The sequence below is a fragment of the Streptomyces sp. NPDC058274 genome, assembly GCF_042881375.1.
Lineage (GTDB): Bacteria > Actinomycetota > Actinomycetes > Streptomycetales > Streptomycetaceae > Streptomyces.
Window position 1 is genome coordinate 1 of the sequence record NZ_JBHVXW010000019.1, and the last position, 56,937, is coordinate 56,937.

Annotated in this window: 49 protein-coding genes, 2 pseudogenes and 1 riboswitch (1 of these 52 only partly in view); of the genes and pseudogenes, 18 read left to right on the forward strand and 33 right to left on the reverse strand. The window is 71.0% G+C overall.

The genetic code is table 11. The features are described from left to right. Positions 1-159: 159 nt before the first annotated feature. Together ACFVYF_RS29455 and ACFVYF_RS29460 are read right to left on the reverse strand one after the other, a co-directional pair. The gene (locus ACFVYF_RS29455; protein WP_389460201.1) at positions 160-1,833 is read right to left on the reverse strand and encodes a PucR family transcriptional regulator; all 1,674 of its coding nucleotides are present in this window, start codon (positions 1,831-1,833) and stop codon (positions 160-162) included. A gap of 210 nt (positions 1,834-2,043) precedes the next feature. Then, positions 2,044-4,188 carry an ATP-binding protein gene (locus tag ACFVYF_RS29460; RefSeq protein WP_389460203.1) on the reverse strand — a complete coding sequence of 715 codons (2,145 nt, stop codon included), beginning with the start codon at positions 4,186-4,188 and terminating at the stop codon, positions 2,044-2,046. 338 nt (positions 4,189-4,526) lie between these two features. Here ACFVYF_RS29460 and gabT point away from each other — a divergent pair, with 338 nt between their 5' ends. Then, positions 4,527-5,861 (forward strand): 4-aminobutyrate--2-oxoglutarate transaminase, encoded by a 1,335-nt coding sequence (gene gabT / locus ACFVYF_RS29465; protein WP_389460205.1) that lies wholly within the window; start codon positions 4,527-4,529, stop codon positions 5,859-5,861. A 200-nt stretch (positions 5,862-6,061) separates the two neighbouring features. Continuing rightward, complete coding sequence (locus tag ACFVYF_RS29470) at positions 6,062-6,886, forward strand: phosphatase PAP2 family protein (RefSeq protein ID WP_389460207.1); 825 nt, start codon at positions 6,062-6,064, stop codon at positions 6,884-6,886. On the opposite strand, the gene ACFVYF_RS29475 is transcribed toward ACFVYF_RS29470, so the two are convergent. The 8 genes from ACFVYF_RS29475 to ACFVYF_RS29510 form a co-directional block, all read right to left on the reverse strand. Beyond that, positions 6,825-8,591 carry a chitinase gene (locus ACFVYF_RS29475; RefSeq protein ID WP_389460209.1) on the reverse strand — a complete coding sequence of 589 codons (1,767 nt, stop codon included), beginning with the start codon at positions 8,589-8,591 and terminating at the stop codon, positions 6,825-6,827. The genes ACFVYF_RS29470 and ACFVYF_RS29475 overlap by 62 nt on opposite strands. 166 nt (positions 8,592-8,757) lie before the next feature. Beyond that, positions 8,758-9,210 (reverse strand): hypothetical protein, encoded by a 453-nt coding sequence (locus ACFVYF_RS29480; protein ID WP_389460211.1) that lies wholly within the window; start codon positions 9,208-9,210, stop codon positions 8,758-8,760. A gap of 182 nt (positions 9,211-9,392) precedes the next feature. Beyond that, the gene (locus tag ACFVYF_RS29485; protein WP_389460213.1) at positions 9,393-10,811 is read right to left on the reverse strand and encodes an NAD(P)/FAD-dependent oxidoreductase; all 1,419 of its coding nucleotides are present in this window, start codon (positions 10,809-10,811) and stop codon (positions 9,393-9,395) included. 29 nt (positions 10,812-10,840) lie between these two features. Further along, positions 10,841-11,641 (reverse strand): ABC transporter permease, encoded by an 801-nt coding sequence (locus tag ACFVYF_RS29490; RefSeq protein WP_389460215.1) that lies wholly within the window; start codon positions 11,639-11,641, stop codon positions 10,841-10,843. Then, entirely contained in the window at positions 11,642-12,565 is a 924-nt protein-coding gene (locus ACFVYF_RS29495; RefSeq protein WP_389460217.1) for an ABC transporter permease, read from the reverse strand. It lies immediately after the preceding gene. Beyond that, positions 12,565-13,716 carry an ABC transporter ATP-binding protein gene (locus tag ACFVYF_RS29500; protein ID WP_389460439.1) on the reverse strand — a complete coding sequence of 384 codons (1,152 nt, stop codon included), beginning with the start codon at positions 13,714-13,716 and terminating at the stop codon, positions 12,565-12,567. The genes ACFVYF_RS29495 and ACFVYF_RS29500 overlap by 1 nt, the downstream gene beginning before the upstream one ends. Positions 13,717-13,721: 5 nt before the next feature. Continuing rightward, complete coding sequence (locus ACFVYF_RS29505; RefSeq protein ID WP_389460219.1) at positions 13,722-14,969, reverse strand: PotD/PotF family extracellular solute-binding protein; 1,248 nt, start codon at positions 14,967-14,969, stop codon at positions 13,722-13,724. A 76-nt stretch (positions 14,970-15,045) separates the two neighbouring features. Further along, on the reverse strand, positions 15,046-16,569 hold the full coding sequence (locus ACFVYF_RS29510) for a gamma-aminobutyraldehyde dehydrogenase (RefSeq protein WP_389460221.1): 1,524 nt from the start codon (positions 16,567-16,569) through the stop codon (positions 15,046-15,048). 207 nt (positions 16,570-16,776) lie between these two features. On the opposite strand from ACFVYF_RS29510, the gene ACFVYF_RS29515 reads away from it, so the two are divergent. After that, positions 16,777-17,373: an NADAR family protein gene (locus ACFVYF_RS29515; RefSeq protein WP_389460223.1), complete on the forward strand. Its 597-nt coding sequence runs from the start codon at positions 16,777-16,779 to the stop codon at positions 17,371-17,373. Between the two features lie 337 nt (positions 17,374-17,710). On the opposite strand, the gene ACFVYF_RS29520 is transcribed toward ACFVYF_RS29515, so the two are convergent. Both ACFVYF_RS29520 and ACFVYF_RS29525 read right to left on the reverse strand, forming a co-directional pair. After that, positions 17,711-18,163, reverse strand: a complete 453-nt coding sequence (locus tag ACFVYF_RS29520; RefSeq protein ID WP_389460225.1) for a DUF4190 domain-containing protein — start codon at positions 18,161-18,163, stop codon at positions 17,711-17,713. A 113-nt stretch (positions 18,164-18,276) separates the two neighbouring features. After that, positions 18,277-19,008 carry a DUF4190 domain-containing protein gene (locus ACFVYF_RS29525; RefSeq protein WP_389460227.1) on the reverse strand — a complete coding sequence of 244 codons (732 nt, stop codon included), beginning with the start codon at positions 19,006-19,008 and terminating at the stop codon, positions 18,277-18,279. 96 nt (positions 19,009-19,104) lie between these two features. Between ACFVYF_RS29525 and ACFVYF_RS29530 the strand changes: the two are divergent. Beyond that, positions 19,105-20,207: pseudogene (locus ACFVYF_RS29530) on the forward strand (adenosine deaminase). Between the two features lie 52 nt (positions 20,208-20,259). Continuing rightward, a complete protein-coding gene (locus tag ACFVYF_RS29535) occupies positions 20,260-20,943 on the forward strand; it encodes a glycerophosphodiester phosphodiesterase (protein WP_389460229.1) in 684 nt (227 codons plus the stop codon). A gap of 177 nt (positions 20,944-21,120) precedes the next feature. Here the strand turns inward: ACFVYF_RS29535 and ACFVYF_RS29540 are convergent. The 6 genes and pseudogenes from ACFVYF_RS29540 to ACFVYF_RS29565 form a co-directional block, all read right to left on the reverse strand. Beyond that, positions 21,121-21,663: pseudogene (locus ACFVYF_RS29540) on the reverse strand (HXXEE domain-containing protein); the annotation flags it as partial. Between the two features lie 108 nt (positions 21,664-21,771). Then, positions 21,772-22,263 (reverse strand): hypothetical protein, encoded by a 492-nt coding sequence (locus ACFVYF_RS29545; RefSeq protein WP_389460230.1) that lies wholly within the window; start codon positions 22,261-22,263, stop codon positions 21,772-21,774. After that, positions 22,247-22,738: an RNA polymerase sigma factor gene (locus ACFVYF_RS29550; protein ID WP_389460232.1), complete on the reverse strand. Its 492-nt coding sequence runs from the start codon at positions 22,736-22,738 to the stop codon at positions 22,247-22,249. The genes ACFVYF_RS29545 and ACFVYF_RS29550 overlap by 17 nt, the downstream gene beginning before the upstream one ends. 178 nt (positions 22,739-22,916) lie before the next feature. Beyond that, entirely contained in the window at positions 22,917-23,528 is a 612-nt protein-coding gene (locus ACFVYF_RS29555) for a class F sortase (protein WP_389460234.1), read from the reverse strand. Continuing rightward, positions 23,525-23,881 (reverse strand): sortase-dependent protein, encoded by a 357-nt coding sequence (locus ACFVYF_RS29560; RefSeq protein WP_389460235.1) that lies wholly within the window; start codon positions 23,879-23,881, stop codon positions 23,525-23,527. Before ACFVYF_RS29560 ends, ACFVYF_RS29555 begins: the two co-directional genes overlap by 4 nt. Positions 23,882-24,290: 409 nt before the next feature. Beyond that, positions 24,291-26,306 carry an ArnT family glycosyltransferase gene (locus tag ACFVYF_RS29565; protein ID WP_389460237.1) on the reverse strand — a complete coding sequence of 672 codons (2,016 nt, stop codon included), beginning with the start codon at positions 26,304-26,306 and terminating at the stop codon, positions 24,291-24,293. A 448-nt stretch (positions 26,307-26,754) separates the two neighbouring features. On the opposite strand from ACFVYF_RS29565, the gene ACFVYF_RS29570 reads away from it, so the two are divergent. The 5 genes from ACFVYF_RS29570 (at position 26,755) to ACFVYF_RS29590 (ending at position 32,061) form a co-directional block, all read left to right on the forward strand. Next, entirely contained in the window at positions 26,755-27,507 is a 753-nt protein-coding gene (locus ACFVYF_RS29570) for a response regulator transcription factor (RefSeq protein ID WP_389460239.1), read from the forward strand. Next, positions 27,504-29,012 carry a sensor histidine kinase gene (locus ACFVYF_RS29575; protein ID WP_389460241.1) on the forward strand — a complete coding sequence of 503 codons (1,509 nt, stop codon included), beginning with the start codon at positions 27,504-27,506 and terminating at the stop codon, positions 29,010-29,012. The genes ACFVYF_RS29570 and ACFVYF_RS29575 overlap by 4 nt, the downstream gene beginning before the upstream one ends. A gap of 160 nt (positions 29,013-29,172) precedes the next feature. Further along, the gene (locus ACFVYF_RS29580) at positions 29,173-29,982 is read left to right on the forward strand and encodes an FAD:protein FMN transferase (protein ID WP_389460243.1); all 810 of its coding nucleotides are present in this window, start codon (positions 29,173-29,175) and stop codon (positions 29,980-29,982) included. Then, positions 29,979-31,418 (forward strand): ferric reductase-like transmembrane domain-containing protein, encoded by a 1,440-nt coding sequence (locus ACFVYF_RS29585; RefSeq protein WP_389460245.1) that lies wholly within the window; start codon positions 29,979-29,981, stop codon positions 31,416-31,418. The genes ACFVYF_RS29580 and ACFVYF_RS29585 overlap by 4 nt, the downstream gene beginning before the upstream one ends. Before the next feature lie 127 nt (positions 31,419-31,545). After that, a complete protein-coding gene (locus ACFVYF_RS29590; RefSeq protein ID WP_389460247.1) occupies positions 31,546-32,061 on the forward strand; it encodes an FMN-binding protein in 516 nt (171 codons plus the stop codon). A gap of 74 nt (positions 32,062-32,135) precedes the next feature. Here the strand turns inward: ACFVYF_RS29590 and ACFVYF_RS29595 are convergent, their stop codons facing one another. Together ACFVYF_RS29595 and ACFVYF_RS29600 are read right to left on the reverse strand one after the other, a co-directional pair. Further along, a complete protein-coding gene (locus ACFVYF_RS29595; protein WP_389460248.1) occupies positions 32,136-33,326 on the reverse strand; it encodes a spermidine/putrescine ABC transporter substrate-binding protein in 1,191 nt (396 codons plus the stop codon). Positions 33,327-33,626: 300 nt separating this feature from the next. Beyond that, positions 33,627-35,066, reverse strand: coding sequence for a gamma-aminobutyraldehyde dehydrogenase (locus ACFVYF_RS29600; protein ID WP_389460250.1), 1,440 nt, complete (start codon positions 35,064-35,066; stop codon positions 33,627-33,629). Positions 35,067-35,253: 187 nt separating this feature from the next. Here ACFVYF_RS29600 and ACFVYF_RS29605 point away from each other — a divergent pair, with 187 nt between their 5' ends. From ACFVYF_RS29605 to ACFVYF_RS29635, 7 genes are all read left to right on the forward strand, one after another. Then, the gene (locus ACFVYF_RS29605) at positions 35,254-35,769 is read left to right on the forward strand and encodes an Lrp/AsnC family transcriptional regulator (RefSeq protein WP_389460252.1); all 516 of its coding nucleotides are present in this window, start codon (positions 35,254-35,256) and stop codon (positions 35,767-35,769) included. After that, positions 35,754-37,136: an aspartate aminotransferase family protein gene (locus tag ACFVYF_RS29610; RefSeq protein ID WP_389460253.1), complete on the forward strand. Its 1,383-nt coding sequence runs from the start codon at positions 35,754-35,756 to the stop codon at positions 37,134-37,136. Before ACFVYF_RS29605 ends, ACFVYF_RS29610 begins: the two co-directional genes overlap by 16 nt. A gap of 280 nt (positions 37,137-37,416) precedes the next feature. Further along, positions 37,417-38,154, forward strand: a complete 738-nt coding sequence (locus ACFVYF_RS29615; RefSeq protein ID WP_389460255.1) for an ABC transporter ATP-binding protein — start codon at positions 37,417-37,419, stop codon at positions 38,152-38,154. Next, entirely contained in the window at positions 38,136-39,446 is a 1,311-nt protein-coding gene (locus ACFVYF_RS29620; RefSeq protein ID WP_389460256.1) for a hypothetical protein, read from the forward strand. The genes ACFVYF_RS29615 and ACFVYF_RS29620 overlap by 19 nt, the downstream gene beginning before the upstream one ends. 119 nt (positions 39,447-39,565) lie before the next feature. Further along, positions 39,566-39,973: a VOC family protein gene (locus ACFVYF_RS29625; RefSeq protein WP_389460257.1), complete on the forward strand. Its 408-nt coding sequence runs from the start codon at positions 39,566-39,568 to the stop codon at positions 39,971-39,973. Positions 39,974-40,233: 260 nt separating this feature from the next. Further along, positions 40,234-41,379: a Rossmann fold nucleotide-binding protein gene (locus tag ACFVYF_RS29630; RefSeq protein WP_389460441.1), complete on the forward strand. Its 1,146-nt coding sequence runs from the start codon at positions 40,234-40,236 to the stop codon at positions 41,377-41,379. Between the two features lie 177 nt (positions 41,380-41,556). Continuing rightward, complete coding sequence (locus ACFVYF_RS29635; protein ID WP_389460259.1) at positions 41,557-42,204, forward strand: LAETG motif-containing sortase-dependent surface protein; 648 nt, start codon at positions 41,557-41,559, stop codon at positions 42,202-42,204. Between the two features lie 76 nt (positions 42,205-42,280). Here the strand turns inward: ACFVYF_RS29635 and ACFVYF_RS29640 are convergent, their stop codons facing one another. The 10 genes from ACFVYF_RS29640 to rpsB all read right to left on the reverse strand — a co-directional run bounded on the left by ACFVYF_RS29640 (position 42,281) and on the right by rpsB (position 53,143). Beyond that, on the reverse strand, positions 42,281-43,078 hold the full coding sequence (locus ACFVYF_RS29640; protein WP_389460261.1) for a maleylpyruvate isomerase family mycothiol-dependent enzyme: 798 nt from the start codon (positions 43,076-43,078) through the stop codon (positions 42,281-42,283). Positions 43,079-43,088: 10 nt separating this feature from the next. Then, positions 43,089-44,150, reverse strand: coding sequence for an ABC transporter ATP-binding protein (locus ACFVYF_RS29645; RefSeq protein ID WP_389460263.1), 1,062 nt, complete (start codon positions 44,148-44,150; stop codon positions 43,089-43,091). Next, on the reverse strand, positions 44,150-45,757 hold the full coding sequence (locus ACFVYF_RS29650; protein ID WP_389460265.1) for an ABC transporter permease: 1,608 nt from the start codon (positions 45,755-45,757) through the stop codon (positions 44,150-44,152). The genes ACFVYF_RS29645 and ACFVYF_RS29650 overlap by 1 nt, the downstream gene beginning before the upstream one ends. 116 nt (positions 45,758-45,873) lie before the next feature. Beyond that, positions 45,874-46,956, reverse strand: a complete 1,083-nt coding sequence (locus tag ACFVYF_RS29655) for a thiamine ABC transporter substrate binding subunit (protein ID WP_389460267.1) — start codon at positions 46,954-46,956, stop codon at positions 45,874-45,876. A gap of 79 nt (positions 46,957-47,035) precedes the next feature. Further along, positions 47,036-47,141, reverse strand: a riboswitch (TPP riboswitch). Positions 47,142-47,222: 81 nt separating this feature from the next. Continuing rightward, on the reverse strand, positions 47,223-48,329 hold the full coding sequence (rlmN, locus tag ACFVYF_RS29660; protein WP_383281411.1) for a 23S rRNA (adenine(2503)-C(2))-methyltransferase RlmN: 1,107 nt from the start codon (positions 48,327-48,329) through the stop codon (positions 47,223-47,225). Positions 48,330-48,440: 111 nt separating this feature from the next. Next, a complete protein-coding gene (locus ACFVYF_RS29665) occupies positions 48,441-49,577 on the reverse strand; it encodes a phosphatidate cytidylyltransferase (protein ID WP_389460269.1) in 1,137 nt (378 codons plus the stop codon). After that, complete coding sequence (gene frr, locus ACFVYF_RS29670) at positions 49,577-50,134, reverse strand: ribosome recycling factor (RefSeq protein WP_329569876.1); 558 nt, start codon at positions 50,132-50,134, stop codon at positions 49,577-49,579. Before frr ends, ACFVYF_RS29665 begins: the two co-directional genes overlap by 1 nt. A gap of 169 nt (positions 50,135-50,303) precedes the next feature. Beyond that, positions 50,304-51,074: a UMP kinase gene (pyrH, locus tag ACFVYF_RS29675; RefSeq protein ID WP_389460271.1), complete on the reverse strand. Its 771-nt coding sequence runs from the start codon at positions 51,072-51,074 to the stop codon at positions 50,304-50,306. A 195-nt stretch (positions 51,075-51,269) separates the two neighbouring features. Further along, positions 51,270-52,106: a translation elongation factor Ts gene (gene tsf / locus ACFVYF_RS29680; protein WP_389460273.1), complete on the reverse strand. Its 837-nt coding sequence runs from the start codon at positions 52,104-52,106 to the stop codon at positions 51,270-51,272. Positions 52,107-52,201: 95 nt separating this feature from the next. Further along, positions 52,202-53,143 carry a 30S ribosomal protein S2 gene (gene rpsB / locus ACFVYF_RS29685; RefSeq protein ID WP_389460275.1) on the reverse strand — a complete coding sequence of 314 codons (942 nt, stop codon included), beginning with the start codon at positions 53,141-53,143 and terminating at the stop codon, positions 52,202-52,204. Between the two features lie 281 nt (positions 53,144-53,424). On the opposite strand from rpsB, the gene ACFVYF_RS29690 reads away from it, so the two are divergent. Beyond that, a complete protein-coding gene (locus tag ACFVYF_RS29690; protein ID WP_389460277.1) occupies positions 53,425-54,165 on the forward strand; it encodes a M23 family metallopeptidase in 741 nt (246 codons plus the stop codon). Positions 54,166-54,444: 279 nt separating this feature from the next. On the opposite strand, the gene ACFVYF_RS29695 is transcribed toward ACFVYF_RS29690, so the two are convergent. The 3 genes from ACFVYF_RS29695 to dprA all read right to left on the reverse strand — a co-directional run. Then, the gene (locus tag ACFVYF_RS29695; RefSeq protein ID WP_389460443.1) at positions 54,445-55,002 is read right to left on the reverse strand and encodes a TetR/AcrR family transcriptional regulator; all 558 of its coding nucleotides are present in this window, start codon (positions 55,000-55,002) and stop codon (positions 54,445-54,447) included. 178 nt (positions 55,003-55,180) lie between these two features. Continuing rightward, a complete protein-coding gene (whiG, locus tag ACFVYF_RS29700) occupies positions 55,181-56,017 on the reverse strand; it encodes an RNA polymerase sigma factor WhiG (RefSeq protein WP_389460279.1) in 837 nt (278 codons plus the stop codon). Between the two features lie 271 nt (positions 56,018-56,288). Continuing rightward, on the reverse strand, positions 56,289-56,937 hold the 3' portion of the coding sequence (dprA, locus tag ACFVYF_RS29705) for a DNA-processing protein DprA (RefSeq protein WP_389460281.1). Its footprint extends 497 nt past the window's final position; 649 of the gene's 1,146 nt are visible here — the last part of the coding sequence; its start codon lies off the right edge, out of view; its stop codon occupies positions 56,289-56,291.

Below are 56,937 nucleotides of genomic sequence, written 5' to 3' on the forward strand. Positions count from 1 at the left end.
CCCCCAGAAGACAGCACAGCCGGTAGGGCGACGGGCGGATGTACCGGCACGGACCCGACCCACCCACCACCCGACGGCGAACCACCCACCCACCGGCACAAGACGACCGACCCCCACCGGCACCAACCCCACCGCGACAACAGCGGCAGCGCCACCGCGCTACTCCCCCGCAGCCGAAGCCTTCAAGGCCAGCCACAGTTCCATGCGGACATCGGGGTCGTCGAGGGAGCGGCCCAGGATCTCCTCGACGCGCCGCATCCGGTAGCGCAGCGTGTGCCGGTGGACTCCCAGGTCGGCGGCCGCCGCGTCCCACTGCCCGTGCCGCGACAACCAGGCGCGCAGCGAGGCGATGAGATCACCGCGCCCGGTGGCATCGTGCTCGTACAGCGCCCGCAGCAACCCGTCCGCGAAGGCCCGCACCGCGTCGTCCGCGAGCAGCGGCAGCACGGACCCGGCCGCCAGGTCCTCGTGCTCGACGAGCGCACGGTCCCGCCGCCGGGCCACCGACAGCGCCTGCTCGGCCTGCTTGTACGCGGCACCCGCGGCGATCGGCCCGGCGGGCGCCGACAGCCCGACGACCAGCTCGCCCTCCTCACCGGCAGGCTGGTCCCTGGAGGCGGCCCGGGCCGCCTCCAGGGCCGCCGCGTGCTCCTGGCAGGCGGAGACGGCCGCACCCCCGTCCACGGCGAGCACCACGAGCCGTTCCCCGTCGGGCACGACAAGTACGGACTCGCCGGAGCGCGCGGCGGCGGACTCGACGACCTCGGCGAGCCCCGCGAGGGAATCACCGTGCGGCTCGGACACGGCGCCCGAGCCGGCGGAACCGGCGGAGACGGCGGCGCCGCCCGACCGCGGATACCCGTCGGCGTGGGCACGCCCGGCGGACGCGGACGCGGACTCCGCGAGGATCAGCCGGAAGGGAGCGTCGAGCAGTTCGCCGTACAGGTCCCCGGCGACGGCGCGCGCGTGGTCGGACTCGCCGGCGAGGAGCATGCGCAGCACGGCCTCGCCGATCCGCTGCTCGGCGGCGTACAGGGACCGCGACCGCTCGGTGGTGAGGGTCAGCAGGGCGATCGCGGAGTGCACGGCGTACCGCTCGGCGGTGCCGAGTGTCGCGGCGGTCCCGACGGCGAGCGCGGCCCGCGGCCGCCGCCCGGTGCCGAGCGAGTGCAGCTCGATCCGGTCGTCCCCGCCGGGGCCGCCGACGACGGAGCTCGCGGGCGCGGGCCGCTCCCGCAGCCGTTCGACGTCGGCGGTGATGCGCGCGGCCCGGCGCCCGGCCCACTCGGGCGCGGTGGCGACGACGGCGCCGGACGCGTCGTACAGCGCGGCCCACCCGTCGACCTGCCCGGCGAGCGCGGCGAGCACCCCTTCGGGTCCGCCGCTCAGCGCCTGCTTGGTCAGCTCGCGCTGGGCGGCGAACCCCGCGGTCACGGCACGGTACTGATCGGCGGCGATCGCGGCGGAGACGGCCTTGCTGATGGCGAGGAACGGTGTGCGCCGGGGCACTTCGAGGAGCGGCAGCCCCTCCTTCTCCGCGGCTTCGACCAGCGCCTTCGGGATCTCGTCGTAGTTGACCCCGACGGCGAAGCCGAGTCCCACGACCCCGGCCCCGGCCAGCCGCTTCACATACCGCCGCATGACCTCGGGATCGTCCGCGTCCAGCTTGAGCGCGGTGATCAGCAGCAGCTCCCCGCCCTCCATGTAGGGCACGGGGTCGGCGAGCTCGCTGACATGCGCCCAGCGGACGGGTACGTCCAGGCGGTCCTCGCCCGCCCGCACGGTCAGCTTCAGTGCGGAGTGGTGGACGAGCGAGGCGAGCGTGGGGGGCATGGGACCTTCAGGTCTTCACGGGATCTTCGACGGTCACGGACAGGTGATCTTTTGGCCGCCACGTATGAACGGCCTATGTCGATTCTGCCTCACCGTACGGTCACCCGGTGACGGTAACTCCAGACGCCCCGGCCCGCCCGGGAACCCCCACCGACAGCCGGAACCCCCGCCTCCGGGCGCACCCGGCGCGCCCCGGCCCCCCGGCCCCCGTCAGCTCCCGTCGGCGGCCCGCGCCCGCAGATCCACCAGCAGGGGCGGCGCGTGCTCGCCCTTCACACTGGTGAGTGACAGCACCGCGTGCCCCGGCGGCACCCCGTGCGCCAGCTCGGACGCCGACCACCGCTCCCGCTCGACCTGCCGCACGGTGACGGCCCGGGCGGTCGGTGCATGCCCGGTGATCACCCGCCGCAGCATGTGCACGGCCTTCCCGGCCGGGGTCTCCGCGATGATCTGCCGGTCGGTGACGTCCCGCGCCTCGATCCACTCCTTGCCCCAGACCTCGGCGAAGTCCTGTCCGTCCCAGGGGGTGAGCCCGGACAGCGCCATCCGGCAGCCGATGGCGCCGAGCAGCGGGCTGCGCAGTGGCCGGGGCACGTCGTCGAGCGTGCGCAGGGTCAGCACCGCTCCCGCGTTGCCGGACCGCAGCCGCTGAATGCCCCGGACGGCTTCCGGGGTGACGGCGCCGGTCGCGTCGTCGAGCACCAGGCAGGCGAACAGCGAGCGGTCCTCGCGGACGGCGACACTGGCCGTGAACTGCGCGAGCACGAGCCGCGTGAGGATCCGCGAGGCGTCGGCGTGCCCGCGCTGGGGCAGGTCGATACGGACCCGCACCGGGTGGTCGAGGGCGCGCAGCGAGAAGGGCCGCGACTGCCCTGACGTGTCGAAGAAGCCGGCGAAGGCGGGCCGGTCGAGCAGCGCGACCCGGTCGGCGAGGACACTGCCGGCATCCCCGGGGTGCCCCAACTGCCGCTCCCGTGCGTCGAGTTCCCGCAGCAGCGAGGCCTGCCCGGCGTCCTCCAGCCCCTTGCGCAGGGCGCCGAGGGGCCCGGGCGACCCGTCGAGGAGCTGACGCAGTTCCGGTACGGAGGGGAAGCGGCCGTGGACGGCGCGGTACGGCCCGAGCAACTGGGCCAGCACCGTGGTGGAGCGCCGGCTGTCGCCGCTGGGATGCGGGTCGGTGGGATCCCCGACGAGCGCCTCGGCGAGTACGGCCGCCGCTTCGTCGGGGTCGGTGGTGCCGCCGTACAGATCGAGGTCGTAGACGGAGTCGGGATTCCCGATCCGTACGACGACGTCGTAGGCCTCGGCGGGGCCGAGCCCGGCGCCGGCCGCTCCCACCACGACGACGGCCGCCCGGCCGGCGAGCGCGTGCAGGCACAGCGACTCGGCGAGCGGCCAGACCACCCCGCCGGTCTTGCCGGATCCGGGGGGCCCGACGGCGAGCAGCGAGGTGCCGAGGAGGTCGGGGCCGAGGGCGAGGCCGGTACCGCGGTAGGCGTACGGGTTCCGGGGGTCGTCGGCGGTCGTGCCGAGCCGTACCTGACCGGTCACCAGGTCGTGCCGGGCGAGCCGGCCGGGCAGATCGCGGTCGCCCGACGGGTGCAGACAGGCGGCGGCACCGTCCTTGAGCACGGTGCCGGTGAAGGTGGCGAGGCTGTGCCGTCCGCTGCGTACGCCCTGCCAGGCGCGGGCGATCCGGGCGTGGTCGACATCGCGCATCAGCCCGGCGCGGGCCTCGGCGGCGAGCCGGTCGGCGGCGTCGGAGGCACCGGAGGCACGGAGGTGGTTCCACTGGGCGGGGTCCTCTTCGGGCGCCGGCGGCCGTTCGGCCACGGGGGCGGCGCGCTGCCAGGCAGGAAACCCGTAGCGCCGCCACACCTCACCCCATCGGCCGAGTCGCCCGACTCCGATCATGATGACGAGGGCGATCAGCGTGTAGTAGCCGTACCAGAGGAACGCGTTTCCGATGCGGTCGCCGCTGTGCCGCCAGGAGTCGGGGGTGAACAGCTCCAGCGGCAGCACCCACCAGCCGCCCAGATATCCGTTCCACAGCAGCGACCAGATCAGCCACCCCACCAGGAACGCGATCACGGCACCGCTCAGCAGCTGCCGCCCCGGAATCTGCTCCGGCTCCTCCTCGGGCCGGGGCCGGTGCCCGAACCGCCACACGCCCGGCGCCGCGTCCGGCCGCGGAGTCCGGACCCAGGCCAGGAACGCGGACCCGTCCGGCGGTGGCGGCATGCCCGGTGCCCGGGCGGGCCTGGGCGGTGTCGCGGGCATCTCCGGCGGCCCCGCCGGACGCGGCACAGGATTCGCGTGTGTGCCCCGTGCGTCCTGCGTGCCGTCGCTGTCCATCGTCCTTGCCCCCTGACCAGCCGATCCGTGCCTCGTACGCGGGTCAATCTAGTGCCCTGCCGGGGGGAGTTCACCGTTTACGCGGCCGGACCTGCGTGGACTGGGCGGCCGGACCCGCGCGGACCTCGATCCGCCCGTACTCCCCGGCTCTATGTCCACGGCGGACAAGCGGATCCCGCGACAACTCCCACATGGAGCATGCCCACCCCCCGCCCCCGGCTCTAGCCTGCGAAGAAAGAAGGCAAGCGTCCGAAAACACCCCGCCCGGACCGGCCCGGTCCACCGGTACAGCCCGGTCGCCGGCTCAGCCGGGTTCGTAAGATCTCAGGGAGCCCCTCATGAGCGCACTTCCGCAGGAGCGCCGCGTCGTCACCGCCATCCCCGGCCCGAAGTCGCAGGAGCTGCAGGCCCGCCGTACCGCCGTGGTCGCGGCCGGTGTGGGCTCCGTGCTGCCGGTCTTCACCACGCGCGCCGGCGGCGGGATCATCGAGGACGTCGACGGCAACCGCCTGATCGACTTCGGCTCCGGTATCGCCGTGACGTCGGTCGGCGCGTCCGCCGAGGCCGTGGTCCGCCGGGCGAGCGCCCAGCTCCAGGACTTCACCCACACCTGTTTCATGGTCACGCCGTACGAGGGCTACGTCGCCGTCGCCGAGGCGCTGGCCGAGCTCACGCCGGGTGACCACGCGAAGAAGTCGGCCCTGTTCAACTCGGGCGCCGAGGCCGTCGAGAACGCCGTCAAGATCGCCCGTGCGTACACCAAGCGCCAGGCCGTCGTCGTCTTCGACCACGGCTACCACGGCCGTACGAACCTCACGATGGCGCTGACCTCGAAGAACATGCCGTACAAGAACGGCTTCGGCCCGTTCGCGCCCGAGGTCTACCGGGTGCCGGTGGCGTACGGCTACCGCTGGCTCACCGGCCCGGAGAACGCCGGTGCCGAGGCGTCCGCGCAGGCCATCGACATGATCAACAAGCAGATCGGCGCGGACAACGTCGCCGCGATCATCATCGAGCCGCTGCTCGGCGAGGGCGGCTTCATCGAGCCCGCTAAGGGCTTCCTTCCGGCCATCAGCAAGTTCGCCAAGGACAACGGCATCGTCTTCGTCGCGGACGAGATCCAGTCCGGCTTCTGCCGCACCGGCCAGTGGTTCGCGTGCGAGGACGAGGGCATCGTCCCGGACCTGATCACGACCGCCAAGGGCATCGCGGGCGGTCTGCCGCTCGCCGCCGTGACCGGCCGCGCCGAGATCATGGACGCCGCGCACGCGGGCGGCCTGGGCGGCACCTACGGCGGCAACCCGGTGGCCTGCGCGGGCGCGCTCGGCGCGATCGAGACCATGAAGGAGCTCGACCTCAACGCCAAGGCGAAGAACATCGAGGCCGTCATGACGGCCCGGCTGGGCGCCATGGCCGAGAAGTTCGACATCATCGGCGACGTCCGCGGCCGTGGCGCGATGATCGCGATCGAGCTCGTCAAGGACCGCGACACCAAGGAGCCGAACGCGGAGGCGGCCGGCGCGCTCGCCAAGGCCTGCCACCAGGAGGGCCTGCTGGTCCTGACCTGTGGCACCTACGGCAATGTCCTCCGCTTCCTGCCCCCGCTGGTCATCGGCGAGGACCTCCTGAACGAGGGCCTCGACATCATCGAGCAGGCCTTCGCCCGTATCTGAGGTCCCGCACGTCCCGGCCCGGGCATCCGGGCTGGTCGTCGCCCTGCATTCCGTTTCGCGGACGGGCCGGGGCGGGGACGGTCAGAGCGTGTGAAGAACGTGTGCGAGGTGGATGGCAGGACGCGATTCCGCCTGTCGGAGTCGCGCCCCCTGTCGTAGGTTCTAGCCAGATGAGAGAAACACCCCGCCCACAGGGGACTGTGGGCGACACAGGGTCGGGGCTTCCCCAGCTTCACCCTGGTCGTGCCCTCGCGCACACAACCGGAGCTTCCAGCTCTGGATCTCCTCACCGATCGGATGGCCGCTCGCCCCAAACCCCCCGGGGCGCGCGGCACACCGATCCGGACGGCCGCCCCGGAACCACCCCCCCTGTTCCGGGGCGGCCGACCTTCCTCCTCGGCCTTCCGGCCCTTCTCTTCGCGCTGATCACCTGGCAGGTCGCGGCCCACGGCCCCCTCGCCCGCGCGGACGAACACCTGAGCCACGCCGTGGTCCGGCCGAACCGGTTCCACGAGCTGCTCGCCGACCTCGGCAACATCACGGTCGCCGTGCCCGTCCTCGCACTCGTCCTGCTGTACGTGGCCCGGCGGGCCCGTGCGGCCGGGGTGCCGCGCTGGTGGTCGGCGCCCGCCGCGGCCGCGGTGCTGATGGCCGCCGTACCGGTCGTGATCGTCCCCCTGAAAGAGCTGATCGCCCGGCCGGGCCCACCGGTCATGGGCCCGGGCACGGGCTTCTATCCCTCGGGTCACACCGCGACGGCCGTCATCGCCTATGGCGCCGCGACCCTGCTGCTCCTCCCCTGGCTGCGCACCACCGCCGCCCGCCGCGCGCTGCTCGCCGTCTGCCTGGCGCTCAACCTCGCGGTCGCCTACGGCCTGGTGCGCCGCGGCTTCCACTGGCCGCTGGACGTGGTGGCGAGCTGGTGTCTGTGCGCGGTGCTGCTGTCGGGCCTCGCGCTGTTCCTCAGCCGAAGTAGCCGTCGAAGTTCTTCTGGAACTCCCAGCTGCCGTACCGGTCCCAGTTGACCGACCAGGTCATCAGGCCGCGCAGTGCGGGCCAGGTGCCGTGGGTGGCGTACGAGCCGCAGTTGGTCTTCTTCGTCAGGCAGTCCAGGGCCTTGTTCACCTCGGACGGCGCCACGTAGCCGTTGCCCGCGTTCGTCGACGCCGGCATGCCGATGGCGATCTGGTCGGGGCGCAGCGGCGGGAAGACGTTGTTGGCGTCGCCGGCGACCGGGAAGCCCGTCAGCAGCATGTCGGTCATGGCGATGTGGAAGTCGGCGCCGCCCATGGAGTGGTACTGGTTGTCGAGGCCCATGATCGAGCCGGAGTTGTAGTCCTGGACGTGCAGCAGGGTCAGGTCGTCGCGCAGGGCGTATATGACCGGGAGGTAGGCGCCCGCGCGCGGGTCCTGCCCGCCCCACTTGCCCGTGCCGTAGTACTGGTAGCCGAGCTGGACGAAGAAGGTCTCGGGGGCCATCGACAGGACGAACTTCGCGCCGTACTTGGCTTTCAGGGTCTTCAGCGCGGAGATGAGGTTGACGATCACCGGCGTGGTCGGGCTCTTGAAGTTGGTGTCGCTCGCGTCAAGCGAGAGCGAGTGGCCTTCGAAGTCGATGTCCAGGCCGTCCAGGCCGTAGGTGTCGATGATCTTCGAGACCGAGGAGACGAAGGTGTCGCGGGCGGCCGTGGTGGTCAGCTGCACCTGGCCGTTCTGGCCGCCGATGGATATCAGCACCTTCTTGCCGGCCGCCTGCTTGGCCTTGACGGCCGCCTTGAAATCGGCATCGCTCTCGACCGTCGGGCACTCGGTGACCGGGCACCGGTTGAAGCGGATGTCGCCCGAGGTGGTGGAGGTCGGCTCGCCGAAGGCGAGGTCGATGACGTCCCAGCTGTCGGGTACGTCGGCCAGCCGGGTGTAGCCGGCGCCGTTGGCGAAGCTCGCGTGGAGGTAGCCGACGAGGGCGTGGGCGGGGAGGTCGGTCGAGCCGCCCGATCCGGCGGGGGTGGTCGCGGTCACGGTCGCCGACTTGGCGGACTCGCCCGCGTCGTTCACGGCCGCGACCTGGAAGGAGTACGCCGTGGAGGGTGTGAGCCCGCTGACGGTGGCGGAGGTGCCGGTGGCCGTCTGGACCTTCACGCCGTCGCGGTAGACGGCGTATCCGGTGGCGCCGGTCACCGCGGACCAGGACAGGGCGACGCTCGTGGAGGTCACCGCGCCGGTCCTGAGGCCCGTCGGGACGGCCGGTGGCTGGCCCGCGTCGACGCCGGGGCCGACGAGGGAGACGTCGTCGGCGTAGTACGCGCCGGTGCCGTACCAGCCGTGCGTGTAGATCGTGACCTTGGTGGTGGACGGGCCGGTGCGGAAGGTGGTGGCGAGCCGCTGCCAGTCGGGCGCGGACTGCGTCCAGGTGGAGACGTCGGTGGTGCCGGTGCCGCTCGCGCCGAGGTAGACGTAGCTGCCGCGGGCGTAACCGGCGAGGGTGTACTGCGCGTCGGGTTTGACGGTCACCGTCTGCGCGCACTGCGCGTAGTCACTGCCGGCCGGAGTCGCCTTGAGTGCCGAACTTCCGCTCCGCACGGGTGAGTTGACCGTACTCCCCGCCGAACAGGTCCAGCCGTCCAGGCCTGCTTCGAACCCGCCGTTGCGGGCCAGGTCCGCGTCGGCCGCACGGGCGGCCGACGAGAGCGCGGTGACGCCGGGTACGGCCAGGACGGTGGCCGTGCACACGGCGAGAAGTCCCCGACGACAACGTACGAATGGTCTGTTACGTCCGGTGCGATCCACAACTGCCTCCGCGAATGGGGGAATTGGAGGGTCGAGCGCGCCCAATGTGGTCCAGACCAATTCTGTTGTCAAGACCTCTGACGGTCACCGGGGGCGGCCCCCGGCTCGGCTACCGGTTCTCATCCCCGGCCAGCCCCGCCGCCGCCTCGTGCATGGCCAGTTCCAGCAGCGCCGGGTCGGTGAGCGTGCCGGAGCCGTCCGGCGGAACCAGCCAGCGGACCCCGCCGGTCGACCGGCCCGGGTACGGCACGACGATCCACGTACCGCGGCCCGCTGTGCGCACCCCCGTGCCGAGCCACCGGGCCGCGGTGCCCGCGGGGACGAAGAAGCCCATCCGGGCGTCACCGAAGTCGACGAGGACCGGGCCCGGGTGGTCGATCACCCGGGTCAGCACGTCGAGCGTGGGGTAGCCGAGCTCGCCCGGCAGGATGAGGACGTCCCAGGCCCTGCCGGCCGGCAGCAGGGCGACCCCCAGCGGGTTGCGCTCCCACTCCCAGCGGCAGGCCTCGGGATCCGGAGCTACGGATGCGAGCCACTCGACCGCCGTCTTGGCCCCTGTCATGACGGAACCTCCCTCTCTCGTGTCGACGCTGGTCGCGTCACAGGGGAGAGGGAGGTCGGGGCCGGGCATTACGCGGGTTCCTGCTACCAGTTGGTAGTGAACCGGATCACAGTGATCGAGCGGGCGTGCGCTGCTTGATCACGAACGCTTCCGCGCGCCCCGCACGGCCGGGGACCCGGGACTCAGCTGTCGAAGCCGAGCCCCAGCCTGTCCATCGTCTTCAGCCACAGATTGCGCCGGCCGCCGTGCGTATCCGCCCTGGCCAGCGACCACTTGGTGAGCGCGATGCCGGTCCAGGCGAAGGGTTCGGGCGGGAACGGCAGCGGCTTCTTGCGGACCATCTCCAGCTCGGTGCGTTCGGTGCGCTCGCCCGCGAGCAGGTCGAGCATCACGTCCGCGCCGAACCGGGTCGCGCCCACGCCGAGCCCGGTGTAGCCCGCCGCGTACGCGACCCGGCCCTGGTGCGCCGTACCGAAGAAGGCCGAGAAGCGCGAGCAGGTGTCGATCGCGCCGCCCCAGGCGTGCGTGAAGCGGACCCCTTCGAGCTGCGGGAAGCACGTGAAGAAGTGCCCGGCGAGCTTGGCGTACGTCTCCGGGCGGTGGTCGTACTCGGCGCGCATCCGGCCGCCGTACGGGTAGATCGCGTCGTAGCCGCCCCACAGGATCCGGTTGTCGGCGGACAGCCGGAAGTAGTGGAACTGGTTCGCCGAGTCCCCGAGGCCCTGGCGGTTCTTCCAGCCGATGGAGGCCAGTTGGTCGGCGGTCAGCGGTTCGGTCATCAGCGCGTAGTCGTAGACCGGGACGGTGTACGACCGCACGCGCCTGACGAGGTTCGGGAAGATGTTGGTCCCGAGGGCGACCCGTCGGGCGCGGACCGAACCGTAGGGGGTGCGTACGGCCATGCCGGCGCCGTCCGGCTTCAGGGCGAGCGCGGGGGTTTGCTCGTACACGCGCACGCCGAGTTCCCGGCACGCCCGCTTCAGGCCCCAGGCGAGCTTGGCGGGGTGCAGCATGGCGACGCCGCCGCGGTCGTACAGGCCGGCCAGGAAGGTCGGTGAGTCGACCTGCTCCCGTACCGCGTCGGCGTCCAGGAACTCGGTGCCCCCGGCGAGGCCCTCGCGCCCCAACTCCTCGTACCAGTCGCGCAGTTCGGCCGCCTGGTGCGGCTCGGTGGCGACGTCGATCTCGCCGGTGCGCTCGAATTCGCAGTCCAGGGAGTAGCGGGCGACGGCCGCCTCGATCTCGTCGAGGTTGCGGGCGCCCAGCTCCTCCAGCTTCCTGATCTCGTCCGGCCAGCGGGTGAGGCCGTTGGCCAGGCCGTGGGTCAGGGACGCGGCGCAGAAGCCGCCGTTGCGGCCGGAGGCGGCCCAGCCCACCTCATGGCCTTCGACCAGGACCACCTCGCGCCGCGGGTCGCGCTCCTTGGCGAGGAGAGCGGTCCACAGTCCGCTGTAGCCGCCGCCGACGACGAGCAGGTCGCAGGTCTCGGCGCCGGTGAGCGCGGGCTCGGGGCGGGGCTTGCCGGGGTCGTCCAGCCAGAAGGAGACGGGCTGGGCGTCGGAGAGTGACTTGGTCCAACGGGTCATGGCGCCTGGGGCCATGATTTCAACTCCCTACACGTGCTGTGCTGTTATGCCTTTTGGCGGTTGCGGCGGTTTCCGATGACCATTCCCGCCAGGACGAACAGTACGGCGACGATGAACATGGCCGTACCGATGACATTGATCTGAACGGGTGTTCCGCGCTGTGCCGATCCCCAGACGAACATGGGGAAGGTGACGGTCGAACCCGCGTTGAAATTGGTGATGATGAAATCGTCGAAGGAGAGCGCGAAGGCGAGCAGCGCGCCCGCAGCGATGCCGGGGGCCGCGATCGGCAGGGTGACCCGGACGAAGGTCTGCACGGGACCGGCGTAGAGATCCTGGGCGGCCTGTTCGAGGCGCGGGTCCATCGACATCACACGCGCCTTGACGGCGGTGACGACGAAGCTGAGGCAGAACATGATGTGGGCGATCAGGATCGTCCAGAAGCCCAGCTGGGCCCCCATGTTGAGGAAGAGCGTCAGCAGCGAGGCGGCCATCACGACTTCGGGCATCGCCATCGGCAGGAAGATCAGCGAGTTCACGGCGCCGCGGGCCCGGAAGCGGTAGCGGACCAGCGCGAAGGCGATCATGGTGCCGAGGACGGTGGCCCCGATGGTCGCCCAGACCGCGATCTGGAGGCTGAGCGAGAGCGAGCCGCACATGTCGGCGACGCCGCACGGATCGCGCCACGCGTCCAGGGAGAAGTTCTGCCACTCGTAATTGAAGCGGCCCTTCGGTTTGTTGAAGGAGAACACCGTGACGACGACGTTCGGCAGCAGCAGATATCCGAGGGTCAGCAGCCCCCCGATGACGACGAGATGGTGCTTGAACCAGCGTACGAAGGCCATTTAAACCAGATCCTCCGTCCCGGACTTGCGAATGTAGAGCGTGACCATGATGAGGATCGCCGCCATCAGAATGAACGAAAGGGCCGCGGCCGTCGGGTAGTCGAGAATCCGCAGGAACTGGGTCTGGATCACGTTGCCGACCATCCGGGTGTCGGTGGAGCCGAGGAGATCGGCGTTCACGTAGTCACCGCTGGCCGGGATGAAGGTCAGCAGCGTCCCGGAGACGACACCCGGCATCGAGAGCGGGAACGTCACCCTGCGGAAGGTGGTGAACGGCTTGGCGTACAGGTCGCCGGCCGCCTCGTGCAGCCGTCCGTCGATGCGCTCCAGCGAGGTGTAGAGCGGCAGGATCATGAACGGCAGGAAGTTGTACGTGAGTCCGCAGACCACCGCGAGCGGGGTCGCGAGCACCCGGTCGCCGGAGGTCATGCCGAGCCAGCTGGTGACGTCCAGCAGGTGCAGCGAGTTGAGGGTGCCGACGACCGGGCCGCCGTCCGCGAGGATCGTCTTCCAGGCCAGCGTGCGGATCAGGAAGCTGGTGAAGAACGGGGCGATGACCAGGATCAGCACGACGTTGCGCCAGCGGCCCGCGCGGAACGCGATCAGATACGCCAGCGGGTAGCCCAGCACCAGGCACAGGACCGTCGCGGAGCCCGCGTACAGGACCGAGCGCAGGAACTGCGGCCAGTAGTCCGCCAGCGCGTTCCAGTAGGTCGCGAAGTGCCAGGTGACCTGGTAGCCGTCCTCCAGGGAGCCCGTCTGCACGGACGTGGAGGCCTGGTAGACCATCGGGAGCGCGAAGAAGACGACCAGCCAGAGGATGCCGGGCAGCAGCAGCCAGTACGGGGTGAGCCGGCCGCGTTTGCGGGGCGGTTTCTCGACGGGCCCCGGCGTGAGCGGCGGCGCCTGGGTGACGGTGGCCATCAGGAGGCCTCCTCGTCCACCGTCGCGGCTCCGGCGTCGATGTCCTGGGCCGCGTCCAGACCGAAGGTGTGCGCCGGGTTCCAGTGCAGGACGACCTCGGCGCCGGGCGTGAGCCGGGAGTCACGGTCGATGTTCTGGGCGTACACCTCGAACTCGGGGCAGACCGCACTGTCGATGACGTACTGCGTGGAGACCCCGATGAAGCTGGAGTCGGCGATCGTCCCGGTGATCCGGTTGCGGCCGGCCGGGATCTCGCCCGCGTCGTCGGCGTGCGTGAGCGAGATCTTCTCGGGGCGCACGCCGACCAGGACCTTGCCGCCGGTCGTGGTGGGGGCCGAACATCGCGCGGCGGAGAGGTTCAGCTTGCCGCCGCCGGCCCTGAGGATGATCTCGTCGCCGCTGCGGGAGTCGACCTCGGCCTCGATGAGGTTGGAGGTGCCGAGGAAGTTGGCGACGAAGGTGGTGTTCGGGTTCTCGTAGAGGTCGGCGGGCGAGCCGAGCTGTTCGACGCGGCCCGCGTTCATCACGGCGACCGTGTCGGCCATCGTCATGGCCTCCTCCTGGTCGTGCGTGACATGGACGAACGTGATGCCGACCTCGGTCTGGATGCGCTTGAGCTCCAGCTGCATCTGGCGGCGCAGCTTGAGGTCGAGGGCGCCGAGGGGCTCGTCGAGGAGCAGCACCTTGGGGGTGTTGATCAGCGCGCGGGCCACGGCGACGCGCTGCTGCTGGCCGCCGGAGAGCTGGTGCGGCTTCTTGCGGGCCTGCTCACCGAGCTGCACCAGGTCGAGCATGTCCCCGACCTGCTTCTTCACCGACTTGATGCCGCGCCGGCGCAGGCCGAAGGCGACGTTCTCGAAGATGTCGAGGTGCGGGAAGAGCGCGTACGACTGGAAGACGGTGTTCACCGGCCGCTTGTAGGGCGGCAGGTTCGTCACGTCCTGATCGCCGAGCGCCACGGTGCCCGAGGAAGGCTCCTCCAGGCCGGCGATCATCCGCAGGGTGGTGGTCTTGCCGCAGCCCGACGCCCCGAGGAGCGCGAAGAACGAGCCCTGGGGGACGGTCAGGTCGAGGGGGTGCACGGCGGTGAAGGAGCCGTACGTCTTGCTGATCCCGGAGAGGCGGACGTCGCCGCTGTTGTCTGTCGTCATCATGGTCACGCCCCTGTGAGCTTCGCGAACTTCTCTTCGTAGGCCGTCTCTTCCTTGCTGCTGAGCAAGCGGAAGGCGTGAGACTTCGCGGCCATGGCCTGGTCGGGAATGATCAGCGGGTTGTCCGCCGCCTCCTTGTCGATCTTCGCGAGATAGGGCTTCACTCCGTCGACCGGACAGACGTAGTTGATGTAGGCGGCGAGTTCGGCGGCCGGCTCGGGCTCGTAGTAGTAGTCCATGAGCCGCTCGGCGTTCGTCTTGTGGCGCGCCTTGTTGGGAATCAGCATGTTGTCGGTCGACGTGATGTAGCCGCTGTCCGGGATGATGAAGTCGAGGTCCGGGCTGTCCGCCTTGAGCTGGACCACGTCGCCGGCCCAGGCGACACAAGCCGCGAGGTCGCCCTTGGTGAGGTCGGCCGTGTAGTCGTTGCCGGTGAAGCGGCGGATCTGGCCCTTGTCGACGGCCTTCTGGAGGCGGGCGATCACCGCGTCGAAGTCGTCGTCGGTGAACTTCGCCGGGTCCTTGCCCATGTCCAGCAGCGTCATGCCGATGCTGTCGCGCATCTCCGAGAGGAAGCCGACGCGCCCCTTGAGCCTGGGATTGTCGAGCAGGTCGGAGATCGACTTCACCTCGACGCCGTCGAGCGCCTTCTTGTTGTACGCGATGACGGTCGAGATGCCCTGCCACGGGTACGAGTAGGCGCGGCCGGGGTCCCAGTCGGGACTGCGGAACTGGTCCGAGAGGTTGGCGTACGCGTGCGGCAGGTTGGCCGGGTCCAGTTTCTGGACCCAGCCCAGGCGGATCAGCCGGCCCGCCAGCCAGTCGGTCAGCACGATGATGTCGCGCCCGGTGGCCTGGCCCGCGGCGAGCTGCGGCTTGATCTTGCCGAAGAACTCGTTGTTGTCGTTGATGTCCTCGGTGTACTTGACCTGGATGCCGGTGCGCTTGGTGAACGTGTCGAGCGTGGGGTGGTGCTTCTCGCTCTCGTCGACGTCCATGTACTCGGTCCAGTTGGAGAAGCTGATCGTCTTCTCCGTGGCCGAGTGGTCCTCTGCGGAGACGCCGCCCTGGGTCTTGCCGGCCGCGGGAATCCCGCAGGCGCTCAGCGCCCCGATTCCGCCGACGGTGAGCGCGCCGCCCGCGGAGGCACGCAGCAGCGAACGGCGGCTGAGGGAGGCCCTGCCGTTCCTGAGGCTGCGCCGCATGGCGGCCACCTGGGCCGGGGAGAGGCGGTCGGGCTCGTACTGCTCCATGCTCGTGGTGCCTTTCCGGAGTGTCGCGGCCGTGGTCGCGGCCTTGTCTGCCACTCGGCGGTAGTCGGTCGCCCGACTACGGCCGGTCCCCGAAGATCGTCCGGTGCCAGTCCTTCCTGGCAACTGCGGTGTTGTCGAACATGACGTGTTTGATCTGGGTGTACTCCTCGAACGAGTAGGAGGACATGTCCTTGCCGAAACCGGACGCCTTGTAGCCGCCGTGCGGCATCTCGCTGATGATCGGAATGTGGTCGTTGACCCACACGCAGCCGGCCTTGATCTCCCGGGTCGCGCGGTGGGCACGGTAGACGTCACGGCTCCAGGCGGAGGCGGCGAGCCCGTACGGCGTGTCGTTGGCCAGCCGGATGCCCTCGTCGTCGCTGTCGAAGGGCAGCACGACCAGGACCGGACCGAAGATCTCGGACTGCACGATCTCGCTGTCCTGGGCGGCGTCGGCGACCAGGGTGGGGCGGTAGTACGCGCCGTCCTTGAGCTCCTGCGGAATCTCCCCGCCGGTGACCACGCGCGCGTAGCCGCGGGCCCGGTCGACGAATCCGGCGACCCGGTCGCGCTGGGCGTGCGAGATCAGCGGACCGAGGTCGGTGTCCGGCGCGAAGGGGTCGCCGAGCCGGACACTCGCCATGAGCTCGGCGGTCCGCGCGACGAACTCGTCGTAGAGGGGCCTTTGGACGTACGCGCGCGTGGCGGCCGTGCAGTCCTGTCCGGTGTTGATCAGCGAGCCGGCGACCGCGCCGTGCACGGCGGCTTCGAGGTCGGCGTCGTCGAAGACGAGGAAGGGCGCCTTGCCGCCGAGCTCCAGATGGAGCCGCTTGACGGTCGAGGTGGCGATCTCGGCGACCCGCCTGCCGACCGCGGTGGACCCGGTGAAGGAGGTCATCGCGACGTCGGGGTGGCCGACCAGATGCTCACCGGCGTCCTTGCCGGCGCCCGTGATGATGTTGATGACGCCGTCCGGGATCCCCGCCTCGGTGGCGGCCTGCGCGAACAGGAGCGAGGTCAGCGGGGTGAGCTCGGCGGGCTTGAGCACGATCGTGTTGCCCGCCGCGATCGCCGGGAGGACCTTCCAGGCGGCCATCTGGAGGGGGTAGTTCCAGGGCGCGATGGAGCCGACGACTCCGATGGGCTCGCGCCGTACGTACGAGGTGTGGTCGCCGGAGTACTCGCCCGCGGACTGGCCCTGCAGATGCCGGGCGGCGCCCGCGAAGAAGGCGGTGTTGTCGATGGTGCCCGGGACGTCGAACTCCCGCGTCAGCTTCAGCGGCTTGCCGCACTGCAGGGACTCGGCACGGGCGAACTCCTCGGCCCGCTCGGCGAGCACGGCGGCGAAGCGGTGCAGGGCGTCGGAGCGCTCACCCGGGGTGGCGCCCGACCAGCCGGGGAACGCCTCGCGGGCGGCGGCGACGGCCGCGTCCACATCGACGGTGCTCGCCAGTTCGTAGGTGTAGACCTCGTCGCCGGTGGCGGGGTCGACGACCGCGAAAGTGCGGCCCGAGGTGCCCTTGGTCAGCCGGCCCGCGATGTACTGCGCGCCGTCCGCGAAGCGGTCCTGCGCCTGGAAGCGATGGCCCGGATTGTGCATGTCGCTCTCCTCCGCCGCCCTCCCCGTCCCACGGGGGTCGGCGTAGCTCCAGCTCGATTTGAGTGCCGATCCTGACAGAGCAAGGTGACTCCAACAAGTGATTCCGTTGTTGCCTTTTGGTTACGCGACGGAATCTGTCGACCAGGTGTCGAGTCGACCTGGAAAAGGGAGGACGCTGTGTCAGTGGTGCCTGCCAGACTCGCGTGCATGGGGAAGATCTATTCACGGGAAGCCCTGATCGGGGAGATCCGTTCGGGGGCCCGCATCAAGTATCTGCACTTCTGGGGGCATCGGCCGCGGGCCGACGGGCAGGTGGGCGCGAGCTGTCTCAGCCAGTGGTGGCCGTCACCGTTCGAGGTCGACGGTGTCGCTTACGCGACGGCGGAGCACTGGATGATGGCGGCCAAGGCCAGGCTCTTCGGTGACGAGAAGGCGGAGCGGCTCGCCCTGGAGGCGACCAGTCCCGCGCTCGCCAAGAAAGCGGGGCGGCTGGTGCGCGGCTTCGACGAGGCGGTGTGGGAGCGGGAGCGCTTCGGGATCGTGGTCGACGGCAGTGTCCACAAGTTCGCGGCGCACGCGGATCTGCGGGAGTTCCTGCTGGGCACCGGCGAGCGAAGCGGGACGGGGGTCCTCCCGGCCGGAGGCTGGGGGAGGGTGCTGGTCGAGGCGAGCCCGATGGACCGCGTCTGGGGCATCGGTCTGACCGCGGACGACGAGCGGGCGGCGGATCCCGCGCGCTGGCGCGGGCAGAATCTGCTGGGCTTCGCGCTGATGGAGGCCCGGGAGAGACTGCGGGCTGCGTGATGCCGGGCGCGGCGCCGGCGCCGGATCGCGGACGGTGCCGGGGGCGCCGCCGGATGACGGACAGTGCCAGGGGGCCGCCGGATGACGGACGGTGCCAGGGGGCGCCGCTGAATCGCAGACGGTGCCGGGGGCGCCGCCGAGTGACCGACGGTACCGGGGACGCCGCTGAATCGCAGACGGTACCGGGGACGCCGCGGAGTGACAGACGGTACCGGGGGCGCCGCGGAGTGACAGACGGTACCGGGGGCGCCGCGGAGTGACAGACGGTACCGGGGGCGCCGCCGGATCGCGGACGGCGCCAGGGGGCGCCGCCGGATGGCAGGCGCCCCTCAAGACCTCAGGCCGCGCCCATCACACTCGCGAAGAGCAGCAGACCCAGCAGCGGCAGCAGCACCGTGGCGATGATCCCGCACACGAGCCCGGCGGTCGCCGCACCCTTGTTCGTGGCCTCGCCCCGGTTGGCCTTCCCCCTGCCGATCGCGCCGAAGATGATGGCGAGAATCCCGAGGATGACCCCGAAGAACCAGAGGAAGAAGGTCAGGCTGCACACCACGCCGATGATGCCGAGCACCAGTCCGGTGGTTCCCATGCCGTTGCTGGGCTGCACGGGCATGCCATAGCCGGCGCTCTGCGGGTACGCCCCGGGAGGCGTGGCCGGGTACGACGGACCGGTCTGCGGATAGCCGTAACCCGGGGCCGCCTGCGGGTACCCGTACCCGGGCTGCTGCGGCGGCTGCGGCGGCTGGGACGGTGGCCCGAACCCACCAGGCCCGGCATTGGAGTCGGACATGAGCAACTCTCCCCTCGTTGACAGTCAAGGCATCGTAATGGCCCTGGTCACCACCGGACGGGCCGATGACCCGGTCGGTTACGGAACCGGCATGATGCAGGGCGGTGGCGGAGTCAGCCGCGGACCACCAGCGGCGACGAGACGCCGAGAGCATTCCCGACAAAGGGGTCGTCGGAGTATGAACCGTCGTCGTTGAACGCGGCTGTGATGCCGATGGCGATCAGCACGATCACGGCGATGCCCAGGACGATCCCGATGATGCCCAGCACGAAGCCGGCCTGCGCCTGCCCGTGGTTGTCGGCCTCGCCCCGGTCGGCCCGCTTGCGCCCCTTGATCCCGAAGACGACGGCGAGGATGCCGAGCACCACGGAGACCACGCCGTACAGGCAGAAGAGGCAGACGGAGAGGATGCCCAGGACCATGGCGGCGACGCCGAGCCCGTTCTGCCGGGGCATCGGCATGCCCGGCCAGCCGTAGCCCGGGTAGCCGGGGTACTCGCCCGGGCCGCCGGGGTAGCCGTATCCGCCGGGTGCGCCGTAGCCGGAGCTTGCCGCGTCCGGGGGTGCGAAGGGCGGTGCGGGCACGGAGCCCGGACCGCCCGGCGGAGGGGGACCGGCCTGCGCCGGGCCGAAGCCGCCCGGACTCGCCGGCCTGCTGTCGGCCGGGCCGGACCCGGGTGCCGCGAATCCGCCGGCCATCGTCGCCTGGTCGTGGAACGGCGAGGGCCGCTCCCGCTCCGGCGATGCGGCGCCCGAAGGCTTGCTGAACGACACCTTGTCCTCCGGCGCGGCCCACGGGTCCTCGCCGCTCGCGCTGTCGCCTCCCGGGCGTGCTTCATCCGTCACGTCCAGCCCCCTCGTTCCATCGAACCGTCATGCTACGGCCCTTTTCCGGCCGTAGCGCTGCCCGCCTACGATGATCCCTGAGCCACCGATCAGCCGATCACCCGCGTCCCCCGACCACGGTCCGGGGCGCCGTTCCCGGGGAGGAACCCTTGACCGATCACCTCGACGCCCGCGATCCGCACGCCTTCATCGCCGGCCTGCCCAAGGCCGAACTGCACGTGCACCACGTCGGCTCCGCCTCCCCGCGGATCGTCTCCACCCTGGCCGCCCGCCACCCCGACTCCAAGGTGCCGACCGACCCCGAGGCCCTGGTCGACTACTTCACCTTCACGGACTTCGCCCATTTCATCGACGTGTATCTGTCCGTCGTCGACCTCATCCGCACCCCGGAGGACGTCCGGCTGCTGACGTACGAGGTCGCCCGGGACATGGCCCGGCAGCAGGTCCGGTACGCCGAACTGACCCTCACGCCCTTCTCCTCCACCCGCCGCGGCATCGACGAGCTCGCCTTCATGGAGGCCATCGAGGACGCCCGCAAGGCGGCCGAGGCCGAGCTCGGTGTCGTACTGCGCTGGTGCTTCGACATCCCCGGCGAGGCCGGTCTGGAAGCGGCCGAGGAGACCACGCGGCTCGCCACCGACGACCGGTTGCGCCCCGAGGGGCTCGTCTCCTTCGGGCTCGGCGGACCTGAAATCGGCGTACCGAGGCCGCAGTTCAAGCCCTACTTCGACCGCGCGATCGCCGCCGGGCTGCGGTCCGTGCCGCACGCCGGCGAGACGACGGGTCCGGAGACGGTCTGGGACGCGCTGAACGACCTGGGGGCCGAGCGGATCGGACACGGCACCAGTTCCGCGCAGGACCCGAAGCTGCTCGCGCATCTCGCCGAGCACCGCATTGCCCTGGAGGTCTGCCCGACCTCCAACATCGCCACCCGCGCGGTCCGCACGCTCGACGAACACCCGATCAAGGACATGGTGGCCGCCGGCGTGCTCGTCACCATCAATTCCGACGACCCGCCGATGTTCGGCACCGACCTCAACAACGAGTACGCGGTCGCCGCCCGGCTCCTCGGGCTCGAGGAGCGGGGCATCGCCGCGCTCGCGAAGAACGCCGTGGAGGCGTCCTTCCTCGACGGAGCCGGCAAGGCGCGGCTCGCCGAGGAGATCGACACGTACACCGCGGCCTGGCTGGCGCCCTGACGCGCGCACCCCGGCGGGCCGGCCGGCGGCGCCGGACGGTCACAATGGACGCATGCGCACCGTGACTGCCGTGGCCCATCGCGGCGACCCCTACCGCGTCCGCGAGAACACGATCGACTCGCTGCGTTCCGCGCTGCACCAGGGCGCGGACGCGGTCGAGGTCGATGTACGGCTGACCCGGGACCGTGTTCCCGTGCTGCTGCACGACCGGACGCTGAAGCGGCTGTGGGAACAGGACCGGCCGCTGGCCTCGCTCTCCTCCGACGAGGTGCGCGGGCTGACGGCCGGCGGGGTGCCGACCCTGGTGGACGCGCTGGCCGCCGCCGGGGAGGGCCGGCTCATGATCGACCTGCCCGGCGGGAACGACGAGCGGGCCGTACGCCGGATCGTCGGCGTCATCCGCGAGTGCGGGGCCGAGGAGCGCGTGTACTACTGCGCGGGCGCCTCGACCATGCTCGCGGTGCGGGCGGCCGACCCCGCCGCGGAGATCGCGCTGACCTGGACCTCACTGGCTCCGCCACGGCCCGCCCTGCTCGACGCGGTGCGCCCGCGCTGGCTCAATTACCGCTTCGGGCTGGTCGACCGGGACCTCGTCGCCCGGGTCCACCGCGACGGCTTCCTGCTCTCGGTCTGGACGCCCGACACCCGCCGCTCGATGCGCCGGCTGCTCGACGCGGGCGTCGACTCCATCACCACGAACCGCATCGACACGCTCTGCGCCCTGCGCAAGGTGTAGGGCCGTCCGCCGGGCCTGGGCAGCGCACCCGGCAGGACGCGCCGGAGCGCGGGGGCTGAACTACTGCGTACTGGGCGGCAGTTCAGCCGTACCGGTGGAGAGGCCTCCGTCACGCGTGACCATGCCGACGGAGCGGCTCGGCCGCGTCGGACGGGCGGGCAGGTGGCCGACGCGGGCCAGGACGCTCCGCGCGACCGCGTGCGACGCGACCGTGGCCGCGCCCGCCAGGGCCAGACCGAGCGCCAGGTCGCGGGGGCGCGCGGGGCGCAGCACGCCGGCTCGTCGCAGCCGGCCCCGCGCCCACAGCGTGAAGGGGATCACCAGCAGGGGCGAGGTCACGGAACCGGGGGTGTAACCGCGTACCGCGGCCGCCTGGGCGAGGTGGACCAGACCGTGCAGCCCGAAGCCGTTCAGGGCGGACTGGAAGAGGGCCGAGCGGCCCCCTGTGATGTGGCCCGCGACGGACGCGGCGGCGACGATCGCCGCCATCCCGCCGACGGCCGTCGCGAATTCCCGTTCGTCGATCGCCGTGGCCCGGCGCCACACAGCCTCGGGCACGGACGGGAAACGCCGCCGCAGCTCGGGCACGTTGTGGCGCAGCCAGCGCGGCAGCGTCAGCAACTCCTCGGTGTCGTGCAGCGCCCACACGGCCAGCAGGCCCAACGTGGCGGCCGCTCCGGTCCGTTCACCGGCCGGCCCGGTGCTCGCCGCTTCGTTCATGTGTTCCCCGGCCCCCGCTCGGCGCTCGATGACGATCCCCGCGCCCGTCGTCAACTTGCCGCCAGGGATGGGGAGTTCGTTCGGATGCAGCCTGGCACACGTGCGTGGCTAAGGGCGGGTGCCGTCCGTTTCTTTCGGGGCCGTTGAGGGCTCGGCGGACTGCGCCGTCGGCGGCTCGGAGCGTCCCGGCGACGGCGCCTGGGTGGGGACGGCCGCGTGGGACGGGCTCGTCGGGGTGGTCGGGGTGGGAGCGGCGGTATTCCGGGGGCGCTCGGTGGGGCGGGGGGTGACGGGCGCGGGTGACGCCGAGGGGGTGGGCGCGGTGGCCGGCCCCGTCGCGGGCGGCGGGGCGAGCGGGACCGCCGGGGACGCGGGTTCCTGGGATGCCGCCAGGCGGAACGGCAGGGCGACGACGACCGCGACGGCGCATGACAGGCCGACTCCGGCCGCGGCGCGGAGCAGCCGGCGGCGGGCCGCGCCGCGGCGGACGGCTTCGTACTGGCCGGGCGGCGGGACGAGCCGGTCGGAGGAGGGCCGCAGGATGAGGGCGAGCGGGTCGTCGGGGTCGAAGTCCGGACCGTCGTCAGACCGTGTGATCAAGACTTCTCCTCAGGTGGGCGCGGAGCAGTTCGCGGGCCGCGTGGAGGTCGGCCTTGATCGTTCCTTCCTTGCGCCCGGTCAGCACGGACACCTCCCGGATCGGCATGTCAGCGTAGTAGTGCAGCAGGATCGGGACGCGCAGTCGTTCCGGCAGCGACTGCACGAGCAGGCGGACGGACGGATCGGCCTGTTCGGTCGGCGGGCGGATGGCTTCCTCGGTGGTGGCCCGGCGTACCGCTCTGCGCTCGCGTTCGAGCTTGCGCCAGTGGTCCCGGACGAGGTTGGCCGCGGTCACGTAGAGGAAGCCCCGGGGTTCGGCGACGGAAGTCCAGCGCGCCCAGAGCCGGGTGAACGCCTCCGAGGCGATCTCATGAGCCGTCTCGTCGTCGTCGACCAGCCGGCGGCACCAGCCGGCGAGTCGCGGGTAGAGGGCGGCGAACAGCTCGGACGCTGCCGTCTCGCGGGACCGTTTCAACGCTCTCCATGGTCGTGGTGTGCGGCGTGCTCGGGACCTGCTCGTGCCTGCTCGCAACCTGTTCGTGGGGGAAGAGCCCGGACCGCCGGCGTACGTTCCGGCGGTCCAGGATCCCGGGGGCGGGACGGGGCGGGGCGTGTGGGTCGGGTCAGGCCGAGGTGGGTCGGGTCAGGTCGGGTCAGCGCTTCGCGGCGGTCAGTGAGGCGAAGACGATCACGTTGTCGGGATAGCCGTCACCGGTCCGGGGGCCGCCGCAGGTGATGAGCCGCAGCTCCGGACGGTTCACGTCCCCGTAGACCGCGTCCGCGGGGAACTCCGCCTTGGGGACGGTCCGTACGGAGGTCACGGCGAACTCAGCCGTCGTGCCGTTCTCCAGGCGCGCCATGATCCGGTCGTTCCGGCGCAACTGCCCGAGATGACGGAAGACGCCGTCCCCGTAGGCACCGACCGTGACATGGGCGAGGATCACCGACGGGCCGGTCTGACCCGGTGTCGGCGAGTGCCGGTACCAGCCCGCCCGGTCGTGCGCCGTGACCGGCGGCACCTCCACGGTGCCGTCCGCGGCCAGCCCCAGCTGCATGACCGGGGTGTCGACCCCGATCGCCGGGATCCGCAGCCGGACCGGGACCGAACGCCCGAGGGCATGCGCCGACTTCGCCGGCGGACGCGCGGGCGGCGGTGTGCTCGCAGGACGTGCGGCTGTGTCCTGGCCGGAGCCGGGGCCACCGCAGCCCACGAGCAGCGAGGCCGTGGCCGCGGTGACGAAGGCGCGCCTGGAGAGCGGGGTCACGCTCCGGTCGCCCGCCGGCGCCGTACGACGAAGACCGCCGCGCCGCCGGCGGCCACCACCGCCGCCGCTCCCCCACCGATCACTCCGCCCCCGACTCCGGACTGCGACGACACCGGCGCCGCACCGGTGTCGGGCGCTCCCTTCGGTACGACGGAGACCTGGCTCGGGGCCGGTGCCTGGGTCGGCTCGGCGCTCGATGCCGGAGCGGCGGTGGCCGAGGGAGCGCGCGTCGGGGTGCTTTGGGCCGGCGTCGGGGCGGCGGTGGCGGTCGCCCCGTCGGCGAAGGCGGGCACCGTGCTCGCCAGCACGGCGGTGCACGCAAGTGCCATGGCGCTGAGGACAGTTCGGCGCATCAATCGCTCTCTTTCGTCGGCCGGGCCAACCGGTGAACACGGCGGGCCCGGGTACGGATCGAGCGGAGAGACGAGACAGCGGCACGGCGGGTTGTAAAGGGACGGCAAAGTATCCTCGAAGGCCATGGCCACCCGCCTGGTCGGCCACCCGCTTGGTCGGCTACCCGCTTGGTCGGCCACCCGCTTGGTCGGCCACCCGCTTGGTCGGCCACCCGCTCACGAGTCGGCCGACCCCGAACGAGCCGGCCGCGCGGCACCGCGCCCGCCGGTACGGGCCCTCACCACGCCCACGCCCGCGCCCGAGCCCACGCCCGAGCCCGAGCCGACCGATGACATGACGGAACGCCCCACGTCGCCGGCCGCAGCGCGGCGAGCAACGTAAGGCCCTGGTCCGGCGGATGAGAGGGATTCAGCTCGCGGGACCGGTGAGGTCGTACAACACCGTCGAGCCCACGGTCTGCGAGCCGAAGGTCTTCGTCACCCAGGAGGAGATCTGCGATCCGGTGCTGTCGGTGCCGCTGCGGCCGAAGCCGCCCTCCTCGCCGCCCTGGGCGACGAAGTAGTGGATCTTCCCGTCCGCGACGTACTGCTTGAACCGGGCCAGGGTCGGCGCCGGGTCTCCGCCGCTGAAGCCGCCGATGGGCATCACCGGTTCGCCGACGGCCAGTTGCAGCCAGGTCTGGTTGTCCGAGGCGACGGTCGCGGCCACCCAGGTGTAGGCCTGGGCGTCCTTGACCAGCGTGGCCCGCAGGTGAGGCGTGACCGCGTCGATGCCCCCCAGCCGGCCGCTGCCGCCGCCCTTCGCCGTGCCGGACTGGGCGTTCTGTCCGGAGGGAGCGGACGCGGCACCGGTTCCGCTCTGCCGGGGTGCGCCTCCCGCGGCGGGCCCGCCGTGTTCCTGTGCGCCCGAGGCGGGGCCGGCGAGCGGGGTCTGCCCTGTGTGGGCCGTGGTGACCGTGGCCCATGTGAAGGATGCGGGTCCGGCGAGTACGGCGGCCAGCGCGAGCCCCGTCGCCCCGAGAGCCAGGCGCCGCGGGAGAAGCCGGGCGAGCATCATCCCGAGTGCGGCCAGCAGCCCGGCGACGAGCACCGGCCAGCGCAGTGGGGAGGTCCAGCCTTCCGCGCGTCCCAGCAGGACGAAGGCCCACGCCGCCGTCGCGGCCACCGTCGCCGCCAGGACCGCGGTCGCGGCGGAGCCGCCCAGGCGCCGGAGGTGGACCGCACCCATGGCGACCAACGCGGCGATGTAGGGAGCCAGCGCGATGGTGTAGTACTCGTGGAAGATCCCGGACATGAAGCTGAAGGTCACCGCGGTGCAGACCAAGGCGCCGCCCCAGGCCAGAAAGCCCGCACGATGCAGGTCGGTTCGGGCGGCCCTGCGGGTGACGACCAGCGCGGCGACCAGCAGGATCAGTGCGGCGGGCAGCAGCCAGGAGATCTGACCGCCCAGCGCGCTGTCGAACATGCGGGTGACGCCGGTGGACTCGCCGCCGTGGCCGCCGCCTCCCGCTCCGCCCCCTCCGGGCACGCTGCCCGACGAGGAACCGCCGCCGCCGAAGCCGCCCTTGTCCTCGCCGGTGAGGCGTCCCAGTCCGTTGTAGCCAAGGGTCAGGTCGAGGAAACTGTTGTTGGTGGACCCGCCCACGTACGGGCGGGAGTCGGCGGGCCACAGTTCGACGACGGCCACCCACCATCCGCCGCTGACCACGATCGCGGCTCCGGCCAGCAGGACATGGCCGATCCGCTTGGTCAGCGGCAGGGCGGCGCACACCAGGTAGACCAGGGTCAGAGCCGGCAGGATCAGCCACGCCTGGAGGGTCTTGACCAGGAAGCCGAGACCGAAGCAGACCCCGGTGAGCACCATCCAGCGGACCGCCCGGTGTCCTTCGAGGGCGCGCTGGAAGCAGTACAGCGCACACACCATGAGCAGGGTCAGCAGTGCGTCGGGGTTGTTGAAGCGGAACATCAGCGCCGCGACCGGAGTCAGGGCCAGCAGCGCGCCGGCCAGCAGCCCGGCGGCCGGCCCGTACAGCCGTCGCACGGCCGCGTACAGCACGCCGACGGAGGCGACACCCATCAGCGCCTCGGGGGCGAGGATCTGCCACGACCCGAGTCCGAAGAGGCGCACGGAGATGTCCATGGGCCACAGCGCGACCGGTGGCTTGTCGACGGTGATGGAGTTCCCCGCGTCCGATGCCCCGAAGAAGGCGGCCTTCCAGCTTTCGCCGCCCGCCTGCGTGGCCGCCGCGTAGAACTCGTTCCCGAAGCCCGAGGCGCCCAGATCCCAGAAGAAGGCCACCGCCGCGACGAGCAACAGCGCCCAGAAGGCGGGCCGTTCCCATGCGGGACTGGCTGTGCGGCCGACGGCCCCGGCCGTCCGAGGTGGCACCGGTCCCTCCACGACAGAGGGGTTGAGCGTGGTCATGTGTCTCCTTGTGGATGATCGCGCAAGGGCTGTGGCCGAGGCTTTCGGAGGACCTGTCGGGCGGTCTCGCGAGGGTCTGCGTTCCCTTCGCGGACCGCGGTTCCGGTAAGCCTGTGGGGGTGGCCGCCGGGATACGGGAGTCCCGCCTTGGCCTGCCCGGCACGCCCAACCCGTCCGGGCGAGCGAGGCCGTTGAGCCGCGTCCCGCGGGCCGTGGCCTGCGGGGGTGCGCCTGGCCGTCACCCTGCACGGGGGACCTATCAGCCTGCTCTCAGCTCCCGGCCGGGGCCCGTTGCCCGAGCGCGTCCTCCCCAGGCCGTGTCGTGCCGCTGACCAGGAAGGGAAGTGCGCCTTCGGCGGATCCGGTGGCGCGGGGCCCTGCGCCCCGCCCGTGCCCCGGGCCCGTACATCTCAGGGGAATCTCAGAATCGGCCGGTAGTGATGGCACGGTGACTCCACGCCCTGCCGAACCGGCCCCCACGGCACCTCCCCTGGTCCGCCACGACGGCACACGTGTCCGAGTGCTCGTGGTCGACGACGAGCCGGATCTCACCGAGGTGCTGTGCGGCGCCCTGGCCTACGAGGGCTATGACGCGCGGCCCGCCGCGGACCGGTTGACGGCGGTGCGGGCCACGGCCGAGTTCCGGCCGGACGCGGTGATCCTCGACGTGATGCTCCCGGACGCCGACGGTTTCACCGTGCTGCGCGAGATCCGCGCCGAACTCCCCCTGGTGTGCGTGCTGTTCCTCACCGCGCGGGACGCGGTCGAGGACCGGGTCGCCGGGATCCGGGCGGGCGGCGACGACTACGTCACCAAGCCGTTCAGCCTGGACGAGGTCACCGCCCGGCTGCACGGCCTGCTGCGGCGGGCGGGCATGGCTCGCCTGAGCGCGGGCGAGACCGCCCTGGCCGTCGGCGATCTGGTCCTCGACGAGGACGCGCATGAAGTGACCCGGGCCGGCGAGGTCATCCCCCTGTCCCCCACGGAGTACGCGCTGCTGCAGCTGCTGATGCACCATCCACGCCAGGTGCTCAGCAAGACGCTGATCCTCGAGCGGATCTGGTCCTACGACTACGGCCACCACGCCCACGTCGTCGAGCTGTACATCTCGTATCTGCGCAAGAAGGTGGACGCCGGCCGGCCGCCCATGATCCATACCGTGCGCGGTGTCGGTTACGTCCTCAAGCCCACCGCCTCATGAAGCCGGCGGCTCGTTCCCGGCTGCGCCGGCTGCGCCCCCGCACGCTGCGCGCCAAGCTCACCTGGGGCCTCGTCGTCCTGCTCGCCCTGAGCTGCGCGACCGTAGGACTGACGAGCGTCTTCGCCCTGCGCAGTTACCTCACCGGCCAGCTCGACCACCAACTCGCCGACTCCGGCTGCCTGTTCCCCTCCACACTGCGGGGGACCGCGGACGCCCCGCAGCAGACGGGCGGGAGCAGCGGCTTCGGAGGCACGAGAGGCGGCAGGCGTGCCGACACGCGCGGGCAGGGTATCGGCACCTTCGGCGCACGGCTGACCGACGCGAAGGTCAGTGAGGCAGCCGTCGTCCGGGCCGACCGGAACACCAGGGTCACCCTCGACGCGGCCGACGAGGCGACGCTCGACGGTATCCCCACCGACGGCAGCGCCCACACCGTCACGCTGTCGGCCCTCGGCGACTACCGCGTCTACGCCTGCGCGGGAAAGGACGACGACATCCTGGTCAGCGGACTGCCGTTGGCGCCGCTCCAGGACACGGTCAGGCGCCTGGCCATGGTCTCCTCCGTGGTCTTCGGCGGCGCGTTGGTGATCACCGGGGTCGCCGGTGCCCTGTGGGTACGCCGGTCACTGCACCCCCTGCGCCGGGTGACGGACACCGCGGCGGCCGTCGCCGGCCTGAAACTGGACAGCGGCGAGGTCACCCTGCCGGGCCCGACGGCAGTGGGTGACCCGCACAGCGAGGCCGGGCAGGTGGCCGCCGCGCTCGACCGCATGCTCGGCCACGTCCAGGACGCCCTGGCCAAACGCCACACCAGCGAGGAGCGGCTGCGCAGCTTCGCCGCCGACGCCAGCCATGAGCTGCGTACCCCGGTCGCTTCGATCCGCGGCCACGCCGAACTCGCGCTTCGCCACCCCGGCCCGGTCCCCGCCAAGGTCGAGCGGGCCCTCGATCGCGTGGCCGCCGAGGCGGCGCGGATGAGTGCCATGGTCGACGACCTGCTGCTGCTCGCCCGGCTCGACGCCGGCCGGCCCCTGCAGCGTGCACCGGTCGACGTGACCCACCTGGTCATCGACTGCACGGACGACGCCCGGGCAGCGAGCCCGGAGCACCGCTGGGCACTGGACCTGCCCGAGACGCCCGTCACCGTCACCGGCGACCCCGACCGCCTGGCGCAGGTGCTGACGAACCTCCTGGCCAACGCCCGGCTGCACACCCCGGCCGGCACCCGGGTGACGGTCCGCCTGGAGCGGAGCGACCCGGGGCAGTGCAGTCTGTCCGTCACGGACGACGGCCCCGGAGTTCCGTCCGAGCTGCGGCAGACGCTCTTCGAACGCTTCACCCGCGCCGACCGCCGTCACCCCGGCTCCGGAACGCGCGGCGCGGGAGGCGGAGCGGGGCTCGGTCTGTCCATCGCGGCGGCCATCGTGGCAGCCCACGAGGGCACACTGACCTTCCGGAGCATCCCGGGTTCGACGGTGTTCACCGTGCTGCTGCCGCTGCGCTGACGGGACTTCTCCGCATCCTCCCGAGGGACGCCCCGGACGCCGCAACCTGAGATTCCTCTTTAAAAGCGGCCGCTGGGCCCCTGTCCGACGTGATCTGAGAGGGAACTGAGAGGTCCGCTCGGGAAGGTGAGGGCAGACCACCGTCACCCCGAGGAGCCCCATGAGCAGTCTTCAAGGCCATGCAGACTCTGCGACCGACCTGCCCGCTCGCCATGTTCATGTGGAGCACGTCATGGGCACCGTGGTCTCCATCGACCTGCGCGACTGCGACGAGGAGGAGGCCGCGTCGGGTGCCGGCAGCGTGGTGCGCTGGCTGCACGAGGTGGACGCTCTCTTCAGTACCTACCGGCCCGACAGCCACATCTCCCGTATCAATCGCGGTGAGTTGTCGCCCGGACACGCGAGCGCCGAGGTGGGATGGGTGCTCAGGAGGTGCGAGGAACTCCGTCAGGACACAGGCGGGTACTTCGACGCCTGGGCGACGGGGTCCCTGGACCCGTCCGCCCTGGTGAAGGGCTGGTCGGTACAGCGGGCCGCGGACGCGTTGGCGGCCCGGGGCCTCACCGACTTCTGTCTGACGGCCGGCGGTGACGTCGTCAGCCGGGGCAGCCGCCCAGGCGGTCAGCCCTGGCGGATCGGGATCCAGCACCCCAAGGACCGCGGCGCCCTGGCCGGGGTGGTGCTCGCCGGCGACCTCGCCGTGGCGACCTCGGGCACGTACGAACGCGGCGAGCACATCGTCGACCCGCACACCCGCACCCCTCCCACCGGGCTGCTGTCCGTCACCGTCTGCGGCCCCGACCTGGGCACCGCGGACGCGTACGCGACCGCCGCCTTCGCCATGGGGCGCGATGCCGCCGACTGGACGCTCGGCCTCGACGGATACGAGGCCATGACAGTGCTGGACGACGAACGCGTGTTGCTCACGCCGGGCTTCCCCCTGGCCGATCGTGCCGAGGAGTCACGATGACCGTGCCCCGTGTCTCCCAGCCGCCCGCTCCCAAGCCTCCCGTCCGCCCGCGCAACTGGCCCCCGCCCACCGTTCCCCCCTCGTCACGGCGGACCGGGCACGTGCGCCGCAGGTTTCCCGCCCGTCGCCGCCCGCTCGTCGTGGACGCTCTCGCCGCGGCCACCGGTCTCGGCCTCGGCATCTCACTCGCGCTGGGCATCGGCGCCACGACGGTCAGCGCGCTGGACGCCCCGGGTGGCGTCGCCACCGCACTCGGCCGCGTCACCGGGATGCTCAGCGGATACGCGATGGTCGTCATCGTGCTGCTCTCGGCACGCATCCCGCCGCTGGAACGCGCCCTGGGCCAGGACCGGTTGATCGTCTGGCACCGGCGTCTCGCCCCCTGGGGCATCTACCTGCTGCTGGCCCACGCCGTACTGATCACCGTCGGATACGCGCGCGCCGCGAAGTCGGGGATCCTGGCGGAGATCGGCCGGCTGCTGTGGACCTACTCGGGCATCCTGTCCGCCACCGTCGGCAGCGTCCTGCTGCTGGCCGCCGCGGTCACCTCCTACCGGCGGGCACGACGCCGGATGAAGTACGAGACCTGGTGGGCCGTCCACCTCTACACGTACCTGGGCCTCGGCCTCTCGTTCGTCCACCAGGTCGACACCGGTGCGCCGTTCGTGGGGCACTCCCTGGCCACGGCCTGGTGGACCTCGTTGTGGGTGGGCGCCCTGATCGTCGTGCTCGTCTTCCGGGTGGGGCTCCCGTTGTGGCGATCCGTCCGGCACGACCTGCGCGTGGCGCAGGTGACTCCCGTAGGACCGAACACCTGGTCCATCGTGCTCAGCGGGCGGCACCTGGAGCGGCTGCCGACGGCCGGCGGGCAGTTCATGATGTGGCGGTTCCTGCGCCGCGAACTGTGGTGGCAGGCCCACCCCTACTCACTGTCGGCCACCCCCCAGGCGGGTCATCTCCGCATCACCGTCAAGGAGTTGGGCGACCACAGTACGGCGCTGTCCCGGCTCACTCCCGGCACCCGGGTGGCGTTCGAGGGCCCCTACGGGGTCTTCACCGCCGACGCGAGCCAGTCCCGGAACGTCCTGCTCGTCGGCGCCGGCGTGGGTACGACCCCCATCCGCGCCCTCCTCGACGACCTGCCCCAGGACAGTCACGTCATCGTCCTGCTGCGGGGCAGGTACTCCGAAGACATCGCCCACCTGGACGAGTTCGAGCGGCTGGTCGGCAAACGCCGGGGCCTGCTGCACGCGTTGACCGGACCGCGCGAGACCGTTCGCCTGGGCGGGCCGGCCCTGCACACCCTCGTCCCTGACATCGCCGGCCGGGACGTCTTCGTCTGCGGCCCCGACGAGTTCACCCGCACGGTCATCAGCGCCGCCCGTGACGCCGGGGTGCCCGCGCGCCACATCCACCACGAGGACTTCGTGTTCTGACGGCGCACACCGGCCGCGAATCCCCCGGCTCCCGGCTCCCCGGCTCCCGGCTCCCCGGCTCCCCGGCTCCCGGCTCCCCGGCTCCCCTCGTACCTTCCGACTCTTTCGGCCATCCCTGGAGAACCCCATGCGACGTGCCCCGATCGTTCTGGTCGCGACCGTGATCGGCACCACTGGCGTGCTGATGTTCAAGCCCCACGAGGTCACCCCCGCGGTCGCGTCATCCTCTTCGTCGTCGGCAAGCCAGGACGCGGCTGTCTCGAAGAGCGGCTCGACCACCACCGCCACCGGCGCCGCCATCACCACCCAGTTCGGCAACACCCAGGTCCAGGTCACCATCAAGAGCGGGAAGATCACGGACGTCAAGCCGCTCCAGATACCCAGCAACGAACCGCAGTCCGTGCAGATCAGCAACGGCGCGGTGCCGGCCCTGCGGGAGAGCGCCCTGACCAAGCAGAGCGCCGCGATCGACTCGGTCAGCGGCGCGACATTCACCAGCCAGAGCTATGCCGCGTCCCTCCAGTCCGCCCTGGACAAGGCCGGCTTCAAGGCCGCCGACGGCTCCACCGCCCCCACCACGGCACCCACCGGATCCGAGGAACACGGGCACGGGGGCGGCTTCGGTGGCCGCGGCGGCTTCTGAGGCCGGACCCCCAGCGGGCACTGACGGCCGCTGATCCGATCGCGCTCGCCACAGAACCCCCCTCACCGCCCCGCTCAGAGCCCCGCGATCGCGTTCCACCGCTTTCCGAACTCCGTGCGTTCCGTGGAGGTGATGTCGCGGGCGATCGCGAGCCGCTTGCGCATGGTGGCGTCGGGGAAGATCAGCGGGTCCTCGGCCAGGGCGGCGGTGTCCTTGTCCTTGGCGGAGGCCAGGACGTCCTGGGCGGCGGGGACCGGGCAGACGTAGTTGACCCAGGTGGCCAGCTCCGCGGCGACCTCGGGCTGGTAGTAGTAGTCGACGAGCCGTTCCGCGTTCGCCTTGTGGCGGGCCAGGTTGGGAATCATCAGCGACTCGGACCACAGCTCGGCGCCCTCCTCGGGGACGACGAAGCGGATGTCCGGGTCGTCGGCCTGGAGCTGGATCACGTCACCGGAGTAGGCCTGACAGGCGAGGACGTCGCCGCTGGAGAGGTCCTTGATGTAGTCGTTGCCGGTGAAGCGGCGGATCCGGCCGCTGTGGACGTGCTTCTCCACCTGGTCGCACACCGTGTGGAAGTCGTCGGCCGTCCACCGGGTGATGTCGACGCCGTTGCCCTGCATGAGGAGCGCGAACGCCTCGTCGAGTCCGGAGAGAAGCGTCACCCGGCCCTTCAGGTCGTCCGCCCACAGGTCGGAGACGTGCCGGATGTCGCGGCCCAGTTTCCGGCGGTTGTACGCGATGCCGGTGATCCCCGACTGCCAGGGCACGGTGGACTTGCGGCCCGGGTCGAAGGCCGGCGAACGCAGCAGCGGGTCAAGGTACTTGGTGACGTTCGGCTGCTTGGCACGGTCCATCGCCTGGACCCACCCGAGCCGGACGAAGCGCGCGCACATCCAGTCGCTGATGACGATGAGATCGCGGCCCGTCTGCTGGTGGTTCATCAGGGAGGGGCTGATCTTGCCGAAGAACTCGTCGTTGTCGTTGATCTCCTCGACATAGTCGACCGAGATCCCGGTACGCCGCTCGAAGGCGTCCAGCGTGGGCCGCCGGGTCGTGTCCTCGTCGTCCGTGTCGATGTACAGCGGCCAGTTCGCCCAGGTCAGACGCTTGTCGTGGGCGGACAGATCGGCCCCGGCCCGATCGCCGGGTGCCACGTACGCGGCAGGCACCCCGCAGCCCGCCAGGGCGCCGAGCGCGGCACCCCCGCCCAGCGCGCGCAGCAGGGACCGGCGGGACAGGGGCGAGGACTTGCGTTTCGCGGGCACCTGGGCAGCATGCCGTCAGGGCGACGGCGCGGACAATGGACGCTGCGTCGAGCGCACGCCCGCCGAACCGACACCCTGTCGATCACTCGGGGGCGCCGCCCACTACGGACGCCGTCGACCACTCCAGGGCACGTCGGCGAAAGCCGGCACCAGCACCAGCACCAGCACCAGCACCAGCACCAGCACCAAGAACGCCCGACCCCCGGCCCCCGACCCCACCGAAGGGGAAAACACCGCGGCCCCGGACGGAATCCACCCGTCCGGGGCCGCGCGCGGAGCCGAAGGCCCCGGGGTCGAGACCTACGCGTCCAGTGAGGTCATGACGTGCTTGATGCGCGTGTAGTCGTCGAACCCGTACGCCGAGAGGTCCTTGCCGTAGCCGGACTTCTTGAAGCCGCCGTGGGGCATCTCGGCGACCAGCGGGATGTGGGTGTTGATCCACACGCAGCCGAAGTCGAGGGCCTTGGACAGGCGCATCGCGCGCCCGTGGTTCTTCGTCCAGACCGAGGAGGCGAGGGCGTAGTCGACGCCGTTGGCCCACTCGATGGCCTGGTCCTCGTCCGTGAAGGACTGGACGGTGATGACCGGTCCGAAGACCTCGTTCTGGATGATCTCGTCGTCCTGCTTGAGGCCCGAGACGACGGTCGGGGCGTAGAAGTAGCCCTTCTCGCCGACCTGGTGGCCACCGGCCTCGACCTTGGCGTGGGCGGGCAGCCGCTCGATGAAGCCGGCCACCTGCTTGAGCTGGTTGGGGTTGTTGAGCGGGCCGTACAGCACGTCCTCGTCGTCCGGCTGCCCGGTCTTCGTGTCGGCGGCGGCCTTGGCGAGCGCGGCCACGAACTCGTCGTGGATCGACTCCTGGACGAGGACGCGGGTGGCGGCCGTACAGTCCTGGCCGGCGTTGAAGAAGCCCGCCACCGAGATGTCCTCGACGGCCTTGGGGATGTCGGTGTCCTCGAAGACGACGACCGGGGCCTTGCCGCCCAGCTCCAGGTGGACCCGCTTGAGGTCCTTGGACGCCGACTCGGCGACCGACATGCCGGCGCGCACGGAACCGGTGATGGAGGCCATCGCCGGGGTGGGGTGCTCGACCATCGCGCGGCCGGTGTCGCGGTCGCCGCAGATGACGTTGAAGACGCCCTTGTCGAGGATGCCGCCGATGATCTCGGCGATCAGGACGGTGGAGGCCGGGGTGGTGTCCGACGGCTTCAGCACGACCGTGTTGCCCGCGGCCAGCGCCGGGGCGAACTTCCATACGGCCATCATCATCGGGTAGTTCCACGGCGCGACCTGGGCGCAGACGCCGATCGGCTCGCGGCGGACGATGGAGGTCAGGCCCTCCATGTACTCGCCGGCGCTGCGCCCCTCCAGCATCCGCGCCGCACCCGCGAAGAAGCGGATCTGGTCCACCATCGGCGGGATCTCCTCGGACCTGGTCAGTCCGATCGGCTTGCCGGTGTTCTCCACCTCGGCCGCGATGAGCTCCTCGGCCCGCTCCTCGAACGCGTCCGCGATCTTGAGGAGGGCCTTCTGGCGCTCGGCGGGCGTCTTGTCGCGCCAGGCCGGGAAGGCCTCGGCGGCGGCCGCCATCGCCGCGTCGACGTCCGCCTGTCCGGACAGCGGCGCGGTCGCGTACGCCTCACCGGTCGCGGGGTTGACCACCTCGGTGGTCCGTCCGTCGGCGGCGTCCCGGAACTCACCGTCGATGTAATTGCGCAGACGACGCAGCTCGGTGCTCACTGCCCGGCCCTCCTGTCGGATGTCAACGGCCCAGGTGTCCACTACCTGAGATTTCTGAGTCCCCACCCTAATCCGTGCACCCACGTTTTCAACACCCCCGGCCGCCCCAGATCTGCGAAATCCGCAAGACGTGTGCTCGTAAACAACGAATTTCATCGCTACGGCCTTGCGGAACTGTCGAGACGTCGTGCACAGTGAGTCCGTGGCCAGTCGAAGCGCAGACCCCAGGGACTCTCGCGAGTCCAGGAACGGCAGTCCCCAGTTGGACACCGTCTCCCTCGCCATCATCGAACAGCTGCAGCAGGACGGACGCCGCCCGTACGCCGCCATCGGCAAGGCCGTGGGTCTCTCCGAAGCCGCCGTGCGCCAGCGCGTCCAGAAGCTGCTCGATCAGGGCGTCATGCAGATCGTCGCCGTCACGGACCCGCTCACCGTGGGTTTCCGCAGGCAGGCGATGGTCGGCATCAATGTCGAGGGTGACCTCGAACCGGTGGCCGACGCGCTGACAGCCATGTCGGAAGTCGAGTACGTGGTGATGACCGCGGGCTCGTTCGACCTCCTCGTAGAAGTCGTCTGCGAGGACGACGACCACCTGCTGGACGTCATCAACAAACGCATCCGGGTGCTGCCCGGCGTGCGCTCCACCGAGAGCTTCGTCTACCTGAAGCTCAAGAAGCAGACCTACATGTGGGGAACCCGATAGCCGTGAGCACCAAGGACCTCAGCAAGACCGCGTACGACCACCTGTGGATGCACTTCACCCGCATGTCCTCGTACGAGAACGCGCCCGTTCCCACCATCGTCAAGGGTGAGGGCACCTACATCTACGACGACAAGGGCAAGCGCTACCTCGACGGTCTTGCCGGCCTGTTCGTGGTCCAGGCGGGCCACGGCCGCACGGAGCTGGCCGAGACCGCCTTCAAGCAGGCGCAGGAACTGGCCTTCTTCCCGATCTGGTCCTACGCCCACCCGAAGGCCGTCGAGCTCGCCGAGCGCCTCGCGGACTACGCGCCGGGCGACCTGAACAAGGTCTTCTTCACCACCGGCGGCGGCGAGGCCGTCGAGACCGCGTGGAAGCTGGCGAAGCAGTACCACAAGCTCACCGGCAACCACACGAAGTACAAGGTCATCTCGCGCGCGGTCGCCTACCACGGCACCCCGCAGGGCGCCCTGTCCATCACGGGTCTGCCGGCTCTGAAGGCCCCCTTCGAGCCGCTCGTCCCGGGCGCGCACAAGGTCCCGAACACCAACATCTACCGCGCCCCGATCCACGGCGACGACCCGGAGGCCTTCGGCCGCTGGGCCGCCGACCAGATCGAGCAGGAGATCCTCTTCGAGGGCCCGGAGACGGTCGCGGCCGTCTTCCTGGAGCCGGTGCAGAACGCCGGCGGCTGCTTCCCGCCGCCGCCCGGCTACTTCCAGCGCGTGCGCGAGATCTGCGACCAGTACGACGTACTGCTCGTGTCGGACGAGGTCATCTGCGCCTTCGGCCGTCTCGGCACGATGTTCGCCTGCGACAAGTTCGGCTACGTACCGGACATGATCACCTGCGCCAAGGGCATGACCTCGGGCTACTCCCCGATCGGCGCGTGCATCATCTCGGACAAGCTCGCCGAGCCGTTCTACAAGGGCGACAACACCTTCCTGCACGGCTATACCTTCGGCGGCCACCCCGTGTCGGCCGCTGTCGGCTGCGCCAACCTCGACCTGTTCGAGCGCGAGGGCCTCAACCAGCACGTCCTCGACAACGAGGCCAACTTCCTCTCCACGCTGCAGAAGCTGCACGACCTCCCGATCGTCGGCGACGTCCGCGGCAACGGCTTCTTCTACGGCATCGAGCTGGTGAAGGACAAGGCCACCAAGGAGACCTTCACGGACGAGGAGTCGGAGCGCGTGCTCTACGGCTTCGTCTCCAAGAAGCTCTTCGAGTACGGCCTGTACTGCCGCGCCGACGACCGCGGTGACCCGGTCATCCAGCTGTCGCCGCCGCTGATCTCCGACCAGTCGACCTTCGACGAGATCGAGCGGATCGTCCGCCAGGTGCTGACGGAGGCATGGACCAAGCTCTGATCCCAGCGCGACCGCGGTAGCGCTCCGACTCCGCACGCGACCACGACGAAGCTCTGATCTTCCTTCTGGATGATCAACAACAGCCCCGGTGCCGCCCGTTCGAGTGAGAATGGGCGGCCCGGGGCCGTGTGCTGTCCGGCCTCCGGGCCCCGACTCCCTAGCGTGCCCAGTGACCGATCGGCCCTGCCTTCGTTCCCCCGACCGGGGGACCGAGCGACCTCCACGACTTCCCCGAGGCCGCTCAGGCAGCGCAAATCAGATCTGAACCGAGGTGTACGCGATGGTGGCCCCGCCGGACAACGACGTGCTCTGGGCACGCGCCCTGCACGTCAAGCACAACGGCTCGCCCGCGCTCAGCGGTGTCTCGCTCGGCGTCCGGGACGGCGAGATCCTCGCCGTCAGCGGCCCGCGCGGCGCCGGCAAGACGACCCTCCTGCGGTGCCTGTCGGGACAGCTCCTGCCGCAGCAGGGCGAGGTGTGGTTCAACAGCGCCCCCATCCACACCATGGGCCCGCTCGGCCGCGAACGGCTGCGCCGTGACCGCTTCGGCTGGATCGACCCGGTACCGGTCCTCGTCCCCGAGCTGAACGCCTGGGAGAACGCGGCCCTCCCGCTGATGCTGCGCGGCACCCGGCGCCGCTCCGCGAAGACCGCCGCCCTGGAGTGGCTGGAGCGCCTCGACATCGGCGCCTGCGCCCGCAAGCGGCCGCACGAACTCCTCCAGGGCGAGCGCCAGCGGGTGGTCATCGCCCGCGCGCTGGTCGGGGCGCCCACCGTGCTCTTCGCCGACGAGCCCACCGCCCCGCTGTACCGCGCCGACGGCGCCCAGGTGCTGCGGACGCTCACCACCGCGGCCCGCTCGCACGGCATCACGGTCGTCCTCGCCACCCACGACGCGGACACCGCGGCGCTCGCCGACCGCACGGTGTCGCTGCTCGACGGACGGCGCGTGAACACCGTCCATCTGCCGCCGGTCGTCGAGACGGAAGGCCGGGCCGCGTGCTCGCTCTCCGTCTAGCCCGCGGGGGGCAGCCCCTCGTCCAGCTCCGCAGACTCCTGGTCGCCGCTGCCTCGGCGGGCACCGGCTTCCTGCTGCTGTGCACGCTCGGTTACGCGATGGGTCATCCGGACGCGTCGGCCGGCTCCGTACTGCGGCTGGCCTGGTGCGTGGCGCCCGTGGCCGCCACCGTGTACTTCGCGGTCGCGGTGGCCCGTACCGACCCCGGGACCCGCCCCCGTCCCGGGCTCTCGGCGATCGGCCTCGGCCCCGGCCGCCTGATGGCCGTCTCCGCCACCACCACCGCCCTGTCGACCGTGCTCGGCTCGATGCTCGCCCTGCTCTTCTTCCTGCACCTGCGCGGCGATCTGACCGGCATGCCGTTCGACGGCGCGGCCGCGCAGTTCCTCGCCGCGGACCAGCCGCTGCCGCTCCCGGCGGCCCTGACCCTGCTGGCCCTGGTGCCGCTCTCCGCCTCGGCGGCCACCGCGCTGGTGCTGCGTCCGCGCGGCACACAGCCGGGTCGCGCGGGGCGGTACGGCCGGGCCGCCGCACGGTCGGGCGCGGTCCGCAGCGGTCGGCACGCCGTCGGCGCCCAGGCGGCGCCGGGCACGCACGAAGCCCGTACCGAACAGGCCGAGAGCTCCACGGCCGCCGCGGAACCCGCCGGGGGCGCGCTCGACGCCCCCCAGCTCTTCGCTCCCCAGGCCGCGCCCGGCGGGCTCCCGTGGGGTGCGGCCGTGCTGGCCGCGGGCCTCGCCGTGGAGACGTACGCCGGCCGTTCGGACAGCGCGTCCGGGCCGGCCCTGCCCGGCGGTTTCGTCGTCGGCCCCGCCGGGGTGCTCGTCGGCTGGGCCCTCACCGCGGTCGGCCTCGCGCTCGCCGGACCTGCGATCACCTACGTCTGCGGGCGGCTCCTCCAGGCCGCACGGCCCGGCGCACTGCGGCTGCTGGCCGGCCGGGTGCTCCAGACGGAGGCGCGACGCATCGGACAGCCGCTCGGCGTGGTCTGCGCGGTGGCCTCGGGCGCGTACGCCATGGCGACCCTGTACGCGGGGGTGCGCCCGGACTTCGGTCCGCTGACCACCCTCGGCGCCCTGCTGGTGGGGGGCTGCACCCTCCTGACGCTGCTCACGGCCGCCGTCGAGGCCCGGCAGGCCCGCGCGGACACCACGGCCGCGCTGCTGCGTCTCGGCGCTCCCGCCACGATGCTGCGCAGTGCCGCGGGCCTGCGGGTCGGCGCCCTGCTCGCCGTGTTCGGCCCGCTGACGTGGGTGGTCGCCGAGCTGGCCGCGCTCCCCCTGACCCGCTGAGTCCCCTCCGCACCGGCCCACCGAAGGTTCCCGAAAAAGGTCCGCGCACTGCGATGAGTTCTGCCGCGGACCCCGGTCTATCCCTGCGAACGGCAACACACCGACGGGAGAGGCCCCTCATGTACCAGCAGATGATCTTCGTGAACCTGCCCGTGACCGACGTGGACACCTCCAAGAAGTTCTTCACGGAGCTCGGCTACTCGATCAATCCGCAGTTCTCGACCGACGACTGCGCCTGCGTGGTGATCAGCGACACGATCGTCGCGATGATGCTGAGCAAGCAGCGCTACTCCGACTTCACGAAGAAGACGATCACCGACGCGACGAAGACCAGCGAGGTGCTGCTGTGTCTGAGCGCCGAGAGCCGCGAGAAGGTCGACGAGCTGGTCGACAAGGCGATCGCGGCGGGCGGCTCCGCGACCGGCGGGACCCAGGACCAGGACTTCATGTACGGCCGGTCCTTCGACGACCCGGACGGCCACAGCTGGGAGGTCATGTGGATGGACCCGGCGGTGGTCCAGGGCTGAGCCCCCTGAGTCACCGCTGCGTCAGGCGGCCGGGACGCACGGTACGGGGGTCCGTGCGGTCGTACAGGGGCGGCCGCCCGCCACACGGCAGTCGTACGGGGGGGCGCCCGCCCATGGGCAGTCGTACGGGAGTTGCCGCGCGCAGAAGGACAGTCGTACGCGGACGGCCGCCCGCCGGTGGGCCGTGGTACGCGGGCCGCAGCCAAGGGGTCCGCGCGCCCCGCCCCGCGCGCCACGCCTAGCATGGGCGCGTGCAGCCGATACCCGCTCCCGAGTCCTCCGCCCCGTCCGGCCGGGAAGGGACCCCCGTCGCGTCCCACAATCGCGAGATCGAGTCCCTCGCCGAGTTCGACGAGGTCGTCTCGGAGCACGGCTCCCTGGCCCACTACCGCGTCCAGGCCGTCGACCTGACGGACCGTACGAAGACCCTGCTCTCGGTCGACTCCGCGGGCGCCGTCTTCCTCGGCTGCCCCATGGACCCGGAGGCGGCCGCCGCTGTCCGGTCCACGGGCGCGCTGGTCTTCCCGCCCGTCCCGGGCCTGCCCTTCGACCCGTACCGCGGCCTCTTGTACTCCCCCGACGAGCTCTTCGCGTCGCTCGACGCGGGTTACGAAGCGACACCCGACGCCCTCGCGTACGGCTGGTTCCAGCGGACCAAGTCCGACGGTGACGTCTTCGCGTCGATGCTGCGCGCGATCCACGACGACGCAGTCTCCGACGCCCTCGACGAACTCCTCGCCGGTGTGCGGGTGGTGGGCGTCATGGGAGGCCACGCCATGGAGCGCGGCACGACGGCATACGAGGGCGCGGCCCGGCTCGGCCGTGATCTGACGCGCGCCGATTTCACGGTCGCCACCGGCGGCGGCCCGGGCGCGATGGAGGCCGCGAACCTCGGCGCGTACGCGGCCCCGTTCGACGACGGGATGCTCGCCGAGGCGCTCCAACTCCTGGCCGGGGCACCGTCGTTCCGGCCGTCGGTGACCGACTGGGCGCGTGCCGCCTTCGAGGTGCGCGAACGCTGGCCCGCGGGCGGCACCTCCGTCGGCATCCCAACCTGGTTCTACGGGCACGAGCCGCCGAACGCGTTCGCGTCGGACATCGCCAAGTACTTCGCCAACGCCACCCGTGAGGACGGCCTGCTGGCGCGCTGCACGGCGGGCGTCGTCTTCCTCCCGGGCGCCGCCGGCACCATTCAGGAGATTTTCGACAACGCCACCCCGAACTACTACGAATCGCGGGGCGAGCCCACCCCGATGGTGCTCGTCGACAAGGCGCACTGGACCGAGAAGCACCCGACCTGGCCGCTTCTGCAATCCCTGGCGCGCGACCGCGCGATGGAGTCCCGGATCGCTCTGGTGGACCGGATCGAACAGGCTCCGGAGGTTCTCAAACGCCTCCGCGGTTAACAACCCGGTAAAGCCAACGGCACGACAGGGCATATGCATTGACAGCGCTTAGGTGACACTTATAGACCTGTGAGACTCCTGGGGGTCCTGTTGCCACGGCAGAACCCCCGTAACCCCCCGCAGTTGCGCATTCTGTGAAGGGCAATCGTGTCCATATCTCGCCGTACCGCACGTTCCGTGCGCATTCTCGGTGTTGCCTCCGCCACGGCCGCGCTCGCGCTCGGCGTCGCGGGCAACGCCCTCGCCTGCAACATCCGTGACTTCTCCGCCGTCGCCGCCTGCGACGACAAGGGGAAGGGCACCATCACCGTCACCGACACGGACGCCTCGGGCGTCCTGGCCACCGTCTCGGTCTACCTCGAGTCGAACGGGGCGGACGAGAAGCTCGTCGGCACCGACACGGTCAAGGGCACCCGTGAGGGCGCCACCGTCACCTTCTCCGAGGACTGGGCCCCGAAGGGCCAGTACCGGATTCACATCAAGGCCGGGAACATCGTCGACGAGGACGTCTCCCCGAACCTGACCGCCCCGTCCGAGGCGTGCAAGACCTCGGAGACCCCGAAGCCCTCGGAGACGCCGAAGCCTTCGGAGACCCCGTCCTCCTCCGCGACCCCGTCGGCGACGCCGTCGGAGTCGGACAGCACCGCTCCCGCGGCCACCGGCGACAACGAGCCGTCCCCCGCGGCCGGTGACTCGAACCTCGCCGAGACCGGTGCGAACTCCAACACCGGCACGATCGCCGGTGTCGCCGGCGCGTTCGTCGTCATCGGCGGCGGCGCCGTGTACTTCGGAATGCGCCGTCGCGGCGCCTCGAAGACCGGCTGACGCCCGCACACCGTACGACCGGGTGGCCCGCTCCTCCCCAGAGGGCGGGCCATCCGTCGGTCCGGGGCCGCCGCGGCTATCCGAAGGTGGCCCGCTCCAGCCAGAACTCCAGCAGTTCCCGCTCCCCCAGGACCTCGACCCGCTCGTCGTCCAGCGGCAGCCGGCGGTAGAACGCGAGGAGTACGGCGGTCAGCGGGCCGCGCAGCGCCACGGTCGCCTTCTCGTGACCCCGGCGCCAGTCCACGCCCTCCTCGGTGAGCTCGACGACCCACTCGGCGTTCAATTCGGGTGTGGCGTCGGTGGCATGGAGGTGGATGCTGCGGCCGGCTCCGCGCAGTTGCTTCGCGGCGTCGTGCGGCTGCGCCCGCTGCACGTACGCGATGATGTCCAGCCATTCGTCGATCGCGTCGGCCGCCACGTCGGGCGCGACCTCGTACGGCAGCCCGGCGGCCAACGTCGCGTCGGCCCGGTGGATCGCCAGCTCGTGGGTCATCCGCCGGGCCCAGAAGCCGGAGTTGAGCGTGCCGGCCCACCCCCACACCTTGGTGTCGGGTCCCGCTTCGCGCAACGCGGCGACGACCGCCTCGCCGGTCTTCGCGAGCCAGGCGTCCAGAGCGGCGGGATCCCCCTCGGCCTCCGGGCCCCCGGCCAGGGCCAGGGCCTTCTCGGGCACGTTCTCCTGCGCCCGCGTACGGACCAGGTGTTCGGTCCACCGCAGCGCCCCTCCCGTGTGCCGTACGAGGCGCTCGAACGACCAGTCGGGGCAGGTCGGCACGGTGGCGGACAGCTCCACCCCGGAGGTCACCACGTCCCTCAACTGCCGTACCTGGAGCTCGATCGCGTCGCAGTAGCGGTCATGTGCGAGTAGCGTCATGATCCGCACTTTATGCGGCGGAAGGTTCTCCGAGTACGACAATTTCGGCTGCGTCGAACTCCACCCCGACCTCGTCACCGGGCTCGGGCGCGTCCCGCAGCGCACACGCCGCCTCCAGCCGGGGCGCGTCCTCCGGCTGAAGCTGTACGGCGACATGGGTGCCCCGGAACGTGCGGGCCGTCACCGTGCAGCGCAGCCCGTCCGCCGGCGCCACCAGCCGTACGCCGGCGGGCCTGACGAGGAGCGTGCCCGGGCCCTGGGGCGCGTCTTCGGGCACCGGGACCTTCCCCCACGGCGTGTCCGCGGCCTCGCCGCTCACCGTCGCCTCGACCACGTTGTCGAAGCCGAGGAAGCGCGCCACGAACTCGTCCGCCGGATGCTGCCAGACCTCAAGGGGTGTCCCGGACTGGGCGATCCGCCCGTCGCGCATCACGACGACCCGGTCGGCCAGCGCGAACGCCTCGCCCTGGTCGTGGGTCACGGCAAGCACGGTGGTGCCCAACTCACGGAAGAGCTGCCCCAGTTCGACGACGAGCCGCTCTCGCAGCGAGCGGTCGAGCTGGCCCAGCGGCTCGTCCAGCATCAGCAGCCGGGGACGCGGTGCGAGGGCGCGGGCCAGCGCCACTCGCTGCTGCTCGCCGCCGGACAGGGAGGCGACGGCCCTGGACGCGGCGCCGGGCAGGCCCACGAGCTCCAGCAACTCCCGTACCCGTACGGCCTGTTCGTTCTTCGCGACGCCGTGCATCCGCAGCCCGAAAGCGACGTTGCCGCCGACGTCCCGCTGCGGGAAGAGCTGATGGTCCTGGAACATCAGCCCGACGCCCCGCTGATGCGCGGGCACCCCCGACTGATCGTGGCCGTCGAGCAGGACCCGGCCCGCGTCGAGCGCCTGCAGTCCCGCCACCGCCCGCAGCAGTGTCGACTTGCCGCTGCCGCTCGGTCCGAGCACGCACACGATCTCGTGCTCGGCGACGCCGAGGCCGACGGCGTCGAGCACGGGCCGCCCGCCGAACCGCACGGTCGCCGCCTCGATACCGAGCAGGGCACCCCGCTCCTTCGTGAGCCTGGTCATCAGAACTCCCCCGTCGGGTCGGTCCGCAGGCGCTCCAGAACCAGCAGCGCCACCGCGCACACCACCATCAAGATCGTCGAAAGGGCCATCGCCTGACCGTAGTTGAGGTCGCCGGCGCGGCCGAGGAGCCGGGCCACGGCGACCGGCAGCGTGGGTCGGTCGGGCCGCGCGATGAAGACGGTCGCCCCGAACTCGCCCAGTGAGACGGCGAAGGCGAACCCGGCCGCGATCAGCAGCGCCCGCCGCACCATCGGCAGATCGACCTCGCGCCACACCCGCCACGGCGACGCCCCGAGCACGGCCGCCGCCTCCCGCAGCCGCTCGTCGACCGCACGCAGGACGGGCAGCATCGTACGGACCACGAACGGGACACCGACGAGCGCCTGCGCAAGCGGCACCAGGATCCAGGAGGACCGCAGATCCAGCGGCGGCTCGTCCAGGGCGATCAGGAACCCGAAGCCGACCGTCACCGCCGAGACGCCGAGCGGCAGCATCAGCAGCGCGTCGAACCCGCGGACCAGCCGGCCCGCCCGCCGGGTGAGGGCGGTGGCCGCGAGAGAGCCGATCAGCACGGCGACGGCAGTGGCGGCGAGCGCGTACTGGAGCGAGTTGCCGATCGCCTCGATCGGCGCCACCAGGAAGATGCCGCCGTCCTCGGAGGTGAGGGCCCGGTAGTACGCGAACCCGTAGCCGCCGGGGGTGTCCAGGGACCGCTGGACCAGCACCCCGAGGGGCAGCACGAGCAGGACGGCGATACTCGCGAGGACCCCGGCGAGCAGCGCCCACTGCCCGGCCCCGCGCGGCCGGCGCGCGGTCATCGAGGCGTCCACCAGACGCAGGGCGGTCTCCCGGCGCCGTACGGTCCAGGCGTGCACCGCGAGGATCGCGCCGACCGCCACGAACTGGACGATGGTCAGCACGGCGGCGGTGGAGAGATCGAAGATCTCCGAGGTCTGCCGGTAGATCTCGACCTCGAGGGTCGAGAAGGTGGGGCCGCCGAGGATCTGCACCACACCGAACGAGGTGAAGGTGAAGAGGAAGACCATGAGGGCGGCGGCGGCGAGGGCGGGCCCGAGAGCCGGGAGGGTCACCTTGCGCCAGGCGGCGAACCGGGAGGCACCGAGCATCCGCGCGGCCTCCTCCTGACGCGGGTCGAGCTGCGCCCAGAGACCGCCGACCGTCCGGACCACGACCGCGTAGTTGAAGAAGACGTGCGCGAGGAGGATGGCCCAGACGGTGGTGTCCAGCCGTACGCCCCACAGCTCGTCGAGCAGCCCGCCCCGGCCGACCAGCGCCAGGAAGGCGGTGCCGACGACGACGGTCGGCAGCACGAAGGGGACGGTGACCACCGCCCGCAGCACCTGCTTGCCCCGGAACTCGAAGCGCGCGAAGACATACGCGCCGGGGAGCGCGATCAGCAGCGTCAGCGCGGTCGACGCGCACGCCTGCCAGGTGGTGAACCACAGGACGTGCCGGATGCCGGACTGCGCGAGCACCTCGCCGATCCGCCCGAACCGCCAGACCCCGTCGACGTTGAGCCCTCGGCCGACGATCGCCGCCACCGGGTACGCGAAGAAGACCGCGAAGAACGCGACGGGCAGCGCCATCAGCCCGAGGCGCGCCGCGCCGCCGCGGGAGAGTCCCCTGCGCGCGCGGGGCGCCCCGGGCTGTCCGGGCTCCCCGCGCTTCGGGGGCTTCCGGGACTTCCCGGGCGGCCGGGTCGCTACTTCAGTACGAGTGAGGTCCACGACTTGACCCACTGGTCACGGTGGTCGGCGATGGTGCCGGGGGTGAGTGTCTCGGGGTTCTTGGCGGCCGGCCCGAACTCGGTGAACTCGGCCGGCACCCGGGCGCCCTCGACCACCGGGTACACGAACATGTTCAGCGGCATGTCCTCCTGGAACTTCTTGGTGATCAGGAAGTCGAGGAGAGCCTTGCCGCCCGCCGCGTTCTTCGCGTTGCTCAGCAGGCCCGCGAACTCGATCTGCCGGAAGCAGGTGCCGTCGGCGACCCCGGTCGGCGCGGTCTTGGGCCGCGGATCGGCGTAGATGACCTCGGCGGGCGGCGACGAGGCGTACGAGACGACCAGCGGGCGGTCGGCCTTCGCCTTCTTGCCGCCGGCCGAACCGGAGAACTCGTCGTTGTAGGCCTGCTCCCAGCCGTCGACGACCTTCACGCCGTTGGCCTTGAGCTTCTTCCAGTAGCCCTGCCAGCCGGTGTCCCCGTACCGCGCGGCGGTGCCGAGCAGGAAGCCGAGGCCGGGGGAGGACGTCGAGGCGTTCTCCGTGACGAGGAGGTTCTTGTACGCGGGCTTGACCAGGTCGTCGAAGGACTGCGGCGGGGCCAGCTTGTGGTCGGTGAAGTACTGCTTGTCGTAATTGACGCAGATGTCACCGGAGTCGATGGGCGTGACGCGGTGCTTCGCCTTGTCGAGCTGGACGTCCGCGGAGACGGCGGACAGGCCCTTGGCCGCGTACGGCTGGAAGAGTCCGTTGTCCAGGGCGCGGGACAGCAGGGTGTTGTCGACGCCGAAGAAGACGTCGCCCTGCGGGTTGTCCTTGGTGAGGATGGCCTTGTTGACGGCCTGCCCGGCGTCGCCGTCCTTGAGGACCCTGACCTTGTACCCGGACTCCTTCTCGAACGCCTTGAGCACGCTCTTCGAGGCGGCGAAGGAGTCATGGCTGACGAGGGTCACGGTCTTGGACCCGGAGCCGGCCTCGTCGTCGGACGAGCCGCACGCGGAGAGCGTGACGAGCCCGAGACCGGTGGCGAGGACCGCCGCCGTCAACCTCTTGGTGGTGCTCACTGAATTCCTCCTGGGATGACCAGGAAGAGACGCGGCCCTGCCCGGGAACCTCTGATAGTTCCCGGGCAGGGCGCAACAGCTTGAGTAACGACCGAACTTCCTACCCAGAATGACCTGGGCAAGGTTCAGAGGGTCTGCGGCCTGTGCCGCACTCTCAGCGCTGTGGCGCTCCCCTGTCGGAATATGAAGATGTACGTACGCCAGCCAGACTACCGCTCCCGTGCGGGAACGCGGCCGGTGGCTCCCTTACGCTACGGTCCCGCGCCCTAGCGCTCCGCCGCCGCCAGCTGCCCGCAGGCGCCGTCGATCTCCTGGCCGCGGGTGTCCCGGACGGTGACCGGCACGCCGTGGGCCGCGATGGCCTCGACGAACGCCTTCTCGTCCTCGGGCCGCGAGGCGGTCCACTTGGAGCCGGGCGTCGGGTTCAGCGGGATCAGGTTCACGTGCACGGGCTTGCCCTTGAGGAGCCGTCCGAGCCGGTCACCACGCCATGCCTGGTCGTTGATGTCGCGGATCAGGGCGTACTCGATGGACAGCCGGCGCCCCGACTTGGCCGCGTACTCCCAGCCGGCGTCCAGCACCTCGCGCACCTTCCACCGCGTGTTCACGGGGACCAGGGTGTCGCGCAGCTCGTCGTCCGGCGCGTGCAGGGAGATGGCGAGCCGGCACTTGAAGCCCTCGTCGGAGAACCGGTGGATCGCGGGCACCAGGCCCACGGTCGACACGGTGATGCCACGCTGCGAGAGCCCCAGACCATCGGGCTCGGGGTCGGTGAGCGCCCGGATCGAGCCCACGACCCGCTTGTAGTTGGCGAGCGGCTCGCCCATGCCCATGAACACGATGTTGCTCAGCCGCGCGGGGCCACCGGGAATCTCGCCGTCCCTGAGGGCCCGCATGCCGTCCACGATCTGGTGCACGATCTCGCCGGTGGACAGATTCCGGTCCAGCCCGGCCTGGCCGGTGGCGCAGAACGGGCAGTTCATCCCGCAGCCGGCCTGCGAGCTGATGCACATGGTGACCCGGTCCGGGTAGCGCATCAGCACGGATTCGACGAGCGTGCCGTCGAAGAGCCGCCACAGGGTCTTGCGGGTGGTGTCGTCGTCACAGCTGATGTGCCGGACGACGGACATCAGCTCGGGCAGCAGCGCTTCCTGGAGCTTCCCTCGCGAGGCGGCCGGGATGTCCGTCCACTGCTCGGGGTCGTGCGCGTACCGCGCGAAGTAGTGCTGCGAGAGCTGCTTGGCGCGAAACGGCTTCTCACCGATCGCGGCAACCGCCTCTTTACGCTCGGCGGGCGTGAGATCGGCAAGGTGCCGCGGCGGCTTCTTGGCTCCGCGGGGGGCGACGAAAGTAAGTTCTCCGGGCTTCGGCATAACCCTTCCAGTGTCGCAGACATACGAAGAGAGGCCCGCCGCCCTGTGGACAGCGGGCCTCTCACTCGAGAACTGCAGGTCAGCGACGTACGGAGATGTCACGCGTGCAGATCAGCCGGAGCCCACGAAGATCACCAACAGCAGCCACACGACCGGTGCCGTCGGCAGGAGCGAGTCCAGCCGGTCCATGATGCCGCCGTGCCCCGGCAGCAGCGTGCCCATGTCCTTGATGCCGAGGTCCCGCTTGATCATGGACTCGCCGAGGTCACCGAGCGTGGCACTGGCGGCGACCGCGAGCCCGAGGATCAGACCCTGCCACCAGCTGCCGTCGTCGATCAGGAACTGCATGCACAGCGCACCCGCGGCCATCGCGAAGGTGACCGCTCCGACGAGCCCCTCGCGGGTCTTGCCGGGGCTGATGCGCGGCGCCAGCTTGTGCTTGCCGAAGCGCCAGCCGACGGCGTACGCGCCGGTGTCGCTGACGACCGTCAGGAGCAGGAACGTCAGGACGCGCCGCGGACCGTCGTCGGCCGTGAGTATCATCGCCACGAACGTCGCCAGGAACGGCACGTAGAAGGCCGCGAAGACCCCGGCGGTGACGTCCTTGAGATAGCCCTCGGGCGGCTCGGTCATCCGCCAGACCAGGACGGCCAGCGCGGTGAGCGCCATCGCCACCCACGCGCCCTCGGCGCCCCGGACGTAACCGGCGACGACCATCGCCGCGCCGCCGATCGCCAGCGGCACGAGGGGCGCCTTGATGCCCTTGCGCTCCTCGAGCCGTGAGGTGAGCTCCCACAGCCCCACCACCACGGCGACGGCGATCACGCCGACGAACACGGCCTTGACGATGAACAACGACGCGATGATCACGGCACCGAGCCCGACGCCCACCCCTATGGCCGCACCCAGGTCCCGGCCCGCACTCTTCTTCTGCGGCGCGGGCGCTGGCTGGTGGGCGCTGGGCATGGGCTCCTGCGGACTCGGCTGGTTGTGCGACGGCGTCCCGTAGGACGCCGTCTGCGGTGTGTCGTCGCGGAACAAGGGGCCACTCAGCCGAGCGGCCCCCCGGTCGTCGTCCTGGTCTCCGCCGTGTGCGGGTACGTCGGGCACGATGGGCATGGGGCGAGTCTGCTGGGCGTCATGCGCATCGTACGCGGGACCCGCCGGGGCGGCCCCCTGGACAGGCCCCTGGTCGGAAGGCCCCCAGTACCCGGCTTGTGGCGGCGCGCCCCAGGAAGAGTCGTTCATCAGACCTCGAGCAGCTCCGCTTCCTTGTGCTTGAGGAGCTCGTCCACCTGAGCGACGTACTTCGCGGTGGTGTCGTCGAGCTCCTTCTCGGCACGGCGGCCCTCGTCCTCGCCGACCTCGCCGTCCTTGACGAACTTGTCGATCGTCTCCTTGGCCTTGCGGCGGATGGAACGGATCGAGATCTTGGAGTCCTCGGCCTTGGTCTTGGCGACCTTGATGTACTCCTTGCGGCGGTCCTGGGTCAGCTCCGGGAACGTCACACGGATGATGTTGCCGTCATTGCTGGGATTGACGCCCAGGTCGGAGTCGCGGATCGCCTGCTCGATGTTGCGCAGCGCGCTCTTGTCGAACGGGGTCACCACGGCCATGCGCGGCTCCGGCACCGAGAACGAGGCCAGCTGGTTGATCGGCGTCAGTGCGCCGTAGTAGTCGGCCACGATCTTGTTGAACATCGCCGGGTGCGCACGACCGGTGCGGATTGCGGCGAAGTCCTCCTTGGCGACCACGACGGCCTTCTCCATCTTCTCCTCGGCTTCGAGGAGGGTCTCTTCGATCACCACTTGCTCCTGCGTGTCTGAGTAGGCCCGGCAGCTGTTCCTCGTCGGGGTCGGCGGCCGGCTGCGTCGCGTCTTGTTCCTGCACGGTTGCGGACCGGCAGGACATTGTCCATCCCCCGGTCAGGGTCCGTCCCCGGCGGGGTGAGCCCCCGTCAGGGTGCGTCCCCGGTCAGGCCCGGCTGTCCTGGTCACCCACGAGTGTGCCGATCTTCTCACCCTTGACGGCCCGCGCGATATTGCCCTCCGCCAGGAGCTCGAAGACCAGGATGGGGAGCTTGTTGTCCCGGCACAGCGTGATGGCGGTCATGTCGGCGACCTTGAGATCACGGGTGATGACCTCGCCATAGCTGAGCGAGTCGAACTTGACGGCCCCGGGATTGGTCTTCGGGTCGGAGTCATAGACACCGTCCACCCCGTTCTTGCCCATGAGCAGCGCCGCGGCGTCGATCTCCAGGGCACGCTGGGCGGCGGTGGTGTCGGTGGAGAAGTACGGCATGCCCATGCCGGCACCGAAGATGACCACACGGCCCTTCTCCAGGTGCCGCACGGCGCGCAGCGGGATGTAGGGCTCGGCGACCTGCCCCATGGTGATCGCGGTCTGCACGCGGCTGTCGATGCCCTCCTTCTCCAGGAAGTCCTGGAGGGCCAGGCAGTTCATGACCGTGCCGAGCATGCCCATGTAGTCGGAACGGGCCCGGTCCATGCCGCGCTGCTGCAGTTCGGCACCGCGGAAGAAGTTGCCGCCGCCGATGACGACGGCGATCTGCGCGCCGCCCCGTACGACGGACGCGATCTCGCGGGCGATCTTGTGCACCACATCGGGGTCGACGCCCAGCCCGCCGCCACCGGCGAACGCCTCGCCGGAAAGCTTCAGCAGAAAGCGTCCCGCGCCTTTGCCGTCGTCGCTCTTCTCGCCGTTGCCGGCCTGGGTGGTGGTCATCGAGCTCTCGCCTCTTTTACGTGTCGCACATACGAAGAAGGCCATCGCCGGTGGGTGTTGGCTCCCATACGCGGCAATGGCCTCCTCGTCAGATCTGCTGTCGTCCGTCACACACGCGCGCGTGCCGGTCCGTGCGACCGGCACGGACGACTGCTGTCGACCCTAGCGGGGTCGCGCGTCGATCGCGGTACGGACTCAGATGCCGACCTTGATGCGCGTGAAGCGCTTCAGGGTGACACCGGCCTCGTCCAGGACCTTCTGGACGGACTTCTTGTTGTCGAGCGCGTACGGCTGACCGAGGAGGGTGGCCTCCTTGAAGAAGCCGTTGACGCGACCCTCGACGATCTTCGGGAGGGCGGCCTCGGGCTTGCCCTCGGCGCGGGTGGTCTCCTCGGCGACGCGACGCTCGGACTCGACGACCTCGGCCGGGACGTCCTCACGGGAGAGGTACTTCGGCGCGAAGGCGGCGATGTGCTGCGCGATGCCCTTGGCGAGGCCCGCGTCGGCCTTGTCCAGCTCGACCAGAACACCGATCTGCGGGGGCAGGTCGGGCATGGTGCGGTGCATGTACGCGGTGACGTAGGCGCCGGAGAACTGGGCGAAGCGGTCCAGGACGATCTTCTCGCCCAGGTTCGCATTGGCCTCGTCGACGAACGCCTGGACCGTCTTGCCGGCCTCGATCTCGGACGCGAGCAGCGCCTGGATGTCGGCGGGAGAGGTCTTGGCGGCGTGCTCGGCGATCTGGTTGGCGACGGCCTGGAACTTCTCGCCCTTGGCGACGAAGTCCGTCTCGCACTTCAGCTCGACCAGGACACCGGAGGTGTTGTCGTCGGCGATGATCGAGACCACGGCGCCGTTCTCGGCGGAGCGGCCCTCGCGCTTGGCGACGCCCTTCTGGCCCTTGATGCGCAGCGCCTCGACAGCCTTGTCGACGTCGCCGTCGGCCTCGTCCAGCGCCTTCTTGCAGTCCATCATGCCGGCGCCGGTGAGCTCACGGAGCTTCTTGACGTCGGCGGCGGTGTAGTTCGCCATGATTCCTGGAATCTCTCTCGAAGTCTGAAGATCTACGGGACGAACGGCGGGGGCCTTGTGAGCCCCCGCCGTTCTCAACCCGAAAGGGTGACGGGTCAGGCCTGCTCGGCGTCCGCGGCCGGGGCCTCGGCGGCGGGGGCCTCAGCAGCAGCCTCGGCCGGGGCCTCGACGGCAACGGCCTCGTCGGCCTGCTCGGCGTCGGCGACCTTCTCGGTCTCGGCGGAGGTCTGGACCTCGGCAGCCGGAGCCTCGGCGTCGTCGGCCTTCTTCTCGCCCTCGAGCAGGTCGCGCTCCCACGCGGCGAGCGGCTCGCCCGCGGCCTTGTCACCCTCGGCCTTGCCGGCGCCGGAGCGGGCGATGAGGCCCTCGGCGACGGCGTCGGCGATCACGCGGGTGAGCAGGGTGACGGAGCGGATCGCGTCGTCGTTGCCCGGGATCTTGTAGTCGACCTCGTCGGGGTCGCAGTTGGTGTCGAGGATGGCGACGACCGGGATGTTGAGCTTCCGGGCCTCACCGACCGCGATGTGCTCCTTCTTGGTGTCCACGATCCAGACGGCGCTGGGCACCTTGGACATCTCGCGGATACCACCGAGGGTCTTCTCCAGCTTGGCCTTCTCGCGCGAGAGCACGAGAAGCTCCTTCTTGGTGAGACCCGACGCCGCGACGTCCTCGAAGTCGATCTGCTCGAGCTCCTTGAGGCGCTGCAGACGCTTGTAGACGGTGGAGAAGTTGGTGAGCATGCCGCCCAGCCAGCGCTGGTTGACGTAAGGCATGCCGACGCGGGTGGCCTGCTCGGCGATGGCCTCCTGCGCCTGCTTCTTCGTGCCGACGAACATGACCGTGCCGCCGTGGGCGACGGTCTCCTTGACGAACTCGTAGGCGCGGTCGATGTACGACAGCGACTGGAGCAGGTCGATGATGTAGATGCCGTTGCGCTCCGTGAAGATGAAGCGCTTCATCTTCGGGTTCCAACGACGGGTCTGGTGACCGAAGTGGACGCCGCTTTCCAGCAGCTCCCGCATCGTGACGACGGCCATGGCCGTTCTCCTTGAGTTTCTCGGTTGTGCCGCGCGTGCCGGACGGCACTCGCGCCTGACGCCCGCGATGCGCCTTGCCACAAAGGACCGAGGGGCGCTGACAACGGCTTTCGTCGGAGACGAGAGGCCTGCTGCCGGGGCGTGCGAAGTCGACCCGGTGACCCGGATCGCCACAAGAAGTGTACGGGACCCGCGAGGCGCCGGGTGACGCCGCTGTCCACAACCGACGAGTACTCCACAGATCCCGGCCATGATCCGCTCCGTTGCGGGACGGTTCTCGTATGCGAGCGAAACGATCAGTGTGTACGTGGCCGGTGGTACTGCTGTGTCTGACGGCAACGGTCCTTTGGCCCCTCCCCCCGGCCGGCCTCGCCCGGGCGGACGCGGGATCCGCGCCCGGAGCGGCCGGCCCACCACCGCCCGAAGCGGGTCCGGGGCCGCCCGGACCCCCCGGATCCCCCGGATCCCCCTGGCCGCCGGGTCCGCCGGGGCCGTCCGGGCCGCCCGGACTGCCGGGTCCGCCGGGGCCTCCGGGAACACCGGGACCGCCGTCAGCCGACGCATCGGTTCCGGCGATCGGCCGCACCTGGCCCGTGGGGGTGCGTTCCTTGGTGCTGCGCGGCTGGGAACCCCCGGCGACGGCGTACGGCCGTGGTCACCGGGGCGTCGACCTGGCGGCCGCCCCCGGCACCCCGGTACGGGCGGTCGCCCCGGGCCGGGTCTCCTTCGCCGGCCGGGTCGCGGGACGCGGGGTCGTCTCGGTGGAACTCTCGGGCACGGGCGACCCACCCCTGCGGACGACGTACGAACCGGTCCTCCCCTCGGTGAAGAAGGGCGACGAGGTAGCGGCGGGCGATGCCCTGGGCGTCGTCGAGGCGACGGGCGCCCACTGTCCGACGGCCTGCCTGCACTGGGGCCTGCTGCGAGCCGACGTCTACCTGGACCCGCTCCTGTTGCTGCCCCCTTGGCTGCTGCGCAACGGCCCGTCCAGACTTCTGCCCGTGCTCGGCGCCCGCACGTAGCGAGAGGTGGGCTCGGCGCCCGCAGGTAGCGAGAGACGGGGCTCGGAGCCCGCGCGCGTAGCGAGAGACAGGCTCAGCGTCCGCACGTAGTGAAAGACGGGCTCGGCGCCCGCGGGTAGCAAGCTGCGTGTTCGGCACCGGCGCATAGCGAGAAACGGGACCCGGCGCCCGCCGGTAGCGAGCGGCGGACTCAACGCCCGCACGTAACGAGAGACCGGACCCGGCGCCTGCGCGTAGCGAAAGACGGGCTCAGCTCGCGCACGTAGCGAGGAACCGGGCTCAGCCCCCGACGCCCCGCAGCGCCATGGCGACGGCGGCATCCGTGATCGCGGTCGGGTCCTCCGCCGCGCCCAGTTCGATACGGCGGACCGCGGCGTCGACGACACCCTGGAGCAGCATCGCGGCCAGTCTCGGCTCGCCGTGGCCCATCTCCCGGAGCGCCTCGACGATCATCGCGACGAGCCCGCCGTGCGCCGCGCGGATCTTCTCGCGGGCCCCGGCGTCGAGCTCGCTCGCGGAGATCGCGACCACGGCCCGGTGCCGCCGGTCCCCCACCAGCGCCAGCTGCTGCCGGACATAGGCCTCGACCTTGCCCTCAGCCGTGCCGGCCTGCTCCATCGCCGCGGAGACCTCCGCCGCCCAGACCGGGAAGTCCGCCTCGCAGAGCTCTTCGACGACTGCGGCCCGCGACCGGAAGTACTCATAGACGGACGACCGCGCCAGGCCCGTCCGCTCGGCGAGGGCAGGGAAGGTCAGCGCTTCCGTCCCGCCTTCGGACAACAGGGACCGTGCCGCGTCCAACAGGGCGGCTCGCTGCATCGACCGGTGCTCGGCCACTGAGGCCGCTCGAATCCTTGGCACGTCAACCACTTTACGGACGGACCGCCGCCGACGGGAGCGTCTCGGTCCACCGGCCTGAGCCCACGCCCCCTCCGACCGAGCCCAAGACCTCCGCCGCAACCGGCGCCCGTCCCTGCCCGGCAGGGACGATTCAGCGGGCCCGACCGCGTCCGGGTCAGCGGCCGAAGCTCGCCAGCTTCGCGCGCAGCTGGAGCACGGACTTCGTGTGGATCTGGCTCACCCGGCTCTCGGTCACCCCGAGAACGTTCCCGATCTCGGCGAGCGTGAGCCCCTCGTAGTAGTAGAGCGTGACCACGGTCTTCTCCCGGTCGGGCAGCGTGTTGATCGCCCGTGCCAGGAACCGCCGCAGCTCCCGGTCCTCGGCGACCGCCACGGGGTTGTCGGCCGCGGTGTCCTCAAGGGTGTCCATGAGGCTCAGCCGGTCGCCGCCCTCACCCCCGACGTGCAGCAGCTCCTCCAGGGCGACCACGTTCGCCAGCGACAACTGACTGAACACGGCGTGGAGTTCATCGACCGCGATGCCCATCTCCGCGGCCACCTCGCCCTCCGACGGCGTACGTCTGAGCCGGGCCTCCAGCGTGGCGTACGCCCGCTCGACGTTGCGTGCCTTCTGGCGCACCGAGCGCGGGATCCAGTCCAGCGCCCGCAGCTCGTCGATCATCGCCCCGCGGATCCGCGTGATCGCATAGGTCTCGAACTTGATCTCACGCCCGATGTCGAACTTCTCGATCGCGTCGATCAGCCCGAACACCCCCGACGAGACGAAGTCCGCCTGCTCCACATTGGCCGGCAGCCCCACGCTGACGCGCCCCGCGACGTACTTCACCAGCGGCGAGTAGTGCAGGATCAGCTGCTCGCGCAGCCGCTCGTCCCCGGTCGCCTTGTACGACCGCCACAGCTCGTCGAGCGTCGAGGGAGCGGGCGGCCGCACGCTGCCGCGGGCAGCAGGGGGAGCTGCCGCCCGGTCAGACCCGGAGGTGTGCTGGGGCATTCGTCGCCTTGTGCCGTTCTGCCGTGAACTGTGGATGCCTGGGTGAGCTGTCGGTCTGATACCGAGATGCCTGTCTGCGTCGGAATCCACGTGAGCGTAGCGTGACTGAGCTGTCGCAGTGAGCGAAGGGCGGCGGATCACCCTCACGCGAATGACGTCCGCGCGATGCCTCCCGGACGCCCGGCGGTCGCCCTGTGTGACCACCGCCAGGCGCCAACTGCGGGAATTGCCAAGGGTGTCGGGGTTAGCCCGGACGGCCGAACACGCTCGGTCAACACCGACCGTGACCTCCGCGAACGGAGATCATCGCCTGGCGTGTCAACTTCCAGCCGTCGCCGTGTCGTTCGACGAAGCCAAGCGCTCGGAGTTCGTACAGTCTCCCGACCGCGTCGTCCTCCGTCGTCCCCGCGCCCCGTGCGATCCGGTCCGCGGTCGCCGTGCCCCGGCCCGGCAGCGCGGACAGCACCCGGGCTGCTCCCGGCTCCAGCAGGTCGCGCGGCAGCACCGGTCCGCGCCGGTCGGGGGCCAGCTCGCCCATGTCGCCGATCAGCTCGACGACTTCCGCGGCGTCGGAGACCAGGACCGCGTCCGCACGCAGGAGTTCGTGCACCCCTGCCGAGAGTCCGCTGGTGGCGGGGCCCGGCACACCCATGGTGAAACGGCCCAGCCGGTGCGCCGCACGGGCCGTGACCAGCGCACCGCTCCGATACGCCGCCTCGACGACGACCGTGCCCCGGGTGAGGGCCGCGATGACCCTGTTCCGGAGGATGAACCTGCTCGGCGTCGGGTGATCACCAGGCGGCAACTCCCCGACCACCAGCCCCTGTTCCGCGATCCTGGTGATCAACTGGGTGTGTCCGCGCGGATAGGGACGGTCCACACCGCAGGCGAGTACGGCGACGGTGGCACCGCCCGCCCCG

Excerpts from the sequence above, each read along its gene's own strand:
- ACFVYF_RS29455 (WP_389460201.1), bottom strand. The coding sequence starts at position 1,833 with ATGCCCCCCACGCTCGCCTCGCTCGTCCACCACTCCGCACTGAAGCTG.
- ACFVYF_RS29460 (WP_389460203.1), bottom strand. The coding sequence starts at position 4,188 with ATGGACAGCGACGGCACGCAGGACGCACGGGGCACACACGCGAATCCT.
- gabT (WP_389460205.1), top strand. The coding sequence starts at position 4,527 with ATGAGCGCACTTCCGCAGGAGCGCCGCGTCGTCACCGCCATCCCCGGC.
- ACFVYF_RS29480 (WP_389460211.1), bottom strand. The coding sequence starts at position 9,210 with ATGACAGGGGCCAAGACGGCGGTCGAGTGGCTCGCATCCGTAGCTCCG.
- ACFVYF_RS29485 (WP_389460213.1), bottom strand. The coding sequence starts at position 10,811 with ATGGCCCCAGGCGCCATGACCCGTTGGACCAAGTCACTCTCCGACGCC.
- ACFVYF_RS29490 (WP_389460215.1), bottom strand. The coding sequence starts at position 11,641 with ATGGCCTTCGTACGCTGGTTCAAGCACCATCTCGTCGTCATCGGGGGG.
- ACFVYF_RS29495 (WP_389460217.1), bottom strand. The coding sequence starts at position 12,565 with ATGGCCACCGTCACCCAGGCGCCGCCGCTCACGCCGGGGCCCGTCGAG.
- ACFVYF_RS29500 (WP_389460439.1), bottom strand. The coding sequence starts at position 13,716 with ATGACGACAGACAACAGCGGCGACGTCCGCCTCTCCGGGATCAGCAAG.
- ACFVYF_RS29505 (WP_389460219.1), bottom strand. The coding sequence starts at position 14,969 with ATGGAGCAGTACGAGCCCGACCGCCTCTCCCCGGCCCAGGTGGCCGCC.
- ACFVYF_RS29510 (WP_389460221.1), bottom strand. The coding sequence starts at position 16,569 with ATGCACAATCCGGGCCATCGCTTCCAGGCGCAGGACCGCTTCGCGGAC.
- ACFVYF_RS29515 (WP_389460223.1), top strand. The coding sequence starts at position 16,777 with ATGGGGAAGATCTATTCACGGGAAGCCCTGATCGGGGAGATCCGTTCG.
- ACFVYF_RS29520 (WP_389460225.1), bottom strand. The coding sequence starts at position 18,163 with ATGTCCGACTCCAATGCCGGGCCTGGTGGGTTCGGGCCACCGTCCCAG.
- ACFVYF_RS29535 (WP_389460229.1), top strand. The coding sequence starts at position 20,260 with ATGCGCACCGTGACTGCCGTGGCCCATCGCGGCGACCCCTACCGCGTC.
- ACFVYF_RS29560 (WP_389460235.1), bottom strand. The coding sequence starts at position 23,881 with ATGCGCCGAACTGTCCTCAGCGCCATGGCACTTGCGTGCACCGCCGTG.
- ACFVYF_RS29565 (WP_389460237.1), bottom strand. The coding sequence starts at position 26,306 with ATGACCACGCTCAACCCCTCTGTCGTGGAGGGACCGGTGCCACCTCGG.
- ACFVYF_RS29575 (WP_389460241.1), top strand. The coding sequence starts at position 27,504 with ATGAAGCCGGCGGCTCGTTCCCGGCTGCGCCGGCTGCGCCCCCGCACG.
- ACFVYF_RS29580 (WP_389460243.1), top strand. The coding sequence starts at position 29,173 with ATGAGCAGTCTTCAAGGCCATGCAGACTCTGCGACCGACCTGCCCGCT.
- ACFVYF_RS29585 (WP_389460245.1), top strand. The coding sequence starts at position 29,979 with ATGACCGTGCCCCGTGTCTCCCAGCCGCCCGCTCCCAAGCCTCCCGTC.
- ACFVYF_RS29590 (WP_389460247.1), top strand. The coding sequence starts at position 31,546 with ATGCGACGTGCCCCGATCGTTCTGGTCGCGACCGTGATCGGCACCACT.
- ACFVYF_RS29615 (WP_389460255.1), top strand. The coding sequence starts at position 37,417 with ATGGTGGCCCCGCCGGACAACGACGTGCTCTGGGCACGCGCCCTGCAC.
- ACFVYF_RS29625 (WP_389460257.1), top strand. The coding sequence starts at position 39,566 with ATGTACCAGCAGATGATCTTCGTGAACCTGCCCGTGACCGACGTGGAC.
- ACFVYF_RS29640 (WP_389460261.1), bottom strand. The coding sequence starts at position 43,078 with ATGACGCTACTCGCACATGACCGCTACTGCGACGCGATCGAGCTCCAG.
- ACFVYF_RS29645 (WP_389460263.1), bottom strand. The coding sequence starts at position 44,150 with ATGACCAGGCTCACGAAGGAGCGGGGTGCCCTGCTCGGTATCGAGGCG.
- ACFVYF_RS29650 (WP_389460265.1), bottom strand. The coding sequence starts at position 45,757 with ATGGCGCTGCCCGTCGCGTTCTTCGCGGTCTTCTTCGCGTACCCGGTG.
- rlmN (WP_383281411.1), bottom strand. The coding sequence starts at position 48,329 with ATGCCGAAGCCCGGAGAACTTACTTTCGTCGCCCCCCGCGGAGCCAAG.
- ACFVYF_RS29665 (WP_389460269.1), bottom strand. The coding sequence starts at position 49,577 with ATGAACGACTCTTCCTGGGGCGCGCCGCCACAAGCCGGGTACTGGGGG.
- pyrH (WP_389460271.1), bottom strand. The coding sequence starts at position 51,074 with ATGACCACCACCCAGGCCGGCAACGGCGAGAAGAGCGACGACGGCAAA.
- tsf (WP_389460273.1), bottom strand. The coding sequence starts at position 52,106 with ATGGCGAACTACACCGCCGCCGACGTCAAGAAGCTCCGTGAGCTCACC.
- rpsB (WP_389460275.1), bottom strand. The coding sequence starts at position 53,143 with ATGGCCGTCGTCACGATGCGGGAGCTGCTGGAAAGCGGCGTCCACTTC.
- ACFVYF_RS29690 (WP_389460277.1), top strand. The coding sequence starts at position 53,425 with ATGCGAGCGAAACGATCAGTGTGTACGTGGCCGGTGGTACTGCTGTGT.
- whiG (WP_389460279.1), bottom strand. The coding sequence starts at position 56,017 with ATGCCCCAGCACACCTCCGGGTCTGACCGGGCGGCAGCTCCCCCTGCT.